Below are 57671 nucleotides of genomic sequence, written 5' to 3' on the forward strand. Positions count from 1 at the left end.
CGGCTCCACCCACGGGGCACCCAACGGGTGGAGCCGCCACGCGATACTATTCGCCTCGCCTACTGCGTGATTCATTTGGAATTGTATATCATGTTATAGTTAGATTTAAGAATTATTCTAGAGTATTTATAGGCTTTGTAAATCAATCCAATACGTCAAATATGATTCATATTTTCATTTTTAACACTCGTTTTGTTAACAAAATGCATCGCAAACGGTTGTAATTTAAAAAAGTGTTACATATATTAGCGGCGGAAATAATAAATTTCACTAACTATTATTGTAAACCTAAAACTTGTTCTATGAAAAAACTAAGCGTTTTTCTTGCAAGTTTGCTACTGGCCGGAATAACAATGGTTCAGGCGCAAACGGTAAGGATTACCGGAACGGTTACCAGTTCCGAGGATGGAATGCCCATGCCGGGCGTTTCAGTTGTTGTTATGGGTACAACCATTGGTGCTACCACCAATGCTGATGGTAAGTATGAGCTTGCCGTACCCGCTAGTGCTCAAACCCTCACCTTCAGCTTTGTGGGGTACGAAACACAGGATGTAGCTGTGGCTGGCCGCAGCGTAATCGATGTGGTAATGAAACCTGAATCGAAGCAGATTGAGGAGGTAGTGGTTGTAGCTCCTTATGGAACTTTTAAAAAGGAGTCATTTACAGGATCTGCTTCAACTGTAAAAACTGAAAAGTTGAAAGAAATTCAAACGTCAAACATAACCAAGGCACTCGAAGGTCTTTCATCGGGTATACAAGTTACTTCTGGATTGGGTCAACCGGGAACAACTGCTACCATTAGAATCCGAGGTATAGGTTCAATTAATGCATCTGCTGCACCTCTTTATGTAGTTGATGGTTTCCCCTTCAATGGCGATATTAATAGTATTCCCTCTCAGGATATTGAAACCCTAACCGTTTTGAAGGATGCTTCCGCTACTTCTCTTTATGGTTCGCGTGCTGCAAACGGTATTATTATGATTACTACCAAAAAGGGTAAGCAAGATAGAACTCAATTCAACGTTTTGGCAAGTTATGGCCTTAGTACAAGGGGTATTCCTGAGTATGATGTTTTAAATGCTGAACAATACATGGAAGTCCTTTGGCAAAAAGTATCTAACTATCGTATTGCTCTGGGAGATAATACTAACGCCGCAGCTTTGTTTGCTTCTACTAATTTAATAGATGATTATACAGGAGGCTACAATCCCTTTAAAGTACCTACGGGGGAATTTGTTGTTAGAGAAGATGGCAAGCTAAATCCAAATGCTCAAAAACTTTGGAATGATAACTGGTATGATGAGTTACATCAAACCGGTAAGCGTCAGGAAGTTCAAATTTCAGCCAGTGGTGGTACCAATAAGAATGCTTACTATATTTCGGCTAATATTTTAAATGATGAGGGTATTGTTACTTCATCCAATTTCCGTCGCTATAGTTTAAGACTTAATAACGAGAGTCAAATGAAGGAATGGCTTAAGGTTGGTCTAAACCTTAGTGCTTCGACTTCAGAACAAAATTATCCCGTATCAAGTGGCTCTTCATATGTTAACACCTTTATGTGGAGCAGGATGGTAGCCCCAATTTATCCTGTATATTTAAGAGATCCTAATACTGGTGAGTTAATTCTTGATCCTCAAGGGAAAAAGCAATACGACTATGGTAACTCTTTTGGTCGTGCGAGGTTATATAGTGCAAACAGCAACCCACTGGGAACAATAGCTTTGGACAAGAGGATATATAAAACAGACGATGTTTCTGCTCGGGGTTTCACTGAATTCAAGTTCTTGAAAGATTTCAAATTAACCATTAACGGTAGTGTCGATTATGATGGTTATTATGGCTTAACTCACCAAAACATGGAATTTGGTGATGCTCAAGCATTTGGTGGACGTTCTACTCGCGATTATGGTCGAACCTTCAATTTCTCTGCTAACCAATTGCTTAACTACAATCATACCTTTGTTGATGTTCACAATGTAGATGTTTTATTAGGACATGAAAGCACTCAGTATATTTACAATTATCTTACTGCTACACGTACAGGCTTTCCTTTACCTAATATATACGAACTTGACGCAGCAGCCACAAATGAATCATCTGGTTCATATGAAAATAACTTTAGACTTGAAAGTTATTTCAGTCGCGTAAACTATGATTATGCCAATCGCTATTACCTGTCGTTAAGTTTTCGTACTGATGGATCTTCGAGATTTCATAAAGACAATCGTTGGGGTACATTCTGGTCAGTAGGTGCAGCATGGCGAGTATCTGAAGAAGAGTTTATGAAATCACTTACCTGGATCAATAGCTTAAGGCTGAAAGCAAGTTATGGTTCAATGGGTAACGACAGGGTTGGATATTATGCTTACCAAGCTTTGTACTCTACAGCATACGCTAACTTAGGTTACCCAGGATTCTTGCTTAGCCGCTTGGGAACGCCTAATCTTAAGTGGGAAAAGAACGTTCAACTTAATACTGGATTTGAGGCTCGTTTCTTTGAACGTTTTAATGTAAACTTTGAATACTACATTAGAAAGAGCGACGATTTGTTGTTTACCCAACCATTACCTCCATCAACCGGATTTAGTGGTTACGATGCTAATATTGGGGCTATTGAGAATAAAGGTTTCGATATTGAACTGGGTGCAAATGTTGTGAATTCAAAGAATTTTAATTGGAATATTGATGTAAACCTTAGCCACTTCAAGAACGAAATAACTAAACTACCACAAAAAGAAATGATACAAGGCTCAAAGAAGTGGATGGCTGGTCATAGCATTTATGATTGGTATGTAAGAAAATATGCTGGTGTTGATCCTAATACTGGTAAATCGCTTTGGTATCAGGATGTAACCCATGTTGATCCTGTTACCAATGAAGTTGTAGTTGATTCAGTTATTACGACAACAAATTATTCCGCTGCTACTAGGTACTACACTGGAACAAGTTCCTTACCCGATCTTACAGGTGGTATTACCAATACATTCAAAATTTATGACTTTGATTTATCTTTCCTATTAACATTTGGAATAGGTGGTCAAGTTTATGATGCAAGTTATGCTGCATTAATGCATGGTAATCTTACGAATGGTACCAATTTCCATAAAGATATACTAAATGCATGGTCAACTACAAACCCAAATTCAAACATTCCAATTAATGATAATGACCAGAATGTTAATGGGCAGTCTGACAGGTTTTTAACCGATGCAGATTATCTCAGTTTTAAAAATTTAACCATTGGTTATACTTTGCCAAATAAATATTCACAAAAAATAGGAGCAAGTGTTGCAAGAGTATACCTAACTGGCACAAATCTTTTTGTTTTAACAAAGCGTAAAGGTATGGATCCACAACAAACCCTTGATGGTAATTTGGATAACGTATACTCTCCTTTACGCACAATTGCATTTGGTATAAATCTAAACTTCTAAAAGGTGATGTATATGAAAAGAATAACATTAATAGCAGCACTGCTAGTAGGGACACTGGTTGCTTGTAACGACGATTTTCTTGAAACCAGCCCTTCTGCCTCAATAAGTGACGATAAAGTTTTCCAAAATATTGAGGGTGCAAAAGCAGTTATAGATGGGGTAACCCGCGATTGGAGAGAATACCATAGTTATCATGATCAATTCGGGGTTAAATCTGTAGATTTGGTTTCTGATTTAATGGGCGAAGATATAGTTGTAGGTCGTTTACACTGGTTCCAATACGATTATACAATTGATAATAGAGAAGCTACCTACCGCCGTACAAACTTTGTATGGTCACTGTTTTATAGGGGAATTAGAAATTTAAATGAGGTTATAAAACATGTTGACGAAGCTACCAATGCTACCGATCTAGAAAAGGGTCATGTTAAGGCTCAAGCTTTAACTATGCGTGCATACTCTTATTTCAGGCTTATTCAGCATTTTCAACAAACTTATGTTGGAAATGAAAACAAACCTGGTGTACCTCTATATACCGAACCCATCAATGAAGGCAAACCTCGTGCTACAGTACAGGATGTTTACCAACAAATTGTAAACGACCTTGATGATGCTATTTCACTCTTTACTGCCTCCAATATTTCCCGAAGAGATATTTCAGAAGTTGACCTTTCTGTTGCCCATGGCATAAGGGCAAGGGTGGCATTAGTAATGAATGATTGGCCTGCTGCTGCTCAACATGCTGCTTCTGCTCGAAGTGGTTATAGCCTAAACACTATTGCTCAGTATGAATCAGGTTTCGATAATGCCTCGCAAATGGTTTGGATGTGGGGGCTTCCTGTTAATGAAGAACAGTCGACCATTTTTGCTTCATTCTTCTCACATTTGGATATGACTATAGGAGGTTATGCAGGTCTGGGCTATAGTCCTAAGTATTTGTGCCAAACATTGTATAATCAAATGCAACCAGGTGACATTCGCCGTGATGACTTGCTTCAAGCTACGACAACAGGTGGTGTTCCCGTTTATATTAACTATAAATTTGCTGCTGCTGGCGACAAGGAATTTGCAGCAGATTATGTAATGATGCGTCCTGAAGAAATGCTTCTTATTGAAGCTGAGGCCCGTGCAAGAATGGGTGGCGCAGATGAAGCAATAGCACAAGGATTATTAGAAGAACTTTGGAAGGTTCGATTTAATACTCCTCCAACCGTAACAGAAACAGGCCAAGCATTAATCGACAGGATTCTGGTAGAACGCAGAATTGAACTCTGGGGTGAAGGCTTTGCTTTTTACGATTTAATGCGATTGAAGAAAGGTCTAAATAGAACCAACCATCGTTTCCCCGCTATTCCGGGTAATACTATTGCACCCGAGGCTGATGTTTTCATTTATAAAATTCCTCAAAGTGAAATAGATAACAATCCTTTTATTGAGGAAGCCGATCAAAACCCGTAATGGTTTTTATTGATAAATAAAAAGGCCGCAAAACTGCGGCCTTTTTTATTGTAAGTTATTTAAAGGGGGTGAATTAATGGAATGTAAATAGTCAAAGTATTTTATTGTGTTTGATAATCAGTATGGTATGTTGTTTTGTTGTTGCACTTATCCTTGATGATAAAAAAAAATTAACTCTTTTGTTTGCATTTTAGTATTATTTAAAATATATTAGCCCTGTTGAAAATTTACTAACCTTTATTGTAAACCTAAAACTTGTTCTATGAAAAAACTAAGCGTTTTTCTTGCAGGTTTGCTGCTTGCCGGCTTAACCATTGTGCAGGCACAAACGGTAAGGATTACCGGAACGGTTACCAGTTCCGAGGATGGAATGCCCATGCCGGGCGTTTCAGTTGTAGTTAAGGGTACAACCATTGGTGCCACCACCAATGCTGATGGTAAGTATGAGCTTGCCGTACCCACTAATGCTCAAACCCTCACCTTCAGCTTTGTGGGATACAAAACCCAGGAAGTAGCCATTGCCGGCCGCTCGGTAATTGATGTAGCCTTGGAAACTGAGGCGGTTCAGATGGGTGAGGTTGTTGTTACCGCTCTGGGTATTACCCGTGAGAAAAAAGCACTTGGCTATGCAGTGCAGGACGTAAAAGCCGATGAGCTTAACAAGTCGGGCCAAACAAACATTTTGAATGCCATAACCGGTAAGATTGCTGGTGTTCAGATTGTTGGTGCATCGGGTAACACAGGTGGTTCTGCTAAGATTCTTATCCGTGGTGTGGCTTCAGTGTCTGGAAGCAACGATCCCCTGTTCGTTGTTGACGGAGTGCCAATAAGCAATGCAAACTACAACACTTCCTCAGCTAACGTTGGTGCAGGGGGCTACGATTATGGTAACCTTGCTTCGGATATTAACCCTGAAGATATTGAATCGGTTTCAGTTCTTAAGGGTGCTTCTGCATCGGCTCTTTATGGTACACGTGCTTTGAACGGTGTAATACTTATTACCACCAAAAAAGGTTCCCAGCAAAAGGGTATAGGTGTTACCGTTAACTCAGGGGTATCCTTTGAAAAAGTTGCATATCTGCCTAAAGTTCAGAAGTTATACGGCGGTGGCGTAACCTTCAGCGATGACGAAGGCGGTGTTAACGGGTTTGAACAGGTTAACATTAACGGAACAGATTATTTGGTTGTTAACTACCAAACAGATGAATCATGGGGTCCGAAGTATGATCCCAATATCATGGTTTTACCATGGAATGCATTTGATGAATGGGATACCAAAAACTATTTAGTGGCCAAGCCTTGGGTTTACCCAAAGAATGACTTTAATTACTTTTTCCAAACTGGAGTTTCATATACCAATAGTGTTGCCGTAAACGGAACTACTGATAAATCGAGTTTCAGGTTATCGTACACCAACATGACTATTGACGGGTATATGCCTGGCAATGAAATGGAACGTAATGCCTTGAACTTTAATGGAACGAGTAAGATTAGCAAGTACCTAGAAGCTTCAACAAACGTAAATTATGTACGTAACTGGGCTAAAGGACGTCCTGAAACCGGATACGGTGACAAGAACCCAGTAATGCGTATGTTCCAATGGGGTCAAACTTCAACTGACTATAAAGACCTCGAAACCTATAAGAATCCAGATGGTACCCAGAGAACTTGGAACCGTGTGGCATGGGATGATCCAACTCCTATGTACTCCGATAACCCATACTGGGCCTCATACGAAAATGCACCGGAAGACGTTCGTGACCGTTACTACGGTAACATTGGTCTTACTGCCAACATTACCGATTGGTTAAAGGCACGCGGTAGGGTTAACATGGATCATTATAACTATACCATTGAGGAGCGTAGTGCAATTGGTTCTCAAGCTCAATCGTTCTACTCCTTAGCTACTCGTGTATTTACCGAAATGAACTATGAGTTCATGTTTTTAATTAATAAGAACTTAACCGAGGACATCACCCTTAATGCCATGTTGGGTACTAACCGTATGGAGCAAAAATACGCCCTAACCGGTGGTGAAACACAAGGTGGTTTACTACTACGTAACTGGTACAGCCTCAGTAACTCTGCAGTTCCTGCAAGCGTATATGATAACAAGTGGCAAAAACGTATTAACAGTGTATTCGGAAGCGCAACCCTTGGTTATAAGGGCATGATCTACCTCGACTTTACCATGCGTGGTGACTGGTCATCAACTCTTCCTGAGGAAAATAATTTCTATACTTATCCAAGTGCTACAACAAGTTTCATATTTACTGAACTTCCAGTTCTAAAGGATCAAACTATACTATCGTTTGGTAAAGTTCGTTTGAACTGGGCACAGGTGGGTGGTGATACCAATCCTTATTCTACTGCTACTGTTTTTGTTCCTCTCGATAACTTTGGTACCGATCCAAACTATCGCCTTCCAACTACTCTGAATAATCCTAACCTGAAACCCGAAAAGACAACCTCCTACGAAGTTGGTACTGAGTTAAAATTCTTGAATAACAGATTGGGTATTGACTTTACATACTACAACAACCAAACTGTTAACCAAATTATTCCTGTACCTACTTCTGCAACAACAGGTTATACGCAACAAATTATCAATGCTGGTAAGGTTACCAATAAAGGTATTGAGCTCTTACTAACGGGCACTCCTATACAAATAGAGAACGGTTTCTCATGGGATGTAACTCTTAACTTTGCTAAGAACGACAACCGCATAAATGAACTTGCACCCGGAGTTAATACCTATCGCTTAGCAGGATTGTTTGGTGTTGAAGTTCATGCTCAGGAAGGCGAGAAGTTTGGAACCATTAAAGGTTATAACTATGTAACCGATGCAAATGGTAATAAGATAGTTGGAACCAATGGTCGTTACATCCAAAGAGCTACTATTGAATCTGTAGGTAGCTACTTGCCTGATTGGAATGCTGGTTTAACCAATACATTCCGTTATAAGGGTTTTGAACTATCAGCCCAAATCGATATGCAAAAGGGTGGCCGCATGTTCTCACTAACCCATATGTGGGGAACATATTCGGGTATACTTGAGCGGTCTGCAGCTAATAACATTCGTGAAGAAGGTATAGTAGTTGATGGTGTATATGGTACTTTAGATGCAAATGGCAATGTTGTTTATTTGAATGCTGATGGTACACCTGCTACTGGACCTGTTAAGAATGAAACTGTAATCACGGGTGAACGCTGGGCTTGGGACCACTATTCACGTGCTAGAGCAGGTCAAAATACTTTTGATACTGATTACATTAAACTCCGTGAAGTACGAATTGGTTATAACCTACCCAAGAAGTACACTGGTCCTTTAAACAACGTTAAAATTTCTGCATACGGTCGCAACTTAGCTATTTGGAATCGTGCTGAAGGTGTTGATTGGGACCCAGAATACGTTCATGGTTCAGGTAATGTTCAGGGTATTGAAGGTGGTGCATTGCCTTCACTCCGTACCTTTGGCTTTAACCTAACTTTTGATTTTTAACAGTATAAACCATTTGATTATTAAAAAATGAAAGCTATGTTGAAAAAAATATTTCTTATTATCTCACTACCGGTACTATTCATTACGGGATGTACCGATAAGTTTGATGAGATAAACAAGGATCCAAACAATCCTGTGGCTATTGAAACGGGATACCTGCTAACCTACTCGGAAAAAACCATAATGGATAATTTACGTGATGCATGGTTTGCAGGTCGAGGAACTCAACTTTTGTGCCAGCATTGGTCACAGAATAACTATCCCGATGAAGATCGTTACTTGATTCGTACAGAAACCATTCAAAATGCTTGGAGAGCATTTTATCGGGCTGCTGCCAACTTGCAGCAAATCATTAAAATGAATACCGATGAGGCTACTAAGGCTGATGCTCGTGCTTCTGGTCCAAATGAACATCAGATTGCGGTTGCAATGATTCTTAAAGCATACATCATCAGTATTATTACCGATACTTGGGGTGATGTTCCTTACAGCGAATGCTTTAATCCCGACATTCGTCAGCCTAAGTATGATGCTCAGGCCGATATTTATCCACAGCTTATTAATGAGCTGAAAGAGGCAGCTGCAATGATTGATCCAGTCAACGGTAATCTTACTAAGGGCGATATTATTTACGGAGGCGATGTGGCAAAATGGAAAAAGTTTGCTAATACCCTTCGCTTACGTTTAGCACTCAGAATGTCAAATAAGGATGTTGCTCCTCTCAACGAGGTTAAAGCACTTCCATTGAGCAGTTTCTTCGAGTCAAATGCTGATAATGCAAAGTTTGCATATCTAGCTGCAAGCCCTAATGAAGGTCCGGTTTACCGTGCATTTTTTGTTGACAATCGTAACGATTTTACCATTACAAAGCCTTTTGTTGAGCTTTTAGCTGGTAGAAACGATACGTTGAATACATCAAAGATTAATCCTTTTCAAGGGATTGAGGATCCTAGGTTAAGTATTTGGGCGTATAAAATTGGTGGCAAGTGGATTGGTATGCCTTATGGTATGGACGATGGTACAACAAAAGCATTTGCTCCAAATACTTGCAACTACAAGGATAATCCCTCTGTAGTTCATCAGCCTGATTTTGCCTACACATTCATGGATTATGCTGAGTTCTGCTTTATCATGTCTGAGGTTAATGGTTGGGATCAGACTTGGTATGAAAGGGGTATCCGTGCCTCAATGGAGGACTGGGGAGTTACTAATGGAGAAATCAATACTTACCTAGCTGCTGTACCCTCTGCTAATCAGGAGAATGTTCTTACCCAGAAATACATTGCGTTATATATGCAACCTGAACAGGCTTGGTTTGAGTATCGTAGGACTGGATTCCCCAAAACCCTTATTAAACCTGGAGAAATTACCCATAGACAAGGAACAACCAACATTATTTTCACTCCTATTGTTGATGGTGTGACTGATATTCCAAACAGAATGTGGTATCCTGTAGAGGAGCAAGGAGTTAACGAACCAGGCTATAAAGCCGCTGTTGCTGCTCAAGGGCCCGATGATCTTATGACTAAGGTTTGGTGGCAGGAATAATTAATTTTGATTTCATTCAAAAACCGCCCCAGAGGGGCGGTTTTTTTATTTTACCTTTTTACTCAAAAACATTTGACTGGTATTTCTATTTACCATAAATTAGCTTTGTGAATTAACTAACTAAACCTAAACCAAACTATTAACTTGTGTTTTATGAGGAAACTGTGTGCCTTTCTCACAGCTTTTTTGTTTATAGGTTCTTTGAATTTGTTAGCCCAACAAACTGTGAGAATTACGGGAACAGTAACTTCGGCCGATGGTGCATGGCCTTTGCAGGGAGTTACTGTGGTTGTTGTTGGTAGCACTACTGGTACGGTTACCAACATGGAAGGGCGATATGAGATTAGTGTTCCGGCCATTGCCAAAAAGCTTCGCTTTAGCTACATTGGTTACAAGACCGTGGAGGTTGATATTTCCGGCCGAACGGTGATAGATGTGGAAATGGAGGAGGAAGCAATTGAGGTAAAGGAGGTAACCGTTACAGCCTTGGGTATAATGCGTGCCGAGAAAGCAACGGGGTATGCCATTCAGAGCGTAAAAGGCGATGAATTAGCTCGCACTCCTGAGCTGAATATTGTGAATTCATTGCAAGGACGAATTTCCGGGGCTATTATTACCAATACCTCTGGGGCTGTAGGTGCCTCAACCCGTATCGTACTTCGCGGGGTTAACTCGCTTAGCACCGATAACCAGCCACTTTTTGTGGTGGATGGGGTTGTGCTTAACAACACAAACTTTGGTGGTACTTACACCGAAGGGGTAAACCGCGGTAGCGGCATTGCCGATATCAACCCAAACGACATTGAGAGCGTTACAGTTCTTAAAGGGCCCAATGCTGCAGCGCTTTACGGATCGCGCGCTGCCAATGGGGTTATAATTATCAAAACACGCTCCGCCGATACCGATAAGCGCTTTGGTGTTAGCTTTAACTCAACCACAACGTTCGAAAGGCCTTTAAGGCTTCCCGATTTCCAGGATGAGTATGGGCAGGGTACAAATGGCCAATTTGAGTTTTACGACGGTAAAGGAGGGGGTATTAACGACCATGTTGATGAGAGCTGGGGGCCAAAACTCGATATTGGGCTGATGATCCCGCAGTGGAACTCACCTGTTGTGGGCGGTGTTCGTCAACCCACACCCTGGGTATCGCACCCAAGTAATGTGAAGAACTTTTTTGAGCTGGGCCAAACCTACTCCAATAATATTGCCATTGAGAGCGCAGCCGAAGATTATGCAGTACGCTTCTCGTACACCAACTCCATGCAAACCGGTATGATTCCCAATACCGACCAAGAGAGGAATAGCGTAAACCTAAACGCCACAGCATCGCCTTATAAATTTCTGGCTTTCACAGCCAATGCTACCTATATTAACACCTATAGTAAAAACCTTCCCGCATACGGTTACAGCGGGCAGAATGTGATGCAGCAGTTCTTGTGGTTTGGCCGTCAGGTTGATGTGGCCGATTTAAAACAGTATAAGTATCCCGATGGCAGTAAACGAAACTGGAACTACAGCTACCATAACAATCCTTACTTTACCCTTTATGAGAACCTTAATGGTATTGATAGGGACAGACTGCTAGGTCAAGCAACTTCAACCATAAAGTTTACTGACTGGTTAAGCCTAAAGACAGGGATAGGAGTTGATTACTACACCAACTACAACAACGCCCGTTCCGCTTACGGCGATATCGAGAGCCCTTATGGCTACCTGAGCGAATCAAAAAGAACTTTCCGGGAAGTTAACGCCGACTTTATGTTTATGATTAACAAGTCGTTTACCGAAAATCTTGGTTTTTCATTCAATTTTGGAGGTAACCGAATGAACCAGTTTGCCCAATCGCTGAGCGCCTATGCTACTGAACTTAGCGTACCCGATGTTTACACCTTTGAGAATGCCCGAGTTCCTGTTGTTACCACGAATTACATTACCAAAAAGCGAATTAACAGCTTATACTTTAACGGTCAGCTAATTTGGAAAAATGCATTATTCTTTGATTTTACAGGACGTAACGACTGGTCGAGCACGTTACCAGCGGGTAGTAATGCATACTTTTACCCATCGGTAAATGTATCGGCCGTGCTGACCGATTTATTCGATATTCAATCTAGAAAATTTAGCTTTGCCAAGCTACGTGCCGGTTGGGCACAGGTTGGTGCCGATACCGATCCCTACCAGTTGCAACCCGTGTATAGGTTCGACGATGGTTGGAATTCCGGTACAAAGCTGGCTCAAATTTACATTCCAAACGACTTGCCAAATCCAAATCTTAAACCGCAGCGTACCAATTCATTTGAGATAGGGGCTGACTTACGATTCTTTATGAACCGGTTGGCTTTTGATTTAACCTACTATTCCCAAAGCACCTATGATCAGATTATCCGTATGCCTATAAGTGCAACAACCGGTTATACCTCTACCATAGTAAACGCAGGTCAGATTGACAACAGGGGTGTTGAACTATCGGTAAATGGAATACCCGTTAAGACCCGATCGGGTTTTGAGTGGAACATTGGTATAAACTTTTCAAGGAATGTAAATAAGGTAAGGGAGTTGGCCGAGGGTCTTGACCAGTACGTACTGGGTGGCTACTGGAGCCTTGATGTGTTGGCTATACCCGGTGAACCATTTGGCGTTCTATATGGGTACGACTTTATGAGGAACGACGAAGGGAAAGTAATTCACATTGCAGGATTACCCTTACAGGGCGTCATGAAGAAGTTAGGAAACTATACACCCGATTGGGTTGCTGGGGTAACTAACTCAATTAGGTTTAAAAACCTAACCTTTAGTGCTCTTGTTGATGCACGTTGGGGTGGTGAAATATACTCCATGACTAACACCTGGGGCCGATACGCAGGGGTATTGAAGGAAACTCTCAAGGGTCGTGAGGGAGGAATTGTAGGTGTTGGCGTAATGCCCGATGGACAGGGCCGTTGGACTGAGAATGATGTGGTTGTTTCGGCTGAGGAATACAATAAAGCTGCCTATAATAATAATATAGCCTACTCCAGCATATTTGATGCAAGTTTTATTAAGCTAAGGGAGGTTCAAATTGGCTACACCATTCCTAAAATAGGTAAGAGTTCAATACGTAATGTTTCCATTTCTATAGTAGGCCGTAATTTGGCTATACTTTACGCTAGGGTACCCCATATTGACCCCGAAACCGCATTTAGCAACTCCAATGTTCAGGGGTTAGAGTTTGGTCAACATCCTACAGCTCGCAGCTTAGGGGTGAATTTTAGCTTTAAGTTTTAGTTTGTAAAAAAATGATGTATGAAACTATATAGATTATTAACGGTAAGTATAGCTGTAATGGGGGCAGTTGCTTTGCAGTCGTGCACAAGTAATTTTGATGACATCAACAAAAACCCCAACGCAATTGATATAACCAAGGATTATCCCGATAAGCTATTGGCAAATGCCATTGAGGATATTGCCGATAGGGTTTTTGATGTATGGCTGGGGCACGAGATTGGCTCATGCTGGGTGCAACATATGGCCAAGGTGCAGTACACCGATGAGGATAGGTATGTACCACGCAACGATGTTATAAACTCGGTTTGGACTGGGCTATATGCAGGCCCTGCAATTGAAACCCAGCGCATTTACGAAATGGGTCAACGCTTAGGGAATAGGAACTACCAGGCAGTAGCCCTTGTGCTTAAGAGTTATATCTTTTCAGTACTTACTGACCTGTACGGCGATATTCCCTACAAGGAGGCATTAAAGGTTGATAGTACCTATACGCCAAAGTACGATACGCAGGAATCAATCTATCTTGCATTGCATGCAAAGCTGAAGGAAGCAAACGACTTATTCCTGGTTGGTGGTCCAAAGGTTGAAGGTGATATTCTATTTGGGGGCGATATTACCAAATGGAAACGCTTTGCCAACTCATTACGTTTACGTTTGCTTATGCGAATGTCTCATAAGGTTGAATATCAGGAATTTATCAGAAATGAAATAGATGGTATTGTATCCGACCCCGAAACCTATCCAATTATTAGTAATAACTCACAGAATGCTGCATTAATCTACATGGGCTCATACCCCAATAACCATCCGCTTAACGAGACCTATAAAACCCGTGATGATCATAGGGTTAGCAAAACCCTGATTGATGCCATGTACAATCCCAATAACCACGATCATCCCGACTGGCGAATTGTAGTTTACGCTGAAACACCCCAAGCCGGTGGTTTCTGGATAGGGTTACCCAATGGATTGACATCGGCAAAGGCTGCCGCTTACCTGGGTAATGGCATTAAACGAACCTCAAAGCTGGGTGAATACTTCCGTAAAGCCAATGCTCCCGGAATGTTTATGAGCCGCGCAGAGGTTTGCTTCCTCCTGGCTGAAGCCAAGTATCGTGGTTTGCTAACGTTTGGAACAGAAACAGCACAGGATTACTATGAATTGGGAATTCAGGAGTCGTACAGGCAGTATGCAAACGAGATTGTCGAAAACGTTCCATACTACTACGATTTAGGAGGGGTTTCCAGAAATATTGACGATTATATCAATGATTTTCTTGCCAACAATGGCAAATGGGAAGCAGGGAAAGAACTTGAAAAGATTTATACCCAGAAATGGGTTGCCATGTTCGACCAGGGCTTGCAGGCGTGGTTTGAATGGCGAAGAACGGGTTATCCCCAGCTAACACCTGCCGAGGATGGCTTAAATGGAGGGATGATACCCCAGCGATTACGTTACCCTTCCGACGAGTATTCCCGTAACGGTTCAAACCTGGATGCTGCAGTTGCCCGCCAGGGAGCCGATAACCTTAATACTCGGGTTTGGTGGGATGTTGCTGATAACAGTTAGTTGAACTCCATTAATTGATTAGAGTATGAAATTATATGAAATAAAAGTCATAAAGGGAACATTGCTTATGGCAATCGTTGCCATGCTATTTAACTCCTGCTTGAAAGATGATGATTTAATGACTGCCGATGCCAAAACTGGAGGTTTGGTTGAGTCGGCACCGTTGGTGCAATTGGTACCAAAAAAATCTCATAACGTTGATATTGAGTTAAAGGTTTATATGGGACCAGCCATACAAGAGGTTAAGGTTTTCAAGCAGTTTTTCCATAATGCAACCAACGAAGCCTCCAACGTAGAACTACTCGGCAGTTTTAGTGTAAGTGGCCAGAACTTAAACGATACATTGTTGCTTAGCCAAACCTTTACCTGGGAACAGCTCAAACAGGGATTAACCCTTGATAGCTATACCCTCCCCGATGATCCTTTAAATGCTGATGTTGGCGATTATTTTATACTTAATTACGTTTCCGTATTGGACGATGGTAGGGAGGTTGCCAGCAATTCACAAACCGAGGTGTTAGTGGCAAATAGCTTTGCGGGGTACTACCTGTCCTCCATTACCTATATACACCCCAATTTAGGTACCAGAGAGTATCAGCTAACAAAGGAATTAATAACTGAGAGCGGTAATACCTGTTCAACGAATTTTGCGGTGTGGGGAAGCTATGGCGAGACAATCTATCTTACCATTAATCCTGACAATAGTATTTCGTTCAATGTTTTAGGATTCGATTATATTGTAGAAGAGGGCGATCCAAATAATCCCTTGGTTTACTCCCATTACGATCCGGTAACTGATATTATCTACCTAAACTATAACTACATGGCTCCTGGTGGGTATCGGGTATTTTATGAGGTTTTGGAGCCCATTACCAAAAAGTAAAAGAACGAGGGAGATTTTCTCCCTCGTTCTTTTATCATTGAGCATGATTGCTTTGATGTGTAAGTTCAATTATTTTGAGCATTACCTCGGTTGCTTTAACCATGCTTTCTACGGCTACGTATTCATGTTTCCCATGAAAGTTTTCGCCACCTGCAAATAGGTTGGGGCAGGGGAGTCCCATATAAGAAAGGCGGGCACCATCGGTTCCTCCTCTAATGGGTTTTACCTTTGGATTAACGCCAGCGGCTTTCATGGCTTCCATGGCTGTTGAAACAACATGGTAAACCGGCTCAATCTTTTCGCGCATGTTGTAGTACTGGTCCTTTAGCTCCAAAGTAACGGTACCATCGCCGTACTTGGTATTTAAGTATTCGGTAATGCGCTGCATATAAGCCTTTCGGGCTTCAAATTTTTTACGATCGTGGTCGCGGATAATGTATTGAAAAGCTGCCTTTTCAACTGATCCATCCATTTTGATTAAATGGTAGAACCCCTCGTAGCCCTGAGTGTGCTCCGGACGCTCATGTGCAGGTAGTAGGCTGTTGAATTCCTGGGCTATAAGTATTGCGTTTAGCATCTTATCCTTTGCATAACCCGGATGGATATTGCGTCCCTGGATGGATATCTTGGCGCTTGCAGCATTAAAGTTCTCAAACTCAAGTTCACCTATTGCGCCACCGTCGAGTGTATAGGCAAAGTCAGCGCCAAATCGCTTTACGTCAAAGTGGTCAACTCCGCGGCCAACTTCCTCATCGACCGTAAAACCAATTCGAATTTTACCATGCTCAAAGCTGGGGTTTTTAATGAGGTACTCAACCGCTGTCATAATCTCGGCTACTCCTGCCTTATCATCAGCGCCGAGTAGTGTTGTGCCATCGGTTACAATCAGGGTTTGTCCAACGTAATTCTTAAGTTCAGGGAATTCCTTAGGCGAAAGGGTAATTCCTAACTCCTTGTTCAGAATAATTTCGGACCCATCGTAATTCTCAACGAAGCGTGGATTAACATCTTTCCCTGGCATATCGGGCGAAGTATCAACATGGGCAAGAAAACCCAAAACCGGAACCCTTTTTGAGGTATTTGCGGGTATTGTTGCCATAACATAACCGTACTGGTCTATTTCTACCTCCTGTGCCCCCAACTCCTTGAGTTCCTGTACTAATAAATTGCTCAAAACCAGCTGTTTCTCAGTGCTTGGAAACCTTTCGGTTACAGTGTCGTCGCTTTGGGTATCTATCTTTACATACCTGATAAAGCGGTCGATAAGAGATTGTTTGTTTATCATGGCGAATTATTTAGTTTGTAGTAGATAGTGTTCAGTGTGCAGTGTTCAGTATTTATTTAGTAACATTAATTTTATTCTTGCAATATTTGGAAAATCCTTGAACTAATTTGTTGCATTCCAAAATAAGATTGGAAATTCTTTCATAAGTAGAAATGTCGATGTAATTCAAATCAAAAGAAATAGTAAGTTGGGCATCTAACTCAAATAACGAACCTTTTGCAAAGTTCAGAAACTGAATGGTCTCTTTAATTTGTGACCTACCTATTCCTTCTGAAATGTTAGAGATTACTGAAACAACACTCCTACGCATTTGAAGAGTGATTCCAAATGTTTCTTCTTTTGGAAATGTTTTGGTTATAAGATATATTTCTTTTGCTAATTCGCGGCTTTTTTTCCAAACTTCCATATTTTTAAAATCTAACATAACATTTATTTTTGATGCTGAACACTGAACACTGCACACTAATTACTTTTTCTCTATTCTTCAACCTTTGCTCTTAGGCTTTCCCAAATCAGATATCCACATAAAATCAGGAACATCACAAAGCCTAGAATTTCGGCGGAGTGCGATTCAAACCATTCTGGGTTTACATAGTTAATGCCGCCAAAGCGGAGTAAGGCGCTAACTACTCCCATTAGGGCTCCACCTGCAATAAAGCCCGATGCAATTAGTGTTCCCCTTTCTTTCCTGGCTCTGTTCAATGAATTGTCCTTTGAACGGGTGGAAACAATGTGTGCAATAATTCCTCCAACCAGTAATGGCGTGTTAAGTTGTAGGGGAATAAACATACCCAGCGAAAATGCAAGAGCTGGAACTCCAATCATGGTAAGGATAAGCGAAAGGAATGCCCCTGCAGCGTAAAGTGCCCAAGGTGCAGGCTTGCCGCTCATCATGGGTTCAATTACTGCAGCCATGGCATTGGCTTGTGGGGCAACAAGAGCGTCCTTGCCGGTAAAACCGTATGTTTTATTAAGCAGGATTATTACGCCTCCAACAGTTGCTGCTGAAACAAATGTTCCCAGGAACTTCCAGGTTTGCTGCTTAAAGGGCGAGGAGCCAAGCCAGTAACCAATTTTAAGATCGGTGATAAAACCACCAGCCATTGAGAGTGCTGTACAAACCACTCCTCCAATAATGAGCGCAGCAATCATTCCTGAAGTTCCCGATAATCCGGCCGATGCCATTACCAATGAGGTGATAATCAGAGTCATGAGTGTCATGCCCGATACGGGATTGGTACCAACAATGGCAATGGCATTGGCAGCAACGGTGGTGAACAGAAAAGCAATAACCATTACAATACCAAGCGCTATAAGAGCATGGGTAATATTATGAACTACTCCAAAGTAGAAGAATACTAAAAGCAGAATGGTAGTGAATAGGATACCTCCAGCAATAATGGACATGGGAAGGTCCCTTCGGGTGCGGAGTTCCTCCTTGGGGATAGCCGAGTGCTTTCCGGTTAGCTCACTAACGGCCAGGCCAAATGCTTTACGAATAATGCCGCTTGAGCGAATAATCCCAATTATTCCCGCCATGGCAATACCGCCAATACCAATTGGGCGAACGTAGTTGCTGAAGATCTGCTCGGCGCTCATCTGCCCAACGGTTAGTGTAATGTTACTGCCTACTGCCTCAGTTAAACCGGGCGCAAAGTAGTTGATTATGGGTATGATAACAAACCACCCAACAAACGACCCTGCTGCAATTATTGCGGTGTACTTGAGGCCAATAATATAACCAATACCCATAACGGCAGCACCAACATTAAGTTTAAATACCAGCTTTGCTTTCTCGGCAAGAGCCTCGCCAGCAGGTATCACTCGGGTGGTAACCACCTCGCTCCACCAACCAAATGTGGCAATAATGAAGTCGTAGATACCCCCAATTAGCCCGCTAACCACAAGTAAACGAGCTTGTTTCCCCCCTTTCTCGCCCGATACAAGTACCTCAGTGGTTGCTGTGGCCTCCGGAAAAGGAAATTTACCATGCATGTCGGCCACAAAATATTTACGGAATGGGATGAGGAATAGAATTCCAAGAATTCCCCCAAATAATGATGACAGGAATACCTGATAGAATTCTGCCTCAAGGTTCAGGATGTATAGAGCTGGTAATGTAAAAATAGCACCAGCAACAATTACCCCAGAACTTGCGCCTATGGATTGGATAATTACATTCTCTCCCAATGCCCCTTTGCGTTTAGCAAGGGTTGATAGCCCTACAGCAATGATTGCAATGGGAATTGCTGCCTCAAATACTTGACCAATTTTTAGCCCAAGATAGGCAGCGGCTGCCGAAAAAACAATAGCCATGATTAGCCCCCAAATAACACTCCAAGCAGTAACCTCAGGTACTGCCTTGCTTGGTGGCATTACTGGTTGATACTCTTCGCCTTCGCGGAGCTCAGTGTAGGCATTTTCCGGAAGGCCTTTGATTTTTTCTACAGGTTCGTGCGACATAGTTTTTATGGTTTAGGTTTGAGATTCAAAATATCCCAAACCTACTAATTTTTAGTAAATGTTTAATCCAAATTCAATGTCGTTTAGTTGACAAAAAAATACATACCTGTCATCCTGCGCGCAGCGAATGATCTCTTTTCGACCCCATGAGATGTTTCGCTAATGCTCAACATGACATTACCCTCACTAACAACCATCAACTGTCAACCATCAACTAAATAAGTCTCACAGGGTTTCACAGTGTAGCACGGTGTTACACAGAATGGCATTTACGAACAACGATTCACGAACAACGAACAACGCTTCCAGCCCCGTAGGGGCTAAATATTTGTAACCCTATGTTTACTCCCACTTGTATTGCGATGCACGCAATGCATATACTAAAGAGTAATGGTGAGGCTTTGCATCGCAAAGGAAAAACATTGCAAAGAGTGATTTTCACGTTCTTTCTTGTCTTGATACAAGAAAGAACCAAAGAAAATCAAGGCTGAAAAGCCCGACCCGATGGGTACCCCGTGGGTGGAACTGCCACGCGATACTATTCGCCACGCCTGCAGCGTGGCTCATATGGTATCGCTTTCTAAACCCACCGCCACGTTCCACCCCCGACCCATTGCCGGGTCAGGCTTTAATGCCACTACCATAGCCTATTCTTATTGGCTGAGGAATCGCATTGATTAGGAGATGAAGGTGCAAAGAGATGCTTCGGCTAGCTCAGCATGACAATAGCTTCACGAACAACGAACAACAAAACACGAACAACGAACCACGCTTCCAGCCCCGTAGGGGCGTAATATTTTTAACACCATGATGATTCCCACATGTATAGCGATGCACGCAATACTTTTTCCAAAGAGCAGGGGGAAAGCGTTGCATCGCAACAGAAAAGCATGGCAAAGAGCGGTTTACAAAAAAGCAACAAGGATTAAAGGTAAAGAGATGCTTCGACTAGCTCAGCATGACAAGATAGCAGAAAGGAAGATAGGGTTTTTGTCATCCCGAGCAAAGGCGAGGGATCTCTTCAAAGGATTGAAGAGAAAGGAGCAATGAGATACTAAGGCGATGTCTATCCCTATAAATCGGGACTCAGTACGACTTGTGATGTTTCGCTTGCGCGCAACATTACAAATACCCTTAACTAAACGACATTGAATCCAAATTCGTCAATTGAACTTTTCAATTGACGAATCGACTAACAAAATCTAATCGTTCCGAGAACACAGAATGAAAGATTTTAATAAATCGGGATTGCCTCGATAAGTCAATAGAAACAAGTTGTTTAAATGTTTTATTGTGTTTCAATCGACTAAAATCCTTTAAGAATGTTTCTGTATCCACATTTTTATTAGGCCAGTTGTATTTGTTAATTCATGGTCATTTGGTTTAGCCCAACACTTTTTTTACCATTCCTCTAACTTCCTCTAACTCCATCATATTCTGCCTATTCCGACTCATTCCGATTCATTCCCGCCTCAATCATTGCGTTTCACGGCTCACGGTTCACGTTTAACGGACTCAAACTTCCTCTAACTCCATCATGTTCTGCTTATTCCAATTCATTCCGATTCATTCCGATTCATTCCGATTCATTCCGACTCATTCCCGCCTCAAACATTGCGTTTCACAGCTCACAATTCACTTTTAACGGACTCAAGCTTCCTATAACTCCATCATATTCTGCTTATTCCGATTCATTCCGATTCATTCACCTAAAATTAGCCCTGTTGAATTTGTTAATTCATGGTGCTTTGGTTTAATAATACAAATCGATATGAAAAAAAATTCTTTTCGGTAACAACTTTTTTGTACATATTTGCAAAACAATGAATCAGTGTTATGATATCGTTAGATAAGGCGATAAGGATTGTAGAACAAAGCGTTACCGCTTTGAATGGACAAGAGCATGTTTCATTATCCGAAAGTCTAAACCGAGTGTTGAGGCATGATGTGGTTTCCGATATAAATATGCCGCCATTCCGCAAAACGGCTGTTGATGGTTACGCTTGCAGGGCTGCAGATTTGGATAATCCCCTTACAGTAATTGAGGTTATTGCAGCAGGGACTATACCCCAAAGAACTATAGCCCAGGGCACATGCTCGAAGATAATGACCGGCGCACCCATACCCAATGGAGCTGATTGTGTTATACCCGTTGAGGATACCGAAATATTGTCCGATGGAACTATTCGCTTTAAAGGCAGTAAACCAAAATCTAACATTTGTGAACTTGGCGAGGACATCAAAATTGGTGAGTCGCCGTTAAGCAAAGGAACCCTTATTAAGCCTCAGCATATAGCCATAATGGCTGCACTCGGATGTCATTCCCCGATCGTTTCTGTAAGGCCTAGAGTGTCAATTTTGCCAACCGGCGATGAGCTTGTTGAGCCAACTGAAATACCACAGGGTAGCAAGATTAGGAATAGCAACGGGCATCAACTAATTGCACAGGTAATTTCAGCAGGTGCAATTCCAATGTACCATGGTATAGTAGGCGATACCGAGGAGGTTACCGAAAAAGCCATTGCTAGGGCTTTGGCTGAAAGCGATGTGGTAGTGCTTACAGGTGGAGTTTCAATGGGCGATTTTGATTATGTTCCAAGAATTATGGAGCGTTTGGGTGTTAAAATCCTATTCGATTCCATAGCAGTTCAACCCGGAAAACCAACTACATTTGGAGTTGCTGGCAATAAATTAATATTTGGATTGCCCGGTAATCCTGTATCATCGTTTGTACAGTTTGAGTTGCTGGTAAAACCTGCACTCCTGATGATGATGCAATGCAATGAGCCTTACGCTAGGACATACAAGTTGCCCTTAGCAATTGATTATTCCCGAAAACGAGCTGAACGTTTAGGGCTTTTCCCTGTTTTTGTTAACGATATAGGGGAGGTTGAACCTCTTGAGTTCCATGGTTCAGCCCATATATTTTCGTTGGCAAAGGCTACAGGTATTGCAGCTATTCCGCTTGGAGTAAAAGAACTCAAAAAAGGAGAACTTTTGGATGTTCGACCAATTTAATAGGCGCATTAATTACCTAAGGATATCGGTTACCGATAGGTGCAACCTGCGGTGTACCTACTGCATGCCCGAGGAGGGTATTGTCCAAATACCCCATAACCAGGTCTTAACCTTTGAGGAAATTGTAGAAATAGCTCGGATTGCGGTTCAGCATGGTTTTGATAAGGTTCGCATTACTGGTGGCGAACCGCTAGTCCGCAAAGGAATTGTGGACTTGGTAAGGATGCTTAAAACAGTTGAGGGTATTACCGATTTAGGTTTGACTACCAACGGAACGCTTTTAAAACAATTTGCTCAGCCCCTTTACGATGCCGGACTAAAACGCATAAATGTTAGTCTCGATACGTTAGATCCCCAAAAGTATAAGGCTATAACAAGGGTTGGCACGCTATCCGATGTGCTGGAGGGACTTGAGGAAGCCAAAAAGGTGGGGTTTAACCCCATAAAATTAAATTGCGTGGTAGAAAACAACTCTAACGAACCCGATGCCCAAGCCGTTAAAGCATTTGCTAACTCTAATGGCTTTATTGCCCGTTTTATCCCAAAGATGAACCTCGATGATGGTGTCTTTGGCGTTGTTGAGGGTGGCGAGGGTGGAAATTGCAGCACCTGTAACAGGTTGCGCTTAACCGCCGATGGTATTCTTAAACCATGCCTTTTTAGCGACAAGGGATATAACGTAAGGGAGTTAGGCATACAGCAAGCAATTGAAATGGCTATAAAAAATAAACCAGCTTGCGGAGTTGCAAACCGTAGCGGTGAGTTTTATAACATAGGAGGCTGAGATGGAACTATCGCACACCGATAAAAATGGCAAGGCCAATATGGTTGATGTTGGTCATAAACCCAATCAAATACGCGAGGCTAGCGCAACTGGCTTTATTCGTTTACTACCCCAAACGGTAAAGCTGATCCGTGATAACCAAATGAAAAAGGGTGATGTTTTAACCATTGCGGAGATTGCAGGCATACAGGCTGCTAAGCGAACTCCTGAACTAATTCCGCTTTGCCATACACTCATGCTTACTAAGGTTGATGTTAAAGCTGCCCTTTGCGATAATGGGGTTGAGGTTAAAAGTTACGCCAAGTGCATTGGGCAAACCGGTGTGGAGATGGAAGCACTAACAGCAGCAACCGTGGCGCTCCTTACCATTTACGACATGTGCAAGGCTGTTGACAAGCAAATGGTTATAGAACGCGTTGAACTAATTGAGAAAACCAAAAAGGATATTGATTAGCTATGGAGCAAACTAATCCCATTACTGTAAAGGTTGTATCGGTAAATATCTCCGAAAAAAAAGGAACAACTAAGCATGCAGTTGATCGTATTGAGCTAAACTCGCTTGGTGTTAAAGGCGATGCACATGCTGGTGCCTGGCATCGTCAGGTGAGCATGCTCGGCGTTGAGAGTATCGAAAAGTTTACAAAGGCTAGCGGTCTACCTGTAAAGTATGGCGATTTTGCCGAAAATATCACCACTCATGGTCTTGAACTTTACAGGACAAAGCCAGGCGACCGTTTTGTGGGTGCTGGTGTTGAACTTGAGGTGACACAAATTGGCAAATCGTGCCATGGCGATGGGTGCGCCATCTACCGTCAGGTGGGTAACTGTGTGATGCCTAAGGAGGGGATATTTGTTCGGGTACTGAAAGGAGGTTCCTTAAAAGCAGGCGATGAGCTTAGCTTTTACCCAAAGGTTTACAGGGTAAAAGTAATTACTTTAAGCGACAGGGCAAGTAGGGGCGAGTATGAGGACCTTAGCGGTCCTGAGGTTGCTAAACTTGTTTCTGATTTCTTTAACTCCATACCCTGGCAGTTAGAGGTGGAAACTGAAATTATTCCCGACGACAGAGATTTGCTAGAGAATAGGCTGATTGAAGCACGAAACTCTAAATACGATATGGTTTTAACAACTGGCGGAACTGGAATTGGCCCGCGCGATATTACTCCCGATGTTGTAAAACCATTGCTCGATAAAGAAATTCCCGGGATTATGGAGCACATTCGTTTAAAGTATGGGGCCGAAAAACCAAACGCTTTGCTTAGTAGAGGCGTTGCTGGGTTAATGGGATCTACATTTGTGTACACATTACCCGGAAGCGTTAAGGCTGTAAGGGAATACATGGGTGAGATTTCAAAGGTGCAAAAGCATTTGTTTTTGATGCTAATGGGGATTGATAGTCATTAAAGGATAAAGGATAAAGGATAAAGGATAGAGAGCCTGTCCCGCATTAGCGGGAATAAAGGTTAAAGGATAAAAGTCCCGCCTCGCCTTACAGGGGAAAAGAACCAGTCCCGCGAAGCGGAATTCAAAGTTCAGGGTTAAGGTTTTAAGGCCATGCTTTCTGGTATCTAACGCAAAATCACCCAAAATAAAAAAAGGAGCCTTGGCTCCTTTTCCTCTTCTACAAAATGGTTCAATTACTCTACACCTAAAACATCCTTGAATGCCTTTTTAAAGGTGTCCTTAGGTAATGCCCCCATAGCCATTTGTGGCTGATCATTTAGCGGAATGAAGAGTAACGATGGAATGCTTCGAATTCCAAAAACGGCAGCAAGTTCCTGCTCTTCCTCGGTATCTACCTTGTAAATATTGAGCTTGCCCTCATATTCCTTGGCAAGTTCTTCCAGAATAGGTGCTACCATTTTGCAGGGACCACACCAATCGGCATAGAAATCGATGATGGCAGGCTTGTCGCCCTCAAACTTCCACTCGTTATTCTTTTCGTAATCAAATACTTTCTGCTTGAATGTTTCTGCTGTTAAGTGCTCAATCATAGTGTTACTGGTTTATTTATTAATAAATCAAATTATTTACATATTTCGATGCAAAAGTAATACCAAAACATTTAATGGCATAATTTTGTTGAATATTTTAAGCTGATATATGTCATTTTATCATTGCGATGTTTTAAACAAAGCATTTTTACTATAAAACAAAAATTTAGGCTAAAAGTTTGATAAGTTGTAATTTTGTCAGGCATAACATAACAATATGAAGGAATACCTAAAAAGCAACATATTTAGAGTAATATCGGATGTGGCAGAGATTGAGGGGGTTGATGCTTACGTTATTGGAGGCTTTGTGAGGGATATTTTACTGAACCGACCATCGAAGGATATTGATATAGTTGTTGTAGGCAGCGGAGTAGATTTTGCACGCAAGGTGGCTCAAAGGCTTAGGGCACGGAAGGTAACCTATTTCAAAAACTTTGGAACAGCACAGCTAAAGCACAACGAGTGGGATATTGAGTTTGTAGGCGCCCGAAAGGAATCGTACAGACTCGACTCCCGAAAGCCAATAGTTGAAAACGGTTCGCTTGAGGACGATCAGAAAAGGCGCGATTTTACCATAAATGCCCTTGCAATTGGGCTGAACAAACGAAACTTTGGTGAGCTAATTGATCCGTTCAACGGTTTGCAGGATTTAAAAAGTAAAATAATACGCACACCGCTCGACCCCGCCACCACGTTTTCCGACGATCCTTTGCGTATGCTCAGGGCAATCAGGTTTGCAACACAGCTAAACTTTGATATTGAGCTCAAAACCCTGGATGCTATCCGTGAAATGAGCTCACGCATTACTATTGTTTCCATTGAGCGGGTTGTGGACGAAATAAATAAGATAATGGCTTCGCCACGGCCATCGGTAGGGTGGTTACTTCTTGAACAAACAGGGCTATTGCAACATATTTTTCCGGAATTGGCGGCAATGAAGGGAGTGGAATCGCGTAATGGAGTATCGCACAAGGATAACTTTTACCATACGCTTGAGGTGTTGGATAACCTGTCGTTGAAAAGCGATAACCTTTGGTTGCGGTGGGCTGCATTGCTTCACGACATTGGCAAGCCAAAAACAAAACGCTTTGTGGCGGGTCAGGGTTGGACTTTTCATGGACACGAATTTTTGGGCGCAAAAATGATCCCTGAAATATTTCGTAAGCTCAAGTTGCCCCTTAACGATAAGATGAAATATGTTCAAAAAATGGTTCTGCTTCATCTTAGACCAATCGTTTTATCGCAGGAGGTTGTTACCGATTCGGCTGTTCGCCGTCTGCTATTTGATGCCGGCGACGATATTGATGACCTGATGATGCTTTGCGAAGCCGATATAACCTCAAAGAACGATAGTACGGTTCGGAAACATCTGGCAAACTTTAGGATTGTAAGGAAGAAGCTAAAGGAGGTGGAGGAAAAAGATTCCATTAGGAATTTTCAGCCACCGGTAACAGGCGAAATGATTATGGAAACCTTTAACCTGAAACCCTGCAAGGAGGTGGGGATAATTAAAAATAGGATTAAGGATGCTATCCTGGATGGGGAAATCCGTAACGATTTTTTTGAGGCCTATACCCTTATGCTCAACACTGGTAAGGAACTGGGATTGAATGTACTAAATATTGACCCTCGCTACATTTCAATGACAAATAAATGATTAGTACTTTTATAAAAAAATGGTTATGGCTACAAACCCAAAAAGCAGAATAAAACACATTATCGCATTTGTATTATTTGTGGTGTCGTACCTCATTGTGGTTACAATAATGCCGCGTGAAGGTCGATTTAGCTATGAATTCCAGAAAGGACGACCATGGATGCATGAGGATCTTTATGCCCCTTTCGACTTTCCTGTTTATAAGACAGAGCAAGAGCTCTTTGCCGAAAAAAGCAAGTTACTGAAGGAGTTCAAATCGTTTTACCGGTACGATTCTACCATTCACACGCAGCAGATGGAGCGGTTTAGTGCCAATTTCGACTTGGCATTTGACAAGTTCATTACAAGTCAGAATGTATCAAAAACTTCAAAAGCAAATTACCTGAAAGTAAAACAGAAGCTAGAAAAGTTTGTTGCCGATAACCTAAATCAGATATACTTAAAGGGTATTATCAATCAGGATGAGAACGCCATTTCAAACAGCATGCTCAAGCAGGGTTTGGCTGTTGTTATCAATAATGTGGCATACGACAAGTGGTTCGATGAGGTTTATACGGTTCAAAAGGCTGTTAAGCTCTTAAATTCAAATGCAAACGACTTCACTAAAAGCTTAAGTCCTGGGCTGGTAGGTTTGTGGGAAATGATTAACCTTAAGGAATACATTCAACCAAACCTGTTTTATGATGAGGTTGCAACGCAAAAGTTCCGTAATGAGCTAATATCAAATATTTCAATTACCAAGGGGTTGGTACAAGCCGGCGAGAAAATTGTGGTGAAGGGCGAGGTGGTAAACTCAGAGATTTACCAGATTCTTGAATCGCTCAAAAAAGAGTACGATAAACGCTTGGGATCAAAAAATTTATTTGCCATTCTCTTTGGGAATATGATACTTATTGCATCGCTCTACATTGTTCTTTTCCTTTTCCTATTGAATTTCCGAAACGAGGTATTGAACGATATTAGGAAACTGCTATTTATATTAATGTTAATAACGGCATCGGCTGCAGTTTCGGCTCTGGTAATCAAAACCAACTCCTTCAGTATTTTTGTTATTCCGCTAGCTATTGTACCCATTTTTGTTAAAACATTTTTCGATTCGCGGCTTGCCCTCTTTGTTCACCTTATTACCATTTTTCTTGTAGCATTTTTAGTCCCCAACAGCTTTGAGTTTGTATTCACCAACTTCATTGCTGGCATAGTGGCAATAATTGGATTGTCAAAAATGTACAATCGCGGCCAACTATTTAAAACTGTGGGACTTGTTTACTTCTCCTACTTGACGTTAACATTAAGCCTATACCTTGTTGGCGATGGCTCACTCAAAGGGGTAAACTGGTTCATTGCATTATGGTATGGTATAAACGCTTTGTTGCTTCTTGCTTCGTACCAATTAGTTTACATTATTGAGAAGTTTTTTGGGTTTTTGTCCGATATCACGCTTATTGAGCTTTCCGATACCAACCTCGATTTACTCCGAAAGCTAGCCGAGGTTGCCCCGGGAACCTTCCAGCACTCCTTACAGGTGGCCAATTTAGCCGAAAGCGCTGTTCAGCGTGTTGGAGGTAACCCTTTACTGGTTAGGACTGGAGCCCTATACCACGACATTGGGAAAATGGCTAACCCTATGTTCTTCATTGAGAATCAGCAGGGTGGATTCAATCCTCATGAGAATGTTGATAATGTTAAAAGCGCGGAGATTATCATAAATCATGTGCATGAAGGGGTGAAAATTGCCGCTAAGGCAGGATTACCGAGTCAAATAGTTGACTTTATTAAGATGCACCATGGTACAAGCAAAGTTAAGTACTTCTACAACAAGGAATTGCAGGCTGAGAATGCAAATATCGACGAGGGTAAGTTCTCATACCCAGGGCCAGAACCGCAAACCAAGGAAACAGCTATCGTGATGATGGCCGATGCCGTTGAGGCAGCCTCGCGTAGCCTTAAGGAGTATAACGTACAAAGTATCGATCAGTTGGTCGAGAGGATTATCGATGATCAGCTTAACTCAGGGCAGTACAGCTTTGCCGATGTTACGCTTAGGGATATTTCGCTGATAAAGACAATTTTTAAGAAGAAGTTGCAGAATATTTACCATGTTCGGCTGGAGTACCCCGATTTAAGTATCAGGTAGCATCATGCTAACCGGAGTCCCATCACGCAGATATCATCAAGTTGGTCAGCACCATGTAAATGGTTCTCCATCATTTGGATTAGCAGGTCGCGTTGTGCAGCCATGGGTTTGCTATGCGATTGATAGATAAGTTCAGTAAAACGTTGTAAGCCAAATTTCTTTTTATCGATACTGATTTGATCGGAGTAACCATCGGAAAATAGGTAGATATTTGTTGGCGAAAGTAGATCAAAGCAAGCATCATCAAAGGGCTTGGTGTTTGCCGGTTGAAAACCGCCAGTGGAACGGATGCTGCCTTTTACCAGTTGCATCTCGCCATTTTGTATGATTAGCATGGGTCGTGCTGCGCCTGAGAAGGAGATTTTCCTTTCATGCTTATCGATGGTTACAAAGGCAATATCAATACCCGCCAAAACAATATTACCCACCTCTTTTTGTTTCAGGGCTTCGCGCAGCTGCTCGTTAAGCGCCTCAAGAACCTTTGATGGTTGGTTAACGCCCCACTCAATCACAATCTTGTTAAGCAAGGTGTTTCCAATCATCGACATGAAAGCGCCGGGCACACCATGCCCTGTACAGTCCATAACTGCGGCAAAGGAGTAACGCTCATCGCTGCTAATCCAGTAAAAGTCGCCGCTCACAATGTCCTTGGGTTGGTATATAACAAAGTAGTCCGAAAACAATTCCGAAAATTTTTCAGGTTTAGGTAGCAATGCGTTTTGGATTGTTCTGGCATACTCAATACTGCTAATCATCCTTTCGTTCTTATCGGCTATTATCTGTTGCGATTGTTCAAGGATTACGTTTTTTCGCTCAATCTCGTCGCGTTGGGCCAAAATTTCTTCCTGTTGCTGTTGGAGTTCCTCGTTTTTTTCAAGGATTTCCTTTTGGTGGTATTTGAGTTCCTCGTTTTTTAATTTGATTTTATTTAGATAGAATAGAATGAACCCAATTAGAATAGCGCCTAGGCTAATTATTGTGATAAGTGAAGTTTTGACCACTTTTTCGCGCCTTAAACGTTCAGCGTATTCCGCTTCTTTTTTGGCTTCGGCAATCCGGTGTTCTTCCTGTTGGCGCTCAAACTTGTAAAAGAATTCCGCTTGTATGGATTTTCGGGTGTTATCCTCGTTAAATAGGCTATCGCGGGTTTCAATATACTTTTTGAAGTGGGAGTATGCCAATACGGTGTTGCCTTGCTTGTCGAACAGTGTACTTAGCTGACGGTGGGCATCGCTTTTGATTTCAAGCACTTTATTTTTATCGGCAAGTTCAAGGGCTTGGCTGTAATGCTTTATGGCCTGATTAATGTTGCCTATAGCCTGGTAGTATTTCCCAAAGTTTATTAGGCACTCTGCAAGTCGTTGAGGACTGTTAGTTCTTAAAAAAGTATTGTAAGCTAACCTTAGGTACTTCAAAACATCCTCAGTGGAGCCGTTTTCGATGTTAATGCCTGCCAACTCATTGTAAATGGTTCCAATGCCATCAAGGTCATTTGTACGGTTAGCGTAAACTAAAGCTCTGAGGTAGTAATCGGCGGCTTTTTGCAAATCGCCCTTTTTCCGGTAAACTTCGCCAATGTTTAGGTACGAAGTACCAATCCCTTCATCGCTCTTTAGGGTTTCCTCAATGGATAACGATTTGTTGTAGTACTCTAAAGCTTTATCGTAGATTTTTTGGTACAAATGAACAACTCCAATATTGTTGAGAACTGACGAGATGCCAGGCAGGTAGTTAATTTTCTGGTAATTGGCCAGAGCCTTAAAGTAGTAGTCAAGCGCAGTGGGATAATCGCCCCTTAGCCGGTAAATTGCGCCAATATGGTTTAGCGTGGAAGCTTCGCCCTTTGTATTCCCGGTTCGTTGGTAATACTCCAGCACATCGCCAAAATCGGCCATGGCGTTACTGAACTTACCATTAATTCTGTAAATTGCTCCCCTTCGGGTTAACGCATCAATTTTATACCTGGTTAAGCCTAACTTATCGAAAAAGATTATTGCCTTGTCAATTATAAGCATACAGCTATCGTACTGTCCGGCATAGAATAAGCTATCAATTTGGTTGGAAAGCTGCGAGGCAAACAATGAATCGCGCTGAAAGGTTAAGCGATCGTACTGAGCGTTTTGGGAATAAGTAGAACCGCTGATTAGCAATAAAATCAGTAAGAAAAAAAGATTAAACGTTTTAGCTTTAGGGTACGGCATTTCACTTTCACGACTATTAATCAAATTTAGCCATTTATTTACTTTTTTCTCTTATTGCAAATAATGATTGGAGTCGATTTTTGATTAAATTGCACTATTCGTTAACATAGGGTTGGTTTGAGGTGATAAAAAAAAACCGGCAGTGCCGGTTTGAGTCATTCGTTAGTAAGTTCGATTTACTTTGCTTGGGCTTTAGCCTTGTCGCGTTTTTCCTTACGAACTTTTGATTTTTTTGGGCGGGTATTGCCAAACGAACCCAAAAATATTTTACCCCTGCGGGTTTTTTTATCGCCTTTTCCCATGGTGTTATAGTATTAGTTTATTACTCAAAGTTGGCTGCAAAAATAAGCGATTATTTTATTTTATGTTCCATTTTCGGCAAAATTCTAACAAACATGTTCTTTAACAATGCTGAAAAACAACTAAAACGTTTGAAACTTTTATGGTTAAAGTAAACTATACAAAGTAACTTTGCACAAACTAATTTAAAATAATACAGCTATGAGCATATCACACATTGAACACATCGGTATAGCCGTTAAAAGTCTTGAGGAATCGATTCCTTTCTACGAAAAGGTACTGGGTTTAAAGTGTTACAATATTGAGGAGGTAAAGGATCAGAAGGTTAAGACAGCCTTTTTCATGGTTGGTCAAACCAAAATAGAATTGCTTGAATCTACTGACCCTGAAGGGCCAATAGGTAAATTCATTGAGAAAAAAGGTGAGGGTATCCACCATATTGCTTTTGCTGTAAAAGGTATTGAGGAGCAGTTAAAGCGCATGGAGGAACAGGGAGTAACCCTTATCGATAAAGCTCCCCGTAAGGGTGCTGAAGGGCTTGATATTGCTTTCCTTCACCCGAAGTCAACCCTAGGTGTATTAACCGAGCTTTGCGAGGATAAAAATAAGTAAAAAACATCCCCAAACACCAATATATAACGATGAGCACACAGGAGCAAAAAATCAAAGAACTTATTGATTTAAGGGAAAAAGCAAAACTTGGCGGAGGCCCCAAACGTATTGAGGCTCAGCATAAAAAGGGAAAATACACAGCGCGCGAGCGTATCGATATGCTGCTCGATGAAGGTAGTTTTGAGGAGTTCGATATGTTTGTTTCGCACCGCTGTATCGATTTTGGTCTCGATAAGGAGAGCTACCTATCTGACGGTGTAGTAACCGGCTACGGCACCATTGATGGCCGATTGGTTTACGTATTTTCACAGGATTTTACAGTGTTTGGAGGCTCACTATCGGAGATGTTTGCCGCTAAAATCTGCAAGATCATGGATATGGCCATGAAGGTCGGTGCTCCGGTAATAGGTATCAACGATAGCGGTGGCGCTCGAATACAAGAAGGAGTAAAGAGTTTAGGCGGATATGCCGATATTTTCCAGCGTAACATTTTAGCATCGGGTGTTATACCCCAGATATCAGCCATTTTTGGTCCATGCGCCGGTGGGGCAGTTTATTCACCCGCTCTAACTGACTTCATCATCATGTCGCGTAATACCAGCTACATGTTTGTTACTGGTCCAAAGGTGGTTAAAACAGTAACCGGTGAGACTGTTACATCCGAGGAACTTGGTGGTGCTGGAGTTCATTCCACAAAATCGGGGGTTGCACATTTTGTATCCGAAACCGAGGAGGAGGGCATTATGCTTATCCGCAAGCTTTTAAGCTACTTGCCTCAAAACAACCTTGAGGAGCCACCCCTTATGCCCTGCAACGATCCTATCGATCGGTTGGAGGATGCCCTGAACGAGATTATCCCCGATAGCCCCAACAAGCCATACGATGTAAAAGACGTAATTGGGGCTGTTGTTGATAACGGCGAGTACTTGGAATTGCAGCGCGACTATGCACCCAATATTGTAACCTGTTTTGCCCGTTTCAACGGACAGTCGGTGGGCATTGTGGCCAACCAGCCCAAATACCTTGCCGGTGTGCTCGATATCAATGCTTCCCGCAAAGCAGCTCGCTTTGTAAGGTTCTGCGATGCATTCAATATTCCTATAGTTACACTTGTTGACGTTCCGGGCTTTTTGCCAGGTACCGGCCAGGAGTACAATGGTATAATAATTCATGGAGCAAAACTTCTTTACGCCTACGGCGAGGCTACTGTTCCTAAGGTTACTGTAATATTACGTAAAGCCTACGGCGGCGCTTACGACGTGATGAGCTCAAAGCACCTGCGTGGCGATATCAACTACGCTTGGCCAAGTGCTGAGATTGCGGTTATGGGACCCAAGGGCGCCATTGAGGTATTGCTTAGCCGTGAGCTGGAAACCATTGAGGATGAAAAAGCTAAGGTTGAGTTCCTGCTTCGCAAGGAACAGGAGTACAAGGAGAAATTTGCTAACCCATACGTAGCAGCCAAGTTTGGTTACCTCGACGATGTGATTGAACCGCGCAACACCCGTTTCCGCATCATCAGAGCGCTACAGTCGTTGGCAACCAAAAAGGATACCAACCCACCAAAGAAACACTCTAACCTACCGTTGTAACCAAAATGATTGTAGCAATGATGAAAATAAAAAGATTGATTTTGGCTACAGTCCTTGTAGTTCTGGGGGGTGTTAGCGTAAACGCACAAAGCGTTTACGACCTCCGCATTAACGAGGTGATGTTAACTAACAAAACGAACTACATTGATAGCTATGGTGAGCGAAGTGCATGGATTGAGATAGTAAATACGGGCTACAACAGTGTTAACGTTGCAGGTTGTTTCCTTACCAACGACATCTCAAACCCCATGAAATATCGTATTCCATCGGCCGATCCCATCACGCTCATACCGCAACAGCAGTATTTGGTGTTTTTTGCCGATGGTAAAAGCGTTCATGGTACATTACACTTGAATTTTACACTTGACAGCATCAACCGTTTTGTGGCACTTATTGCACCCGATGGCCGTACTCTGATTGATAGTGTTACCTTACCTGCAATTGGTATAGATAAGTCGTTTGTACGATTGCCTAACGGAAAAGGGGAATGGCGGATTAGCGAACTTGCTACCCCAAACTCTACCAATGAACTTTTTGAGACTCATGTATCAACTGGTGAAAGGTTTGTAAAGTTTGACCCCTTTGGCGTAATTATGGCAATCATAGCAATGTCGGTTGTGTTCACTGCTTTACTAGTGCTATACCGTCTTTTTAAGTTGACTGCCAGGTTGGTTCAAAAGCCTATTCGCATTGAATTCCGAAAGTCAAAAGTTGCCAAGGCAGAGGCAGTGGAAGAAGTGGCTGAAGAGATTCCGGGTGAGGTTTTTGCAGCCATATCAGCTGCGCTATACTTCTATGAAACAGAAAAGCACGACCATGAATCAACTGTACTTACCATTGAGCGTGTTTCGCGCCGCTACTCGCCCTGGAGTTCAAAGCTTTATGGTTTGCAACAAACTCCAAATCGCATTTTAGTTCATAGGAAATTGAATTAGTTAAAACGCTAACAATCAGTCAAAATGAAAGATTTTAAGTTCAAGATAAATGGCAACGAGTATGTAGTTCATATCTCGAATGTTGAGGGGAACATAGCAGAACTCGAAGTGAATGGAACGCCATACAGGGTGGAGCTCGATAAGGAGCTTAAGCAAACTAAAACGCCTAAACTTATTCGACCTGAGGCTGTGCCTGCAACCGACTCGCATCCCGCAGTAGCTAAGACAGTTAGCCCTGGTTCAGCTACCTCGGGTGCTGTTAAATCGCCACTGCCAGGCGTTATACTTGATGTGCTTGTTAAGCCTGGTGACCATGTGAAAGTGGGACAGCGCTTGCTCGTACTTGAAGCCATGAAAATGGAAAACAACATCGATTCCGATAAGGAAGGGAAAGTTGTTGAGGTTAAGGTTCGAAAGGGCGATTCGGTTCTTGAAGGTGATACACTTGTAATAATTGGTTAGCCATGGAGCAAAGCGGAAGTTTTTTCTCGTTCCTGTTGGATAACTTAACCCAGTTCTTATCCTTTACCGGTTTTGCCAACTTCACTGTTGGTCACGGTATTATGATTGTAGTGGGATTAATTTTTATTTACCTTGCCATTGCCAAGGAGTTTGAGCCCATGCTTCTGGTTCCAATTGGGTTTGGTATTATTGTTGGAAATATTCCATTCACTCCGGGTTATCAGATAGGAGTTTATGAAAGTGGAAGCGTTTTAAACTACCTATACTTTGGCGTGCTTAAAGGAGTTTATCCACCGCTGATATTCTTGGGTATTGGGGCTATGACCGACTTTAGTGCGCTAATTTCAAACCCCAAGCTTATGTTAATTGGAGCTGCTGCTCAGCTTGGTATTTTTGGGGCCTATATGCTTGCCCTGTTACTTGGCTTTTCGCCGCAAGAGGCTGGTGCGATTGGTATTATTGGTGGTGCCGATGGACCAACGGCAATCTTCCTTTCGTCAAAGTTAGCCCCAGAACTTATGGGTGCCATTGCCATATCGGCATACTCATACATGGCGTTGGTGCCTGTAATCCAGCCACCCGTGATGAAACTCCTTACTACACAGAAAGAACGTTTAATCCGAATGAAACCACCCAGACAGGTTTCAAAGCTTGAAAAAATTATGTTCCCAGTTATTGGTATGCTGCTCACCACTTTCATTGTACCCTCAGGCTTACCATTGCTGGGAATGCTCTTCTTTGGAAACCTATTAAAGGAAAGTACTGTTACCAAGCGTTTGGCCGATACCGCCAAGGGGCCAATGATTGATATAGTTACCATTCTTATTGGTTTAACTGTTGGTGCATCAACCCAGGCCACTACTTTCCTTACCCCTAAATCGGTTGGTATTTTTGCGCTTGGCGCAGCCTCGTTTGTGGTGGCAACCTTTGGTGGAGTGATGTTTGTTAAGTTTTTAAACCTATTCCTTAAAGAGGGGAATAAGATTAACCCATTAATTGGTAATGCGGGTGTTTCTGCGGTTCCTGATAGTGCCCGTGTATCGCAAGTGGTAGGCTTGGAGTACGATAAAACTAACCATCTACTCATGCATGCCATGGGGCCCAATGTTGCAGGTGTTATCGGTAGCGCTGTTGCTGCTGGTATCCTGCTTAGCTTCCTTGCCTAAAACATAAGTATCCAGTGATATAAAGCCCCGGTAACGGGGCTTTTTTGTTTTTTCAACTTTTTTTGTTCTGCAATGCAGCAAAAGACATTAACTTGCAGTCTATATAGTAGATTTTGGTTTTATCGGGTTTATGGATATTTCAGGGCAGCTAGTTGAACGGTGTCGACGTGGCGACAGTAAAGCTCAATTTGAACTTTACAAGCTATATGCCAATGCCATGTTTAGCGTGAGCTGCAGGATTATCACCGATAAAATGGAGGCCGAAGATGCCATGCAAGAAGCGTTCTTTAAAGCATTCGACAAGATTGATACCTTCAGAAATGAGGTGACTTTTGGGGCTTGGCTTAAGCGTATTGTTATCAATACCTGTATTGACCATTTAAAACGTAAGCGTTTGCTCACCGTTTCCATTGACGATACTCCCGGGGTATCGGTTCAGGCAAGCGATGACGACTATAGCCCCGAATCGGTTGAAGAGGTAAAGGTTGCCATGCAAAAGCTGCCCGAAGGCTACCGATTGGTTCTCACCCTTCACCTTATTGATGGTTATGAGTACGATGAAATTGCCGAAATGCTTGGTATTGCCCAATCAACTGTCCGTTCACAGTTTGTAAGGGCCAAACAAAGGCTGATAGAGTTGGTTAAAAACAGAAAGTAGGTTTGCTATGTCAAATATCGAGAGATTTATCAGGGAAAACAGCGAGGAATTCGAATTCCAAGAGATGCTACCAGGGCATGAGGAGCGCTTCATGCAAAGGTTAAAACAAAAGCATCGCTCGCTAACCGTTCGTACTTACCTAATGGCTGCTGCTACTGTTGCTGTTATTGTAGCAATTACGGGGGCAATTAGCCTTTACTACAATTACCATTATGGTGCCGACATTGCTAGGTACTTCACCAGTCCTGAGTCAAAACAGCTTTACGAGGTTGAGGCATACTACCGTAGCCAGTTGCTCAGGAAGTATCGCTCAATTGAGAAAATTGCTCATGTAGATGAGCAAATGCTGCCCTCGCCCGAGCAACTATTTGGTGAATCGCTAGCTGATAAGCCCCTGCTAAAATCTGAGATATCAGCTAATCCAAGGAGCGATGTTGCCTTGGGCGCAATCATTCAGAGTTACCAGATTCGACTGGAAACCATGGAACGCGTTGAACAAGCTTTAAAACAGGCTCGAGAGTAAAAAAGTAGAAATCATTAAACTCAAACAATATGAAAAGTATTAGGTTTTTTCCGGTTGTTCTGTTGCTGCTTGTTGCTAATAGCGTATTAGCAAAAGTAATCCCTCAGACCAAGGAGTATAGCAAGGAATTCCAGGTTACCGATAAATCCAAATTGGTGGTTGAGAATAGGTTTGGTCAAGTAAACATCCAGAACTGGGATAAAAGTGCTATATCAATTTACGTTCAGGTTAAGGTTGACAATTCAAATGCAACCAGGGCCAAAGCCTTACTCGACGCCATTGAAGTTGAGCTTAGCCAGGAAGGTGATGTGGTAAAAGCCACTACCTCATTCAATGAGGAGTTCAAAAGGTCAAACCGCAGAATGTTCGAAATGTCGAGCGATGAGTTGTCCATTGACTATACAATTAAAATGCCCAAGAATGTTGATGTTCAGATAGAGAATAAATTTGGCGATATCTATATCAATGAGCTAAACAGCCATCTTGCAGTAGAGTTGAAGTATGGTAATATCAAGATTGATAAGCTAACCCGGGGAGACTCCGAATCCCTCAATACCATTGATGTAAGCTATGGTAATGCATCTATTGTTGAGGCCAACTGGATTAAGACCCAGTTGAAGTATGGTAAACTCGAAGTGCAGAAACTGGTTGCAGGGGTTGTTCTATCGCGATACTCAAAAATTAGCCTGTCGAACGTAAGCTCGTTAGTATTGGATTCCAAGTACGATAAGTATGAAATTGGACAGGTAAACAATCTGGTTGGTGAGTCGGGATATACGGTTTTTAATATCGATGCCCTCAATAAAAAGTTTAACCTCAACGCCAAGTATGGTGATGTTAAGATTGCATCGGTAGATGCTAATTTTGAAAACATCAACTTTAACGCTGCCTATACCGGATTAAAAGCTTCAATTCCAGCTGGAACATCATATTTGCTGAATGCAAATGTATCGTACGGGAAGGTTAATACTGGTAACGTACCAAGCAGGCTTAATCGCATTGAGGGGAATACAACGGTTGAGCTATCGGGAGTTGTAGGCGAGTCAGCTAACCCAAAGGCAAGGGTAGACATTAACATGAAGTACGGTAATGCAACGCTCTACTAGTGTCCCACCATTCATACCTAAAACCTAACATTTAGATGCTAAAATCCGACAGTTCGTCGGATTTTATTATTGGTGGCCGATTTTTAGTTACTTTTGTTACATACAAAAAAGTAAGAACAGCGAATGCCATTAATCTACAAAGATATTCTGTACTTCAAGTTCGATAATTTAACGCAATACCAATCGGCAATCACTCACTTTGTTTCGTCGCGCATTGGTTGCTGGGATGATGAGGATTTTACAATTGGTTTGAATGGTTACTTGGACAATAAAATTGTCCTTAGGAATAGGGAGTACCTTGCAATCAAGTTTGGATTCAAGCCAGCCGATTTTGTTTTTGCTGAGCAGGTGCATGGGGTTAAGGTTGAGGTTGTTACGCCAATGCAAAAGGGGAAAGGGGCTTTTAGCAAAAACGATGCCCTTCAGCATTCCGATGCATGGATAACCAACTACCCGGGAATTTGTCTTGTAGCCCAGGCTGCCGATTGCGTTCCCATTCTTTTCTACGACCCGGTGAATAATGCAATAGGTGCAGCCCATGCGGGCTGGAAGGGAACGGTTAATCGAATTGCAGCAAATGTGGTAAAGGCTATGATTAGCGAGTACGGAACAAACCCCGCCAACCTTTTAGTAGGAATAGGCCCTTCGGCAGGGCCATGCTGCTACGAAGTGGGCGATGATGTTATTTCAGTTGTTAATAAAGAGTTTCCCCCAAAGTACGATCTTTTACTATACTATCCCGATAGGGAAAAGCCTGTTCTTGACCTTTGGCGTGCAAATCTTTATGCATTATTAGAGGTTGGTGTACCTGAGGGTAATATTGAACTAGCTGGTTTATGTACCATTTGCAATAACCATGTATTCTTCTCGGCTCGCTGTGGCGATAGAGGCAGGTTTGGCGGTGCCATAATGCTTAATGTGCTTGGCCAGAATTAACCTTTGTCTATTTCTTATTGCTGGAAGTGGTTTGGGTTGAATTTTACATCTTGAATAGCCAGGAGGATATCACTTTAGGCTCTGGTAAATTTTTCACGCATAAGTTCTAAGCTATCAACTTGGTGTCATTTTCGAAAACAATGATTACCTTTATTTCGTATCAAAAATATAGAGGTAAGTTATGCAGGCTACACGATATATTATAGTTATTTTTACCCTTGTGCTTTGTCAGCTGAGTGTAAATGCACAGAGTGTCAAGAAAAAGTATACAATAAGTAATAAACGAGTAATTGAACAGTACGAAAAAGCTCTGAGTTCATTTGACCGTTACGATTATATCACAGCTAAAAAGTTGCTAGTTGAATGTGTTCAGAAAGAGCCAAAGTTTATTGAGGCATACCTCGTGCTTTCCCAGGTTTACATGGAAATGGGGGAGCTTAACTTAGCCATTGAGAGTATTCTGAAAGCCCAATGCATCGATAAAGATTTTCATCCAAGAGCCTACTACATTTTGGGGTTGCTTTACTTTTCATCAGGGGATTACCAAAAGGCGCTCAACAGCTTCGAAACTTTTTTGACATACAAAGATAAAAGGGCAACCATGAACGATTCGGCACGCAAAATGATTGAGAAGTGCCAGTTTGCCCTAAATCAGATTGCCAACCCGGTTCCTTTTGTACCAAAAAATATAGGCGATGGGGTTAATTCCGATTTGGATGAGTACTGGCCAAGCCTTTCGGTCGATGAGCGTACACTGGTTTATACCGTTCGCTTACCCAAGAATCCCGATAGGGGAATCAAGGGAACCAAGTGGCAGGAAGACCTTTACATTTCCTACAGAAATGAGGACGGTCAATGGGGTAGAGGAGAGCCTGTAAAATCGCCCCTGAACACTGAGTTTAATGAGGGAGCCCAAGCGGTTTCGTCCGATGGCAAGACCATATACTTTACAATTTGTCGCGGAGTATGTAATTTATACCAATCGGTTCTAGAACCCGATGGATTTTGGAGTTTGCCGCAGAAATTACCTCCTACCATAAATTCTGAAAGGTATTCGGAAAAGCAGCCATCCATCTCCCCCGATGGTAAAACGCTATACTTTGTAAGTAATAGGCCGGGTGGCCTTGGTAAGTTCGATATATGGAAGTCAGAGCTTAAGCCTGATGGTACCTGGGGAAACCCGGTGAATTTGGGTGATGTGATTAATACCGACGAGAGCGAACAATCGCCATTCATTCATTTCGATAATAAAACTCTATACTTTTCATCGTCGGGGCATATGGGGATGGGCGGTCACGATATCTTTGTAAGCCGGCTCGATAGTAACGGAGCCTGGACAAAGCCAGTCAATTTGGGCTATCCAATTAACACCCATCGCGATGAGGATGGCTTAATTGTCAATGCTAGGGGCAACATAGCCTACTACTCCACTGACATCAAACCGGAAAATGGACGAGATGTTTTCACCTTTGAACTATACCCGGAGGTGCGTCCCACTCCAACATCGTATGTTGTTGGTACTGTGCGAAACAGTAAAACCCTTGAGCCAGTTGAGGCGAGCATTAAGCTGGTCGATTTAAAGCTTGATAGGGTTGTAATGGATATAGTTTCGGCATTGAAGCGTGAGTTCCTGGTTTGCCTACCAGTAAGCAATAGGTACGGTTTGTTTGTTTCGGCACCGGGGTATCTTTTCCATTCCGAGCATTTCGATTTGACAGAATACTACTCTTTCGATAAGCCATTAAAGCTTGATGTTCTACTGCAACCCATTGAAAAGGATGAGGTGATAACCCTCAGGAATATCTTTTTTGCATTTGACTCGTACGAGCTTTTACCCGAATCGAGACCTGAGCTAAACTACCTGTTGGACATTCTTAAGCGTAACCCCGAAATGAGGATTGAGATTAGCGGGCACACTGACGATACGGGAAGTGCCGAGTACAACCTGAAGCTATCCGAGCAGCGCGCAAAAGCAGTGGCCGACTACCTAATTTCGCAAGGGGTTGATTTGGCAAGGCTGAAGTGGGTTGGGTATGGTAAAGGCAAACCAGTTGCTCCTAACAGTACACCTGAGGGTAGGGCGCTGAACCGCAGAACGGAGGTCAAAATTCTTTAGGTGGCTTATGGTTTTATATGAGTTGACATTATTTAACGGTTTTGAACCATATTTCTCATTACTGTATTGTAATTGTTGAAATAACAATATAACTTCGCAAGCCTTAAAAGTTTAATAGCAAGATACTGTATGATAGATGTTTAACTTAGCAATATCTGGTAAAGAGAGATGAGAAAATGGCGCATTGAGGATTCAGCCGAACTCTACAATATCAACGGCTGGGGGGTAAAGTACTTTTCGATTAACGAAAAGGGAAATGTAGTGGTTACCCCAAAAAGTAATGGCGTGGAGATTGACCTGCGCGAACTGGTTGATGAGTTACAGGTTCGCGATGTGGCTGCGCCCATGCTAATTCGTTTCACCGATATTCTCGACAATAGAATCGAGGATATGTCGCGCTCGTTCAAGCAGGCAGCCGAGGAGTACGGCTACCAGGGTAAAAACTTCATCATTTACCCCATTAAGGTTAACCAGATGCGCCCTGTGGTTGAGGAGATTATCAACCACGGTAAAAAGTTTAATATTGGACTGGAGGCTGGCTCAAAGCCAGAGCTTCATGCAGTTATTGCAAGTAACCCCGATAACGAGTCGCTGATTATCTGCAACGGGTACAAGGATGAGGATTACATTGAGTTGGCTCTGCTTGCCCAAAAGATGGGGAAAAAGATATTTATTGTAGTTGAAAAGCTCAATGAGCTGAAGGTAATCAATAAAGTCTCACAGCGACTTAAAATTAAGCCAAACCTTGGCATTAGGATTAAGTTGGCTAGCTCCGGTAGTGGCAAATGGGAGGAGTCAGGTGGCGATGTCAGCAAGTTCGGGTTAACATCCAGTGAGCTCCTACAAGCTCTGGATTTTCTGGATAAGAATGACCTAAAGGGTAGCTTAAAGCTGGTTCACTTCCACATTGGAAGCCAGGTAACCAAAATCAGGCGTATAAAAATTGCCTTGCGCGAGGCATCGCAGTTTTACGTTCAGCTTCGCTTAATGGGCTATAACGTAGAATTTGTTGATATTGGTGGTGGACTAGGTGTTGACTACGATGGAACCCGCTCATCAAACAGCGAAAGTAGCATTAACTATAGCCTTCAGGAGTACGTAAACGACTCGGTATCAACCCTGGTTGATGCCAGCGATAAAAATAACATTCCGCACCCCAATATCATTACTGAGTCTGGCAGGTCGTTAACTGCACATCACTCCGTGCTCATTTTTGAGGTACTGGAAACTGCTTCGCTTCCCTCGTGGGATGAGGATGATGAGCTACCGGCCGATGCCCATGAGCTGGTGGTGGAACTTTATGAGCAGTGGAGCAAGCTAAACCAGTCCAGAATGCTTGAAACCTGGCACGATGCCCAGCAAATCAGGGAGGAGGCTCTCGACCTGTTTAGCCTTGGCATGCTCGATCTTAAAACCCGTGCGCAAATCGAAAAGCTTTTCTGGTCAATTGCCCGCGAAACCTTTGAGATGACCTCACAGCTTAAGCATATACCCGATGAACTAAAATCGTTGCCTAAACTCTTAGCCGATAAGTATTTCTGTAATTTTTCGCTGTTCCAGTCGCTGCCCGATGCCTGGGCTATCGATCAGGTGTTCCCCATTATGCCCATACAACGCTTAAACGAAAAACCCGACAGGGTTGCCACCATACAGGATGTAACCTGCGACTCCGATGGTAAGATTGATAACTTTATTTCAACCAAAAATATTTCATATTTCCTACCGGTTCACTCCATCAAGTCCAACGATTCCTATTACATTGGAGTATTCCTTGTAGGTGCTTACCAGGAAATACTGGGTGACCTCCACAACCTGTTTGGCGATACCAATGCTGTTCACGTATCGGTTGACGATGAAGGGTATAGCATTGATCAAATAATTGATGGCGAAACTGTAGCTGAGGTGTTGGAGTATGTACAGTACAACCCAAAGAAAATGGTTCGTACCCTGGAAACCTGGGTTACCAGCTCGGTTAAAGCTGGGGTTATTTCGCCTAAGGAAGGAAAGGAATTCTTGTCCAATTACCGTTCAGGCTTATATGGGTACACTTACCTTGAGTAGAATGTTGTTCTAAGTTGATATGAAAGCCCACATTAGTGGGCTTTTTTCTTTTCTGGTTTCAAATTCGTTAATTGAAAAAATCAATTGAAGAATCGACTAACAAAATCTAATCATCTCGTAACTTCGGAATGAAAGATTTTGATAAATCGGGATTATCTCGATAATTATTTAATTTTTATTGTGTGTATTGACTAATCTCTTCAAAAAGCTTACTGTGCTCCTGTTTTTTTTAGTTTCGATGAGTTAGTTAATTCAGAGCACTTGGATTGTTAAGGTTTACACTGCGTAACAATTTGAAAGTAATTTAGTTGATGCTGATAATTGTTTGTTGTAAGTAAAAACAGAATTCAGTCTTCATGTCATGCTGAGCCCAGTCGAAGCATCTCTTAGTACCTTCAACTCTTCTTTAATGCGATTCCTCAACCAACACGGGGTACCCATCGGGTCGGGCTTTTCAGCCTTGATTTTCTTTGGTTCTTTCTTGTATCAAGACAAGAAAGAACGTATAAATCACTCTTTGCCATGCCTTTCCGTTGCGATGCAACGCTTCCCCCTTGCTCCTTGGATTTTGCATTGCGTGCATCGCCAAAAATTTTGAATACCACAACACCCAGGGTTAAAACCCTGGGCTAATTCTATTTGCCCCTTCAGGGCGAATAATGCACGCGTCTGGAGACGCTCGCTAACAGGTGGGGTTACAGATATTACGCCCCTACGGGGCTGGAAACGTTGCTCATTGTTGTTTGTGAATCGTTATCCGCGAATACCGTATCATTCACTCTGTGAAACAACGTGTTACATTGTGTAACTCTGTGATACCAGTTTAGTTGATGGTTGTTAGCAGAAGAGAATTTAGCCCTGATGTCATGCTGAGCTAGCCGAAGCATCACTTTGTACCTTCATTCACTTTTTTTAATGTGATTTCTCGATACTGCCTATCCCGTATATCAGGACTAGACACCGTTTAACTTTTAACGTTTAACGGCTCACGGCTCACGGCTCATGGTTCACGGTTCATGGTTCACGGTTCACGTTTAACGGACTAGAGATTCTTCTAACTTCCTCTAAATCCATCATATTCTTCTTATTCTGATTCATTTCGATTCATTCCGAATCATTCCGACTTATTCAGGTTCATTCCAGCTCATTCCTCTAAAATCAGGCAAGTCGGATTGTTAATTCATGGAACTTCTGTTTAGCTAATTACAGGTTCTTTTCAAGAAAAACTTTAACGTGTTCAGGCGTAGATGGGCGCGATAGAATATTCAGCTTTTTATCAACTATAAACATTTTAGGGGTTTCGTCAACATTGTATTTTAAAATCACCTTACTATTGCTATCGTAGGAGATTCTGATATTCTTCCAGTGCAGCTCATTTTGTTTGATGAAGTTTTGAAAGGCATCGTCCTCATCGTCAATGCATATTGCTATAACATCAAAGCCTTTACCCTGGTATTGCTTATAGGTTTTATAGATTTGTGGTACGCTTTCGATGCAGTGGGGGCACCAAACTGACCAGAATAGAACCAAAGTGTATTTTGATGTGCTATTTGATAGTTTTATCGATTTTTTCTGACCCGCAGGCTTAAATGAAAAGTCGAATGCTTTTTTCCCGGGCATTAGCCCCGCTTCAAGGACAAGTTTTGCTTTGAGTTCGGGGTCGTTAAAAATGGGGCAGATCGTATTTTCGTTCAGCTGCTGTAGCGTTGATATCACTCCATAGTAGTCCGACTCAGCAAAACCGTTACAAAGTGAGTTTAGTAGTAACGATTTAATTTCGGAATGCATGGGCAGGTTAAATAGTTTTTGGATGTATTCCGATAAAACGGAGTCCTGTTCTTCCTTGGTATAGCTGCCCTCGCATAGCAGGTTTTCCAGGTAATCCCATAACCGGGGAATAAGTCTAGGCAAAAAACGTATGTCGGGATTGGTAAGGTCAATTCCTTGCCACCATATTTCGGATAGCTCTTTTTTCACTGAGCATTCATCGCCCTGAGTAATCGGTTGGGGTGTCAGCTCAAGCCTTATGGCTGACGATACCAGCGAACTATTGGCTTTTGAAGCAAGCGCATTACCCTGCATATACAGGTCGAAGGCTGTTCGTTGATGCTCGTTTTCGAGCATTTGGCTAAACATAGTTGGTTCAGTATAATACTTTCGGAGCGATTCTATTAGCCACATTTTTTGCTCAGCCTTTTGCCTTAGCTTTCGGAAGTTTATAAAAACTTCGTTCTCGGCCGATTGTTTTACCTTTAAGCTATCCTCAACGGCAAAGGAATAGGTTTCAAAGCGCACAATAGTATCGGTTGAAACAATAAAATCGAACGAGGCCCCTTTCCCTACCGATACCTTGTAAATTCCTTTAGGTGTATCTGCAGGGACACTAAAAGTGTAAACACCATCGGGGGTTGGTTTGCACGAGTCCACTTCAATCAGATTTTTACCCTCGTAACGCGATACTATTGCCGTGCTACCAATGGATTGGTGAACCTTTAGCTCAACCCTTACTTGTGCATGACATGTAATTGAAATTGCTGCAATTACCGTTGATGCCAATACCGATAAATGATTTTTACCCATATTTTACGCTATTTAAGCAGATACTTTGCCAGTTTACTTTTTAGTTCCTGAGGTTTGAATGGTTTAAGCACAAAATCGTTCATACCGATGCCAAAAATACGTTGCTGCACATCGAGTAAAGCCGAGGCACTAAGGGCAATTATTGGAATTGAGGCTTTGGCCTTATTGTGTAGCTTGCGGATGGCCTTAGCTGCCTCGTATCCGTTCATTTCGGGCATTTCAAGGTCCATTAGAATTAAATCGAAATCATTCTGTGCTAAACAGCTCAAGGCCTCACGCCCATTGCTTGCATGCTCAAAATCGATACCCCAGTTGGTGAGGAAACGTTTAACAATGAACGTGTTGAGTTCGTTATCCTCAACAATCAGAACCCGATGTTTCCCGGGTGGAATATTAATCTCTACTGTATCATCGGTGGGCTGAACTGTTCCAACTTTGAACGGGATGGTAAAAAAGAAACTTGACCCTTTGCCTTCATCGCTTTCAAGGCTAATTTCACCACCCATCAGTTTTACAATTCTTTGGGAGATGGCTAGACCTAAACCAGTGCCGGTAGCTCTAAACTTACCCTCATGTACCTGGGTAAACTCATTAAAAATATCAACCTGCATTTTCTTAGGAATTCCAATGCCGGTATCGGATACAGTAAAACTAATTGTACTGATTTCCTTGTTTTTTTCAACAAGTTTGGCGGTGAAGCTAATTTCGCCCTTCTCAGTAAATTTTATGGCATTCCCAATAAGGTTGGTAAGAACCTGATTTAAACGAACCCGGTCGCCAATGAGTGGGGTGGGAATATTGGTGTCAATGTTATAGGTCAGGGTTAAACCCTTGCTCGATGCCATTTTAGCAAAAGTGCTGTATAGCCCTTTAAACAAATCGTTGATGTCAAAGTTGGATTGCAGCAAATCGAGCTTATCGGCTTCAATTTTACTGTAATCTAGTATGTCGTTCAGGAGCGAAAGTAGATTCTCAGCTGCGTACTTAAGGGAGTTTAGGTTGTCGACCTGCTCAGGTTTTGGATCCTCATCAATTAAAAGGTTTGCCATACCTATTATGGCGTTCATAGGCGTACGAATTTCATGGCTCATGGTTGAAAGGAACTTTTCCTTAGCTTGGCTTGCCTGTTCGGCAAGTTCTTTGGCTTTACGGAGTTGTTCCTCGTTCAGGTGCGACTCGTATGAGGCCGACAGGATATTTGACATGGTTAAAAGGAAATCCCTGTCGTCGGCGGCTTTAACCTTATCGCCGTAAGGGTAGTCAACTGCAAAAATACCTTGGCATTTCTCTTTTACACGAATGGGGAATAGCAGTAAGTGTTGGCTGTTGGTTAATTTTTTAAGGTTGTCGTACGAGGGCATGGTTGAGCCGGAAATGTCGAAAATTACTTTGTTTTCCTGCTGGAAATGTGAAGTAATGCTGGTGTAGTTATCGGAGTAGTATACCCGGAGTGGTTCAGCCAAATCATTAGCCGTACTTGAACAACACGTAAAAATATCAAAATCACTTTCACTACCAATAAGGATAAAGGCCTTTCGTAAGCCAATTTCGCTTACAATAAGGTTTAACGATTCGTTTGCCTGCTTTGAAAAAGGTAGGTTTGTGTTAAAAACGTACGAAACCTTTGTGAGCAGTATTTGCCGGTCGAGGTGTTTCTGGATTTTTATTTGGTTAATTTTTTGGTCGGTTATTTTTCGTGCTATCCCAGTAATGGCAATTACCTTTTTGTTCACATTAAACACAGGTGTTAGCTGAAATTCCCACCATTCCTCAATTCTGCGTTCACCTTCACGAATCTCCCATTTTACAGTTTGCTTGCTTTTTAGCACTTCGTTTTCCTTCTGTTTGAGAATATCGAGAAGTGGCGAGGGCCAAGGTTCGGTATCTACCTTGCCCAAAACTTGATCATCGGTGATTCCAAAGTGGTTGGTGAACTTTTTGTTCACTAGCAAATAGCCACATTTGCTATCCTTGAGCCAGGCAATGAAAGGTAAATTATCAATTGTCCCTCTTAGCTGTGCTCTACTACGGGCAAGCTCTTCCTCAACCTGTTTACGGTAGGTTATATCGCTCATGGCAACAAGCAAGCAATCGGTGCCCTGTATGTTGATAATCTCAGCGGAGAGAAGCGTTGTAAAGGTTTCACCCTTTTTATTAACTATTTCCACCTCTATTTTATCGACCCTGTTCTCCCGCTTTACAGCATCAATCAGCTCATTGCGCCGCTCAATCTGCTTAAATATTCTAAGTTCCGATGATTTTTGCCCAATAACTTCAGAGTAATCGTATCCTACCTTTTCCAAAAACGCTCTGTTTGCATCAATATATATGCCCTCGTTAAGGGTGCTAATGGTCATCATTACAGCACCGGAATTGAATGCTTTAAAGAACTTTTCTTCCGATTGCTTTATGGCCGCTTCGGCCTCAATGCGTTCAGTAATGTCACGTGCAATAACAAATACTACATCGCGCTTGCGCCAGTAGCCTTTTATCATTCTAACCTCAAGCGGGAGAGGCTTTCCGTTTTTACGCACAAACTCAGTGATGTATAGTTTGCGGTCGCCATCAAAAACTTCCATAAGCGAGGTTATGGCTATTCCCCTTTCACTCTCGGCATGTAGTTTAACAAACGACTCAAGCAGTATCTCATGTTCATGGTATCCAAGGGCGCTCAGAACGGCGTTATTTATTTGTACAATATTGTAGTTGTGGTTAACGATAAAAACTAAATCGCCAAAGGCGTTTACGAGCATGCTCAGGTTCTGCTCCTGGTTGGCCATGCTCTCCTCTGCTTCCTTTTGTTGGGTAATGTCGTAACTAGTACATAGGAGTGCCGGCGATTCCTGCCAATCAATTATTGAAAAAATGGTTTTAATCCATTTTAGCTCGTTATAGCGGGTTAGAATACGCAGGGTAAAGCTGTTGGATGTGTGCTTGCGGATTTCGGCAAAATCGTTGTTGAACAGTATTTTAACCAGCTTTCTGTCCTTGGGGTGAACCACGTCAAGGAAAAGTATTTCGTTGAGTTCCTCCTGTGCATAGCCGGTAAGCTTAGTGAAACTTGGATTGGCAAAAACAACCCTAAAGTTCTGGATTAGGTATATGCTGCTCTCGTTCTGAAAGATTAAGGGTATCAGAAGGTTGGAATCAAAATTATCCCAATTATGGTAGGAGTTATTATTTTGGCTATCAGAGCTCATACTTACCGTGGCAAAATCCCGCAAAAGTTACAAAAAAATGTTTACAGTTTGTTGCTTTGCATAATTTGGCCTCTTGTTCATATCATTAAAATTATTATTTTAGTGAAAAAAATGGGGTTACAGATTTTCTCTTTTAAATCTTCGCTAAAACAAAATAAACCTCAAAATTTAAAAAAAACGATGATATTGATAATTTAATTGATTTTTATTCAAATCTTTAATATTGTGATAATCAAAAAGATTGCTTCTTACATTGTGATAGCAACTATATTTTTCTTCCTTACTAATGCCAGTTGTGATAAAACAGAATGTGGAGAGTTCTGGTTTATAAACCGTACTACACATAGGGTGAAAATTAATTCATATGCATATTTCGGTTTAATAACTGATATGAGTTATGAAATACAGCAAATTGATTCCATATCAAAAGTTACCTGCGACATGGGTATGCCTTCGAATCCTTTTACATCAAACTATTTTCAGGTAGATTCTATAGTTATTGTGTTTGATGATACTCTTTCAATAAACACATTTAAATATTTAGAATACAATCCCATGAACTTTAAAGCTCGGAAAAAGAATACGTTTGTTTATGAAATTACCGATTCGCTTTATCGCAAAACGCTTGAGGTTAACGGGTACTCAAGTAAAATAGTTTCCCTACCAGTAAACGGAGGGGGGACTTTAACTCAATTTGATTAGTTAAGAACCAAAATTACTAGGTAAAAGAATCAAGGGGCTTATTAATAAAAAAAACGTGCTAACTTTTTAAAACCTTTAAAAGCGATGAAAGCATATAAATTATACCTATTTGCTGTAATTGTATCCTTTCTTAATTCTTGTGGAGATAAGGATGTATGTGAAGATTACAGGTTTGAAAATGCCACGGATCATAGGGTGTATATCCGGTCCTGCTGCGGGGCAGCAACCGATAGCAATACATCCCTTAGCATAGGCCCTAAGAGTAGCGCTACATTAACCAGTTGTGCTTTAGGATATTCTGATTTTTTATATAATAGATTAAGCGGCTGTGTAGTGGATAGAGTGCTCATTATTTTTGATGATACTCTAGAACTTAATACACGGGATTTTGGGGAGTTTGACTTGCTAAACTGGGATAATTATCAGCGCAAGAATAAGGAATATATTTACGAAATAAATCAACTGCACTACCAAAAAGCGCTTGAGGTTAACGGGTACTTAAGGTAAAACGGTCTCCCTGCCAGTAAAAGGCAGGGAGCGGAGGGTCTCAGGCAAGGATTCATAATGAAAATCTATGAAAATATTTAATTTGTTAATCCTATGAGAACGTTCTTCAAATTATTAATATCAGTTGGGTTAATCGTGATATTTTCACATGCCAGTTGTGATAAAGAAGTCTGCGGTGATTGGTGGTTTGTAAATACGACCGAACATAAAATATCTGTTGATGTATATTGTTTTGGCAGTATCAGTACTGAATTATCATTCTCATTAATGCCTAATGATTCCCTAAAACAAATAACATGTGACATAGGGTCTTCACCACCGCCATTCGTTTCGAGTACTTGCAGAATAGATTCAATACTGTTAGTTTTTGATGATACTCTAGTATTTAATACCTTAAATTATTGGGAATTCAATCCAGAGAACATTGAGAAGTGGGAGAATTACAACAGGAAAAGTAATAAAAAGTATAACTTTACCGAGTCGCACTACCAAAAAGCGCTAGAGGTGAACGGGTACTTAAGGTAGGATTGTATCCCTGTCGGTAAACGGCAGGAGGACTTTAACACAATTTGATTAGTTAAGAACCAAAATTACTGGGCAAAAGACTCAAGGGGCCTATTAATAAAAAACTTGCAAACTTTTTTAAAATTTTAAAGCGATGAAAGTTTATAAATTATACCTATTTGCTGTGTTTGCATCACTTTTTTATTCGTGTGATAAAAGTGTATGTGAAGATTACAAGTACGTAAATGCCACGGATCATAGGGTATATATCCGGTCCTGCTGCGGGGAAGCAACTGACAGCAAGACATCCCTTAGCATTGGACCTAAGAGTAGCGCTACATTAACCAGTTGTGGTTTAGGATATGCTCAATTCGTATATAATGGAGTTAGTAGATGTGCAGTGGATAAAGTAATAATTATTTTTGACGATACGCTGGAGTTCAACACGCAGGAGTTTTGGGAGTTTGACCTATTAAATCCTTTAAATTACCAGCGCAGGAATAAGGAGTACATTTACGAAATAAATCAACTGCACTACCAAAAAGCGCTTGAGGTGAACGGGTATTAAAGTAGGACTGTATCCCTGCCGGGAAACAGCGGGGAGCGAAGGGTCTCAGGCAAGGATTCATAATGAAAATCTATGAAAATATTTAATTTGTTAATCCTATGAGAGCGTTTTTCAAATTATTAATATCAGTTGGGTTAATCGTGATATTTTCACATGCCAGTTGTGATAAGTGGGTTTGTGGAGATAACTGGTTCGTAAATAAAACAATGCATAAGATAAATGTGAATGTGTATTGTCATGGTGAAGCGAATAATGAATTATCGTTTCACATTGCGCCTTATGATTCAATAAATAGAATTACTTGTGGGTTGGGTGGGCCTGTCGACCCGTTTACTTCAAATACCTGCGGCCCTGATTCAATTTTAGTTGTTTTTAATGATACTATTCCATTAAATACTTTTAGGTATTTGGAATACAACCCCATGAATCTTAAAAAAATCGGTAAAACTAAGTTTAGGTATGAGTTCACTGAAATGCACTACCAAAAAGCGCTTGAGGTGAACGGATATTAAGGTAGGGCTGTCTCCCTGCCAGTAAACGGCAGAGAGCGAAGGGGCTCAGGCAAGTATGAAATAAAAAAGAGCAAAAAAGATGCTTCAGCGGGTTCAGCATGGCAGAATGATGTTTAGGCGGAGTTTATTCCGAAATGTCGGGAATCAACAGGGCACTATCCCTAACTTAACGACATTGAAATTGCGTTTACAAACAAAATCAATGAAATTTAAAACAAGCCAATCAATCTCACCTAATTCATATTGATTGGGTTAGAGTCAATTTTATACTTTTCTATGACAAATTGACCTTTGTTTTACAAGTTTTATGAAAAATTGACACGAATAAAGGGTTGGCATACGGTTTGAAAAATGTTAGGTGAAAGCATTGATGTCTAACCAAAAAAAAGGGAGGGTAAAACTATGATGCCAATGTTACGTCGCAGAAGCACTCTACCAAGTCTGGTAGATGAGTTCTTTGGGGATGATTTCATCAGCCGTTTCTTTGACGACAGCGAGAGTGTAACAATCCCTTCGGTAAACATCAAGGAGGGGAAGGACGATTACACCATTGAGGTGGCTGCTCCCGGGTTCGACAAGAAGGACTTTAAGGTTGACTTGAACAACAACGTGCTGGAGATCTCCAGCGAGAAAGAGGTTAAGGAGGAGAATAAGGACGAAAAGGTAATGCGTCGTGAGTTCCGTTACTCCTCATTCAAAAGGTCGTTCACCTTACCCGATACAGCCGACACCGATAAGATTAAAGCTTCGTACAAGGACGGCATCTTAAGCATTATCATCCCAAAGAAGGAAGAAGCTAAGGTTAAACCCGTTCGTCAGATCTCGATTTCGTAATGGGTATCAGGCAAAAAAAAGCCCCGCGTCCGGGGCTTTTTTGTTTAGAGGTACTCCATGTGTTCCTGGTCGGTAATTTTTTCGCAGTAATGGCATTTTAGCGATACGCCATTCTTATCAACCACCTTGAATTTTGGGGTAACCTTTTCAACGTTGGTGATGCATTTGGGGTTAACGCATTTTACAATGCCAGCAATATCATTGGGTACTTCAACCAGCATTTTCTCCGTTACCTCGTAGTTTTTAATGATATTGAGCTTGGCATGAGGTGCAACAAGGGCTATTCGGTTAATCTCATCGCGCTCAAAGTACTTATCGGCAATCTTAACAATAGCCTTTTTGCCGAGTAGCTTACTCTCCAGGTTTGTTCCAAAGGTTATTTGGTTTGGTATCCTATCGAGTCCGAGGATGGTAATAACCTTAAACAGGTTTTGCGCCGGTATGTGGTCAATTACTGTTCCATTCTCAATGGCGCTAACACTCAGATGTTTCTTGTCTTTCATATCGATATTCTTTTACTTTTTTAGACCTAAAATAAGAGCCATGATCGCCATACGGGTGTAAACGCCGTTTAGAGCCTGAGTAAAGTAGTATGCCTTTGGCGATTCATCTACATCAGTATTTATTTCGTTTACCCTGGGCAGCGGATGTAGCACTCGCATGTTTGGCTTTGTGCCTTCAAGCATGTAGTTTTTCAGGATGTAGGCGTTTTTTACCTTTTCGTATTCCATGGGGTCGGAGAAGCGTTCGCGCTGAACCCGGGTCATGTAAACAATATCGGCATCCTTAATGTTTTCGGCCAAATCGGTATGCTCCTCATACTTTAAGCCTAACTCATCGAGATACATTTTATACTCCAATGGCATTCGGAGTTCGGCGGGCGAAATAAATGTAAACGAGGCGTTAAACTGGCTCATGGCCATCAACAGGGAGTGAACGGTTCGACCATACTTAAGGTCACCAACCATTACAATCTTCAGGTTATCGAGCTTGCCCTGCGTTTTGCGAATGGAGTAAAGGTCGAGTAGGGTTTGGGTTGGATGCTGGTTGGCTCCATCACCTGCATTAACAATGGGAACAGGCGATACCTCGCTTGCATAGCGTGCGCTACCCTCCACGGGGTGTCGCATCACTATCAGGTCGGAATAGTTGGCTACGGTGAGAATAGTATCCTTAAGGGTTTCGCCTTTGGACACACTACTGGTTGATGCCTCCGAAAAGCCAATTACCCGTCCGCCTAGCTTGTTTACAGCGCTTTCAAAGCTCAAGCGGGTTCGGGTCGACGGTTCAAAGAAAAGTGTTGCCACCACTTTCCCTTCCATGATTCGCTGAATAGGGTTTTTCTCAAACTCCTCGGCAAGGTCGAGAACTCTGAATATCTCATCCCTGCTCAGATCGTTGATTGCTACCAAACTTCTGTTTTTCATAGTTTTTATTTTGTGTTTAAGTATATGGTTCAAAAAAAAGCCCCGATAAACGGGGCTAGTACATCAATCCTCAAATTCAAAATCGGCAATAAGTCCTTCAATCTTGGAGCATCTGGATAGGAACTCGCTTTCCAGTGAGCGCCGAATCCTTACCCTGATAATGCAGGTATTATCAAATTGCTGCTCTAGTAGTTGAAGGTTTAAGTCCTTGGCTAATCGCATCACCTCATTCATCATGGTGTAACCAAAGGTTACACTGTAAATGGCATCAACGGTTCGGGTGATAATTTTTGCATTGTTTAAGGCATCGTGGGTTGCCGTTTTATAGGCATTTATCAAGCCCGATACTCCTAGCTTTGTTCCCCCAAAGTAACGTATTACCACCACTAAAACGTTGGTTAGGTTAAAGCTGAGCAGTTGCCCATGAATGGGCTTGCCTGCAGTACCCGATGGTTCGCCGTCGTCGTTAGCCCTCCATTTGTCGCCCTTTGGCCCTAGTATATATGCGTAGCAGTGATGCCGGGCATCATAGAATTCTTCCTTAAGCTGCTCAACTATTGCTTTTACTTGCTCCTCGGTTCTTACAGGGTATGCTTTAGCAAGGAACTTACTGCCTTTTTCCTTGTAAATTCCCTCGGCAGGCGAATCGATTGTTTTATATGTGTCAGCAACTTCAACCATTTAGCTTTGCATAAGTATTACAAATGCCAATACAGAAAGGGCTATCCCGGAAAGATTTGTTTTGCTTGGCCTTTCGCCAAATAGAAGCAGCCCAACCAGCGTTCCTGCCAGTACTACACCCAAATTATTTATGCCGAAAAGAACCGATCCCTCCAATGGAGTTCCTTTGCTTCCAACATGGTTAAGCGCAGCTACCATAAAATACATCGATCCAAAATTTGCCAACCCCAGCAATGTTCCTAGTAGCCATGTTTTGAATTTAAGAAAATCCTTGGCTGCATGGGTATTAAAGGGTAGCAGTAGTAAGCCTGTAATGCCAGCCATGGCAAATACAACCGCATTGAACAAGGGATTTAGCTCGTTGGTTACAAAGTATTGCTGTGCAACCTTAACCGACGCATCTACCATTCCAATACCCAAAAAGATTATTAGTGGAAGATATGTTTTAACCGGTTTAAATTTTTCTGTTTTCCGCGGTATTACAAGTAAGAGAACAGCAATTAAGGCAAGCACAATGCCTGCTAGTCGTACTGCATTTAACTTATCGTTTGGGTCAATCAGTACCGATACCAGTATGGGGATTATTACTGACATCTTAGCAGCTACCGACGTTATGGCAACACCAGCTGTTTGAGTACTCTTACCCAGGAAATGGAACATGGTTATGAAAAGGACGCCCATAGCCACCATCAGTAGTATGGGTAGTATGCCTAGCTGATAAAACCCCGATAGTTCACCTTTGGCCAAAAAAAAACCAGCTACGCTGGCTGCCAAATAGTTAATGATGATTGCACTAAAATTGTTGACTGAAAAGCGGTTGAGTAACTTAAAGGTGATTAAAACTACTGTAGATGATAATATGCAGAGCAGTAAGTAGAACATCCTTTTAGGTTTGTGCAAAGTTATAGCATCTTTCCTTACCCCACAAATTTTTTTAGAGGTAAGTATTAACATACAATTAACATGCAATGTAGTTTAAATGAGAAGAACCATAATTTGTCATCCTGAGCGCAGCGAAGGATCTTTTGAATAGTGTGCAGTATACAGTGTGCAGTTTACAGGAAAGATGGAGAGTAGTGTTTGGTTTTTAGTGTTTAGTGAAATGCTTTTTTTCACTATCAACTATCAACCATCAACTGTCAACTCCTTGTCATCCTGAGCAGCCTGTCCCGCCCTAGCGGGGAGCGAAGGAACTCTAATCGGCCCTAAAGAGATGTTTCGCTACCGCTCAACATGACAAAGGTGTTACGAACAAGGTTCAACGATTCACGAATATCGTAAACCGTCATCCCGAACACAGCGAGTAATCTCATTTTTAACCTAACTGGAGTGATCTTTCACTTCAATTGTTCCATAGATGTTTATCAACATCAAATTAATGTATGAGAATGATTGATTTTTAACGGTTCGTGGCATATTATTTGATGTTTTACGTAAAACCAACTACCTGAAATCTATGAAACACCCATGTAAGGCAACTTGCACAAACACAGATGAACAACCGAGCGTTTTTTGCGAGCTCGACGAAGTCAAACTATGGGTGTTCCATCCGCTCGATAAAGTTTGTTAAAAGCAAGAGAGTAACGAGTTAGTAATTAATAATATAAATATTTTTGTACGGATGAAACCTTTTAAAAAGTTAGCCAGTTACATCCTTGTAGTAAGCTTGTTGGCTTCTTGTGCAACTCCAAACCCGGTTATCAGGTTAAAATCTAAGGAAACAAATACAACCTGGGAAAGTGGGAAAGAATTTACAAGTTACTTTAAGGATGGTTTTGTGGTACATTGCGCTTACCATGGTACTACAGGTGCCTACTTGGTGTTCGATATAGAGGTGATTAACTCTACCGATGAGGATTTTCTGGTTTGCCCCGAAAAAATGGTGATGTTTACCGATAGCGGGAAGTGGGATCCGGTAATCAATCAGATTGTGTACAGCACATTCCCAATCTATGCCGCTGATCCCGAACTAGAAATTCTTAAAAATGAATTGGCGCAATCGCAGCTTGAGGCTAATCAGAAAAACCTTGCTACTGCTTCAATTGCAGTAGCTGCATTGGCATTACCGGTAATGGTTGCAACAGCCTCAGCCGATGCTAAGGATACCAAACAGCGTGCAGTTAACCGAACCGAGGTGGCTGCTGCAGCGGCAGGGACAACCCTTAATTTTGCCGAATTCTCCCAGGAGATGAATAATATCCGAAGCGATCAGATTTACGCATCAACAGATGCATGGATCAATAACTCGCTCCGCAAAACAACCCTATCCAAAAACGAGTCAGTCCGAGGGCTAGTTTACTTTAAAAAGCCCGATCTGAAAAAGTACAGGGATTTACGCATTGATGTTCCCATTGGCGAGAATAATTTCATTTCATTTAACTACAAGGTAAACCTTTACTACCCCTCAAATCCGAATGTTAATCCCGCATATAGGTAGATTTGCTTAACAATCAAGGGAAAAGGCCTGAGGGCCTTTTTTCTTTTTAGCATTC

The 57671-nt window shown here is 41.9% G+C and carries 42 protein-coding genes and 1 pseudogene; 31 read left to right on the plus strand and 12 right to left on the minus strand.

The window, feature by feature from the left end:
* The first annotated feature begins 302 nt into the window (after window positions 1-302).
* The 7 genes from WHS63_RS06675 (at window position 303) to WHS63_RS06705 (ending at window position 15661) form a co-directional block, all read left to right on the plus strand.
* Window positions 303-3437, plus strand: coding sequence for a SusC/RagA family TonB-linked outer membrane protein (locus WHS63_RS06675; RefSeq protein WP_445204439.1), 3135 nt, complete (start codon window positions 303-305; stop codon window positions 3435-3437).
* A gap of 12 nt (window positions 3438-3449) precedes the next feature.
* Window positions 3450-4895: a RagB/SusD family nutrient uptake outer membrane protein gene (locus WHS63_RS06680; RefSeq protein WP_445204440.1), complete on the plus strand. Its 1446-nt coding sequence runs from the start codon at window positions 3450-3452 to the stop codon at window positions 4893-4895.
* A 262-nt stretch (window positions 4896-5157) separates the two neighbouring features.
* The gene (locus WHS63_RS06685) at window positions 5158-8397 is read left to right on the plus strand and encodes a SusC/RagA family TonB-linked outer membrane protein (protein ID WP_445204441.1); all 3240 of its coding nucleotides are present in this window, start codon (window positions 5158-5160) and stop codon (window positions 8395-8397) included.
* Window positions 8398-8433: 36 nt separating this feature from the next.
* A complete protein-coding gene (locus WHS63_RS06690) occupies window positions 8434-9945 on the plus strand; it encodes a SusD/RagB family nutrient-binding outer membrane lipoprotein (protein WP_445204442.1) in 1512 nt (503 codons plus the stop codon).
* Between the two features lie 225 nt (window positions 9946-10170).
* Complete coding sequence (locus WHS63_RS06695; protein ID WP_445204443.1) at window positions 10171-13209, plus strand: SusC/RagA family TonB-linked outer membrane protein; 3039 nt, start codon at window positions 10171-10173, stop codon at window positions 13207-13209.
* Between the two features lie 18 nt (window positions 13210-13227).
* The gene (locus WHS63_RS06700) at window positions 13228-14778 is read left to right on the plus strand and encodes a SusD/RagB family nutrient-binding outer membrane lipoprotein (RefSeq protein ID WP_445204444.1); all 1551 of its coding nucleotides are present in this window, start codon (window positions 13228-13230) and stop codon (window positions 14776-14778) included.
* A gap of 25 nt (window positions 14779-14803) precedes the next feature.
* Complete coding sequence (locus WHS63_RS06705) at window positions 14804-15661, plus strand: hypothetical protein (protein ID WP_445204445.1); 858 nt, start codon at window positions 14804-14806, stop codon at window positions 15659-15661.
* 34 nt (window positions 15662-15695) lie between these two features.
* Here the strand turns inward: WHS63_RS06705 and pepT are convergent, their stop codons facing one another.
* Genes pepT through WHS63_RS06720 form a run of 3 tightly spaced genes read right to left on the minus strand, consistent with a single transcriptional unit; the run spans window position 15696 to window position 19409 of the window.
* Window positions 15696-16946, minus strand: coding sequence for a peptidase T (pepT, locus tag WHS63_RS06710; protein WP_445204446.1), 1251 nt, complete (start codon window positions 16944-16946; stop codon window positions 15696-15698).
* 52 nt (window positions 16947-16998) lie between these two features.
* Window positions 16999-17370 carry a four helix bundle protein gene (locus WHS63_RS06715; RefSeq protein WP_445204447.1) on the minus strand — a complete coding sequence of 124 codons (372 nt, stop codon included), beginning with the start codon at window positions 17368-17370 and terminating at the stop codon, window positions 16999-17001.
* A 53-nt stretch (window positions 17371-17423) separates the two neighbouring features.
* Window positions 17424-19409: an OPT family oligopeptide transporter gene (locus WHS63_RS06720; RefSeq protein ID WP_445204448.1), complete on the minus strand. Its 1986-nt coding sequence runs from the start codon at window positions 19407-19409 to the stop codon at window positions 17424-17426.
* 504 nt (window positions 19410-19913) lie between these two features.
* Here WHS63_RS06720 and WHS63_RS06725 point away from each other — a divergent pair.
* The 5 genes from WHS63_RS06725 to WHS63_RS06745 all read left to right on the plus strand — a co-directional run bounded on the left by WHS63_RS06725 (window position 19914) and on the right by WHS63_RS06745 (window position 24615).
* The gene (locus WHS63_RS06725) at window positions 19914-20090 is read left to right on the plus strand and encodes a hypothetical protein (protein WP_445204449.1); all 177 of its coding nucleotides are present in this window, start codon (window positions 19914-19916) and stop codon (window positions 20088-20090) included.
* A gap of 1155 nt (window positions 20091-21245) precedes the next feature.
* Window positions 21246-22427: a molybdopterin molybdotransferase MoeA gene (locus tag WHS63_RS06730; RefSeq protein ID WP_445199108.1), complete on the plus strand. Its 1182-nt coding sequence runs from the start codon at window positions 21246-21248 to the stop codon at window positions 22425-22427.
* Window positions 22411-23211 (plus strand): GTP 3',8-cyclase MoaA, encoded by an 801-nt coding sequence (locus WHS63_RS06735; RefSeq protein ID WP_445199107.1) that lies wholly within the window; start codon window positions 22411-22413, stop codon window positions 23209-23211. Before WHS63_RS06730 ends, WHS63_RS06735 begins: the two co-directional genes overlap by 17 nt.
* Window position 23212: 1 nt before the next feature.
* The gene (gene moaC / locus WHS63_RS06740; RefSeq protein WP_445204450.1) at window positions 23213-23665 is read left to right on the plus strand and encodes a cyclic pyranopterin monophosphate synthase MoaC; all 453 of its coding nucleotides are present in this window, start codon (window positions 23213-23215) and stop codon (window positions 23663-23665) included.
* Window positions 23666-23667: 2 nt separating this feature from the next.
* Window positions 23668-24615 (plus strand): molybdenum cofactor synthesis domain-containing protein, encoded by a 948-nt coding sequence (locus tag WHS63_RS06745; RefSeq protein WP_445204451.1) that lies wholly within the window; start codon window positions 23668-23670, stop codon window positions 24613-24615.
* A gap of 233 nt (window positions 24616-24848) precedes the next feature.
* Here WHS63_RS06745 and trxA read toward each other — a convergent pair.
* Window positions 24849-25211, minus strand: a pseudogene (gene trxA / locus WHS63_RS06750) (thioredoxin); the annotation flags it as partial.
* Window positions 25212-25422: 211 nt separating this feature from the next.
* Here trxA and WHS63_RS06755 point away from each other — a divergent pair.
* Together WHS63_RS06755 and WHS63_RS06760 are read left to right on the plus strand one after the other, a co-directional pair.
* Entirely contained in the window at window positions 25423-26862 is a 1440-nt protein-coding gene (locus WHS63_RS06755; protein ID WP_445204452.1) for a CCA tRNA nucleotidyltransferase, read from the plus strand.
* A 25-nt stretch (window positions 26863-26887) separates the two neighbouring features.
* Window positions 26888-28996 carry an HD family phosphohydrolase gene (locus WHS63_RS06760; protein ID WP_445204453.1) on the plus strand — a complete coding sequence of 703 codons (2109 nt, stop codon included), beginning with the start codon at window positions 26888-26890 and terminating at the stop codon, window positions 28994-28996.
* A 2-nt stretch (window positions 28997-28998) separates the two neighbouring features.
* Here WHS63_RS06760 and WHS63_RS06765 read toward each other — a convergent pair whose 3' ends face one another.
* The gene (locus WHS63_RS06765) at window positions 28999-31197 is read right to left on the minus strand and encodes a tetratricopeptide repeat protein (protein WP_445204454.1); all 2199 of its coding nucleotides are present in this window, start codon (window positions 31195-31197) and stop codon (window positions 28999-29001) included.
* 176 nt (window positions 31198-31373) lie between these two features.
* Window positions 31374-31499, minus strand: a complete 126-nt coding sequence (locus tag WHS63_RS06770; protein ID WP_445204455.1) for a 30S ribosomal protein THX — start codon at window positions 31497-31499, stop codon at window positions 31374-31376.
* Window positions 31500-31698: 199 nt separating this feature from the next.
* On the opposite strand from WHS63_RS06770, the gene mce reads away from it, so the two are divergent.
* From mce to speA, 11 genes are all read left to right on the plus strand, one after another.
* On the plus strand, window positions 31699-32109 hold the full coding sequence (gene mce / locus WHS63_RS06775; protein ID WP_445204456.1) for a methylmalonyl-CoA epimerase: 411 nt from the start codon (window positions 31699-31701) through the stop codon (window positions 32107-32109).
* A 29-nt stretch (window positions 32110-32138) separates the two neighbouring features.
* On the plus strand, window positions 32139-33701 hold the full coding sequence (locus tag WHS63_RS06780) for an acyl-CoA carboxylase subunit beta (RefSeq protein ID WP_445204457.1): 1563 nt from the start codon (window positions 32139-32141) through the stop codon (window positions 33699-33701).
* Between the two features lie 17 nt (window positions 33702-33718).
* Complete coding sequence (locus WHS63_RS06785; RefSeq protein ID WP_445204458.1) at window positions 33719-34636, plus strand: OadG family transporter subunit; 918 nt, start codon at window positions 33719-33721, stop codon at window positions 34634-34636.
* 24 nt (window positions 34637-34660) lie between these two features.
* Window positions 34661-35098, plus strand: a complete 438-nt coding sequence (locus WHS63_RS06790; protein ID WP_445204459.1) for an acetyl-CoA carboxylase biotin carboxyl carrier protein — start codon at window positions 34661-34663, stop codon at window positions 35096-35098.
* A 2-nt stretch (window positions 35099-35100) separates the two neighbouring features.
* Entirely contained in the window at window positions 35101-36264 is a 1164-nt protein-coding gene (locus tag WHS63_RS06795; protein WP_445204460.1) for a sodium ion-translocating decarboxylase subunit beta, read from the plus strand.
* Window positions 36265-36394: 130 nt separating this feature from the next.
* Window positions 36395-36922, plus strand: a complete 528-nt coding sequence (locus tag WHS63_RS06800; protein ID WP_445204461.1) for an RNA polymerase sigma factor — start codon at window positions 36395-36397, stop codon at window positions 36920-36922.
* 7 nt (window positions 36923-36929) lie between these two features.
* Window positions 36930-37445, plus strand: coding sequence for a hypothetical protein (locus tag WHS63_RS06805; RefSeq protein ID WP_445204462.1), 516 nt, complete (start codon window positions 36930-36932; stop codon window positions 37443-37445).
* A 29-nt stretch (window positions 37446-37474) separates the two neighbouring features.
* The gene (locus WHS63_RS06810; RefSeq protein WP_445204463.1) at window positions 37475-38551 is read left to right on the plus strand and encodes a hypothetical protein; all 1077 of its coding nucleotides are present in this window, start codon (window positions 37475-37477) and stop codon (window positions 38549-38551) included.
* Window positions 38552-38674: 123 nt separating this feature from the next.
* Window positions 38675-39487: a peptidoglycan editing factor PgeF gene (gene pgeF, locus WHS63_RS06815; protein WP_445204464.1), complete on the plus strand. Its 813-nt coding sequence runs from the start codon at window positions 38675-38677 to the stop codon at window positions 39485-39487.
* Window positions 39488-39668: 181 nt separating this feature from the next.
* The gene (locus WHS63_RS06820; RefSeq protein WP_445204465.1) at window positions 39669-41603 is read left to right on the plus strand and encodes an OmpA family protein; all 1935 of its coding nucleotides are present in this window, start codon (window positions 39669-39671) and stop codon (window positions 41601-41603) included.
* A gap of 168 nt (window positions 41604-41771) precedes the next feature.
* On the plus strand, window positions 41772-43664 hold the full coding sequence (gene speA, locus WHS63_RS06825) for a biosynthetic arginine decarboxylase (RefSeq protein ID WP_445199877.1): 1893 nt from the start codon (window positions 41772-41774) through the stop codon (window positions 43662-43664).
* A gap of 1203 nt (window positions 43665-44867) precedes the next feature.
* Here the strand turns inward: speA and WHS63_RS06830 are convergent.
* Together WHS63_RS06830 and WHS63_RS06835 are read right to left on the minus strand one after the other, a co-directional pair.
* The gene (locus WHS63_RS06830) at window positions 44868-46244 is read right to left on the minus strand and encodes a TlpA family protein disulfide reductase (protein ID WP_445204466.1); all 1377 of its coding nucleotides are present in this window, start codon (window positions 46242-46244) and stop codon (window positions 44868-44870) included.
* Window positions 46245-46252: 8 nt separating this feature from the next.
* Window positions 46253-49468: a PAS domain S-box protein gene (locus tag WHS63_RS06835; RefSeq protein WP_445204467.1), complete on the minus strand. Its 3216-nt coding sequence runs from the start codon at window positions 49466-49468 to the stop codon at window positions 46253-46255.
* 201 nt (window positions 49469-49669) lie between these two features.
* Here WHS63_RS06835 and WHS63_RS06840 point away from each other — a divergent pair, with 201 nt between their 5' ends.
* The 5 genes from WHS63_RS06840 to WHS63_RS06860 all read left to right on the plus strand — a co-directional run bounded on the left by WHS63_RS06840 (window position 49670) and on the right by WHS63_RS06860 (window position 53071).
* Window positions 49670-50146: a hypothetical protein gene (locus WHS63_RS06840; protein WP_445204468.1), complete on the plus strand. Its 477-nt coding sequence runs from the start codon at window positions 49670-49672 to the stop codon at window positions 50144-50146.
* Window positions 50147-50230: 84 nt separating this feature from the next.
* Window positions 50231-50653, plus strand: a complete 423-nt coding sequence (locus tag WHS63_RS06845) for a hypothetical protein (protein WP_445204469.1) — start codon at window positions 50231-50233, stop codon at window positions 50651-50653.
* Window positions 50654-51557: 904 nt separating this feature from the next.
* Window positions 51558-51725: a hypothetical protein gene (locus WHS63_RS06850; protein WP_445204470.1), complete on the plus strand. Its 168-nt coding sequence runs from the start codon at window positions 51558-51560 to the stop codon at window positions 51723-51725.
* A 98-nt stretch (window positions 51726-51823) separates the two neighbouring features.
* The gene (locus WHS63_RS06855) at window positions 51824-52237 is read left to right on the plus strand and encodes a hypothetical protein (protein ID WP_445204471.1); all 414 of its coding nucleotides are present in this window, start codon (window positions 51824-51826) and stop codon (window positions 52235-52237) included.
* Window positions 52238-52648: 411 nt separating this feature from the next.
* Window positions 52649-53071 (plus strand): Hsp20/alpha crystallin family protein, encoded by a 423-nt coding sequence (locus WHS63_RS06860; RefSeq protein ID WP_369490177.1) that lies wholly within the window; start codon window positions 52649-52651, stop codon window positions 53069-53071.
* 44 nt (window positions 53072-53115) lie between these two features.
* Here the strand turns inward: WHS63_RS06860 and pyrI are convergent, their stop codons facing one another.
* The 4 genes from pyrI to WHS63_RS06880 form a co-directional block, all read right to left on the minus strand.
* A complete protein-coding gene (pyrI, locus tag WHS63_RS06865) occupies window positions 53116-53574 on the minus strand; it encodes an aspartate carbamoyltransferase regulatory subunit (protein ID WP_445204472.1) in 459 nt (152 codons plus the stop codon).
* A gap of 12 nt (window positions 53575-53586) precedes the next feature.
* Complete coding sequence (pyrB, locus tag WHS63_RS06870) at window positions 53587-54498, minus strand: aspartate carbamoyltransferase (protein ID WP_445199937.1); 912 nt, start codon at window positions 54496-54498, stop codon at window positions 53587-53589.
* Window positions 54499-54561: 63 nt separating this feature from the next.
* A complete protein-coding gene (locus WHS63_RS06875) occupies window positions 54562-55179 on the minus strand; it encodes an IMPACT family protein (RefSeq protein WP_445204473.1) in 618 nt (205 codons plus the stop codon).
* Window positions 55180-56061: a hypothetical protein gene (locus WHS63_RS06880; RefSeq protein WP_445204474.1), complete on the minus strand. Its 882-nt coding sequence runs from the start codon at window positions 56059-56061 to the stop codon at window positions 55180-55182. It abuts the gene before it with no gap.
* A gap of 739 nt (window positions 56062-56800) precedes the next feature.
* Between WHS63_RS06880 and WHS63_RS06885 the strand changes: the two genes are divergently transcribed.
* Window positions 56801-57616 (plus strand): hypothetical protein, encoded by an 816-nt coding sequence (locus tag WHS63_RS06885; RefSeq protein ID WP_445204475.1) that lies wholly within the window; start codon window positions 56801-56803, stop codon window positions 57614-57616.
* The last annotated feature ends 55 nt before the right edge of the window (window positions 57617-57671 follow it).

Source organism: Tenuifilum sp. (assembly GCF_037481895.1).
Classification (GTDB): Bacteria; Bacteroidota; Bacteroidia; order Bacteroidales; family Tenuifilaceae; genus Tenuifilum; species Tenuifilum osseticum.

Bases quoted from the DNA above. Each gene is read 5' to 3' on its own strand.
- WHS63_RS06705 (WP_445204445.1), top strand. From the start codon at position 14,804: ATGAAATTATATGAAATAAAAGTCATAAAGGGAACATTGCTTATGGCA.
- WHS63_RS06785 (WP_445204458.1), top strand. From the start codon at position 33,719: ATGATGAAAATAAAAAGATTGATTTTGGCTACAGTCCTTGTAGTTCTG.
- WHS63_RS06855 (WP_445204471.1), top strand. From the start codon at position 51,824: ATGAGAGCGTTTTTCAAATTATTAATATCAGTTGGGTTAATCGTGATA.
- WHS63_RS06725 (WP_445204449.1), top strand. From the start codon at position 19,914: ATGGGTACCCCGTGGGTGGAACTGCCACGCGATACTATTCGCCACGCC.
- pyrB (WP_445199937.1), bottom strand. From the start codon at position 54,498: ATGAAAAACAGAAGTTTGGTAGCAATCAACGATCTGAGCAGGGATGAG.
- WHS63_RS06765 (WP_445204454.1), bottom strand. From the start codon at position 31,197: ATGCCGTACCCTAAAGCTAAAACGTTTAATCTTTTTTTCTTACTGATT.
- WHS63_RS06735 (WP_445199107.1), top strand. From the start codon at position 22,411: ATGTTCGACCAATTTAATAGGCGCATTAATTACCTAAGGATATCGGTT.
- WHS63_RS06720 (WP_445204448.1), bottom strand. From the start codon at position 19,409: ATGTCGCACGAACCTGTAGAAAAAATCAAAGGCCTTCCGGAAAATGCC.
- pepT (WP_445204446.1), bottom strand. From the start codon at position 16,946: ATGATAAACAAACAATCTCTTATCGACCGCTTTATCAGGTATGTAAAG.
- WHS63_RS06885 (WP_445204475.1), top strand. From the start codon at position 56,801: ATGAAACCTTTTAAAAAGTTAGCCAGTTACATCCTTGTAGTAAGCTTG.
- WHS63_RS06780 (WP_445204457.1), top strand. From the start codon at position 32,139: ATGAGCACACAGGAGCAAAAAATCAAAGAACTTATTGATTTAAGGGAA.
- WHS63_RS06700 (WP_445204444.1), top strand. From the start codon at position 13,228: ATGAAACTATATAGATTATTAACGGTAAGTATAGCTGTAATGGGGGCA.
- WHS63_RS06675 (WP_445204439.1), top strand. From the start codon at position 303: ATGAAAAAACTAAGCGTTTTTCTTGCAAGTTTGCTACTGGCCGGAATA.
- WHS63_RS06715 (WP_445204447.1), bottom strand. From the start codon at position 17,370: ATGTTAGATTTTAAAAATATGGAAGTTTGGAAAAAAAGCCGCGAATTA.
- WHS63_RS06860 (WP_369490177.1), top strand. From the start codon at position 52,649: ATGTTACGTCGCAGAAGCACTCTACCAAGTCTGGTAGATGAGTTCTTT.
- WHS63_RS06760 (WP_445204453.1), top strand. From the start codon at position 26,888: ATGGCTACAAACCCAAAAAGCAGAATAAAACACATTATCGCATTTGTA.
- pyrI (WP_445204472.1), bottom strand. From the start codon at position 53,574: ATGAAAGACAAGAAACATCTGAGTGTTAGCGCCATTGAGAATGGAACA.
- WHS63_RS06810 (WP_445204463.1), top strand. From the start codon at position 37,475: ATGAAAAGTATTAGGTTTTTTCCGGTTGTTCTGTTGCTGCTTGTTGCT.
- WHS63_RS06755 (WP_445204452.1), top strand. From the start codon at position 25,423: ATGAAGGAATACCTAAAAAGCAACATATTTAGAGTAATATCGGATGTG.
- WHS63_RS06805 (WP_445204462.1), top strand. From the start codon at position 36,930: ATGTCAAATATCGAGAGATTTATCAGGGAAAACAGCGAGGAATTCGAA.
- WHS63_RS06795 (WP_445204460.1), top strand. From the start codon at position 35,101: ATGGAGCAAAGCGGAAGTTTTTTCTCGTTCCTGTTGGATAACTTAACC.
- speA (WP_445199877.1), top strand. From the start codon at position 41,772: ATGAGAAAATGGCGCATTGAGGATTCAGCCGAACTCTACAATATCAAC.
- WHS63_RS06730 (WP_445199108.1), top strand. From the start codon at position 21,246: ATGATATCGTTAGATAAGGCGATAAGGATTGTAGAACAAAGCGTTACC.
- WHS63_RS06880 (WP_445204474.1), bottom strand. From the start codon at position 56,061: ATGTTCTACTTACTGCTCTGCATATTATCATCTACAGTAGTTTTAATC.
- pgeF (WP_445204464.1), top strand. From the start codon at position 38,675: ATGCCATTAATCTACAAAGATATTCTGTACTTCAAGTTCGATAATTTA.
- WHS63_RS06875 (WP_445204473.1), bottom strand. From the start codon at position 55,179: ATGGTTGAAGTTGCTGACACATATAAAACAATCGATTCGCCTGCCGAG.
- WHS63_RS06685 (WP_445204441.1), top strand. From the start codon at position 5,158: ATGAAAAAACTAAGCGTTTTTCTTGCAGGTTTGCTGCTTGCCGGCTTA.
- WHS63_RS06830 (WP_445204466.1), bottom strand. From the start codon at position 46,244: ATGGGTAAAAATCATTTATCGGTATTGGCATCAACGGTAATTGCAGCA.
- WHS63_RS06800 (WP_445204461.1), top strand. From the start codon at position 36,395: ATGGATATTTCAGGGCAGCTAGTTGAACGGTGTCGACGTGGCGACAGT.
- WHS63_RS06690 (WP_445204442.1), top strand. From the start codon at position 8,434: ATGTTGAAAAAAATATTTCTTATTATCTCACTACCGGTACTATTCATT.
- WHS63_RS06770 (WP_445204455.1), bottom strand. From the start codon at position 31,499: ATGGGAAAAGGCGATAAAAAAACCCGCAGGGGTAAAATATTTTTGGGT.
- WHS63_RS06745 (WP_445204451.1), top strand. From the start codon at position 23,668: ATGGAGCAAACTAATCCCATTACTGTAAAGGTTGTATCGGTAAATATC.
- moaC (WP_445204450.1), top strand. From the start codon at position 23,213: ATGGAACTATCGCACACCGATAAAAATGGCAAGGCCAATATGGTTGAT.
- WHS63_RS06820 (WP_445204465.1), top strand. From the start codon at position 39,669: ATGCAGGCTACACGATATATTATAGTTATTTTTACCCTTGTGCTTTGT.
- mce (WP_445204456.1), top strand. From the start codon at position 31,699: ATGAGCATATCACACATTGAACACATCGGTATAGCCGTTAAAAGTCTT.
- WHS63_RS06845 (WP_445204469.1), top strand. From the start codon at position 50,231: ATGAAAGCATATAAATTATACCTATTTGCTGTAATTGTATCCTTTCTT.
- WHS63_RS06790 (WP_445204459.1), top strand. From the start codon at position 34,661: ATGAAAGATTTTAAGTTCAAGATAAATGGCAACGAGTATGTAGTTCAT.
- WHS63_RS06680 (WP_445204440.1), top strand. From the start codon at position 3,450: ATGAAAAGAATAACATTAATAGCAGCACTGCTAGTAGGGACACTGGTT.